Below are 57,671 nucleotides of genomic sequence, written 5' to 3' on the forward strand. Positions count from 1 at the left end.
GCTGCCCATTGGCAGACTAACGGCCATGGCGCGCCATTACCCCTACACCCAACCGAAGATCCCGGCGGTGGTCGCGCTGAGCGATGCCGAGGGCATGGCGCTGGACCTGAGCCTGACGGTTTCGGCTTTCCAGCACCAACTACGCGACCTTAGGCCCGACGAGCAACTGGAATACACCAAGCCGGCGCAAGGCGCCGAGCAGGCCGGAGTGCCAGCGTGCTATCAACTGGATGCCGAGCGGCTCAGCCAGAAGAGCCGTGATTTCCACCATCGCAATCTGGTCGCGATGCTCCTGAACAAGACCTTGGAAAGACTCTATCCCGCTGACTCTCCCCCGCCAGAGTCGGCCGCACAGCGCTTGTTGCTGCGCTCGGCGAAGCGCAACTGGTCAGACGCTGAAGCGCGCTTCCGTGCCCTGACCCACGAGGACTATTCGGAAGGCGGCGCGCGTCTGGGGCAACGCATCGATACTGCCAAGTACCTGCAATACCTTGATGATCGGGATGAAATGGCCAAGCACCTCGCAGACCTGCGCAAGCTGGCCTTGCAGGCCAGCAACGATCACGACATCTGGCTGGCCACTGCCGAAAACCCGCACGTTGACGACCCCTACAGCCTGGCGGCAGCACTGGCGTGCTATGACCGTGACGAACAGTCCTCGGCCCGCGGCCTGGAGATGTCCCTGGCGTTGCTGATCCACCCCATGAGCCTGCCCGCCCCCGGCACCGAAGAGCACGACTTGCGCTTCAAGCGCCTGGAGCAGTGGCTGGACCAGCATGACAGTCCGCTCTATACGGCATTGGCACCGTTCAACCCCTTCAAAGACAAAGCCGACGCGGTCGGAACTTTGCTCGGCGCTAGCGACAATGTCATCGAAGGCTTGGCGGGGCGCTTCCCAGCCATGGCAGGGATCACCGATCTGACCGCGCAGTCCGTGACCACCGTGCTGCTCAAACGCATGCGCGGGGAGACCCGCTGGAATGCGAGTCATAGCCTTCGCCAACAGATGCAACTGGCCGCTCGGGAGGGCAACCTGGAAAAGGCGCTGGGACTCTTGGCTGCTCGCTACAACGTTACCGATCAGCTGATCAGCAACGATCCGTTCAGCCAGGAGGTGGAGCGGTATCTGAGAAGTGGGATGGCGCAGGTTGAGGAAATGAGGCAACTGCGCATCAGCGGAAGTCGGAGCATCGCGCTGGAACTCACCACTACAGTAAGATTTAAACCTACCTTCCTGGGATTACTTACCTCAGGAGGCGGAGGCGCTTTGAACGGCGCCATGCTTTGGTTCAACGTGATTTCGCTCAAGTCCGCCTATAACAGCCTGCAGACCAGTAATGCGCCTGAATATACCACCGGGTTTGCCGCTTCGATCTTTGGCGTGATAGGAGCCGCTTCCGCGACTTTAATCAGCACGCGAGCAGCACAAAAAGCATTGGTACTGAGGCTCGGTGCTACCATGCCAGGATTGGCGTTTGGCAATGCGTTTATAAATTTACTGAGTAGCAATTTATTTGCGCGCCTAGCAGGTTACCCGACGATAATTTTCAGTCTGTGGTCTGATTACGAGAAATATACTAGACAAAAAATCAACGGTGACAAGGTAGCGGCTGACTACACTCTCTATGGTGGCGCTACATCAGCAATCGGTTCTGTAGTACTCCTAGAGGGCGCATTAGCATTAGCCGGCCCCACGGCGTTCATCCCGTTCGCAGGCTGGGCCGCTGCCGCCGTCGTGCTACTCGGCGCGGGGATTTTTATCGCGGGTTTGTACCTTCACTCCAAGGCCCACGAGCGCTTACACACTCCGATTGAGCTTTGGGCCGCAAGAAGCTATTTCGGTACCCGGCAAAATGATGGGGAGATCCGACCTGGCATCAAACTGACTAGTGACAGAAAACTAAAAAGTTTTGGAAATATAAATGATGAAATCAAAACTTGGTACGCCGCGACTTATCGCCCCATACTTATATCGAACAGGGAGGCGCACAGCCTCGGACTTGGCCATCTTGATAGCGGGTGGTCTGACCGCACCACACTGCTTTACCCTAATCGTTCAACGACGATTAAAGACGAACTTGCTCGTTACTCAGAGTCCGCGGAATTCACAGTACTGCTGCCGGACTTCGTACCGGGAGTTAGCGACTGGGAAGCAAGATTCAGTACACCGACTGAGAATTCCTGGATTGAATTACCGCCAGCACCGCCAGAATGCTACATCTCAAGAGCAGGGTTGGTACTAAACTTTAAACTCAAAATTACCCCCCATCAATCCGTCACGCTCGACCTCAGTTTCTACCCCAATAACGGCATTGACGAAGCAGCCAACTCAACGCTCACCACTACCCTTGAGAAATAATACATGCCTACCCACTGGCTGTTCACACACCATTCCAGCACATCAGCAACACCGCAAATCAAGGGCCAACTCATAGACGCTAGCCCTCTACTCCTAACTTTGCGCAACCCCTGGGTCGCGGACTCTGTATTCATGGGAAAAATTTATACAGCCATGACTATAGCAATGATGCTGGTGGTTTATCCAGACGTCCTCGATCCAAACTACCGAGCCCACGTTCTTACTGATACGAGTGCAGCGGTCATTTATCTTCTCCTACCATTGCTCTTCACACCATTCATAGGATACCGATTGAATTATGTGAAAGGCTTATCGAGTATTTACCTGAACAGGTCCACGCAGAAACTCTACTTCCAGCGATTCAGTCAGCTGATTGTCTATGACTGGCGACAAACCGCGGGCGGCATTATGAAACGTACCGAGTTTGGCGGCGCATCCTTTAGCACTCAGTACGCCCTGGCACTAGCACCACGCCGCTCAGACGGCACTCTCCACCAAAAAGACTGCCTTTGGATCGACAGCAACGAACCCACCGCCCCTGACATCAAGCACGTAGCCGAAGTCTGGGAATACTTGCGCCACTTCATGGACCACGGCCCCGACAAACTCCCGTCCCCTAGCGAACCGAACTGGTGGCACAGACCGCTGCACGCCATTTGCCTTCCCCCATCAGAAGCCTGGCGCCACTATGCCCCCTGGCGTACCGGAGAGCCCGGCGAAATGCAAGGTAAGAAGAATTGGCAACTGCCCTTCTGGGCCGTGCTATTCCCTTACAACTTCTCCCTTGCTGTCTGCTGGTACCTGATCTGCCGCGCATTCAACGTCCACGCTGCCCCTGCGCCTCCAGAAGCTTTCGAAGAAGCCCCCATCAAACCAGGCATAAGGAAACGCTCATGAGCACCAATCGCATGGGTTGGCTATCGCCACGATTGCCCATCCACGGCGGCATCGGGAATAACCAATCCAGCAAAGTGGCGCACATGGACATAAATATCTCATAGCGCAACCATCTTCCAAACTTAGCGAAACCCATTATGCATAGTTATCAATTTTCGCGACGATGCCCTGGATGGTGCGAAGACCTCCCAGGCCCCAATGATCCGCCCTTGATAGAAAGCGATCTCGGCAATCAACCTCCCAACCACCAGGATCACATCTATCTTGAGATCCCTCGTTCCAGCGTACCCTCTAGAAACTGGCCACTGTTCACCATAAGCTTGACTAGCCCGGCCCCGATAGTTTTCTTAATCCCGCTATCAATCGGGGAAATTGAACTAAGTCTTCTGGGGATTTCTCTTTACATGTTGTGCAGCATCATGAATTTTCATTTGTTCCGAATTAGCCTATCACCTCCGCTTGACGAGCCAATCCGTTTCAACCGCGCCCGACAAAAAATCTACGCTTACAACTTCAAGTACAGTCAATGGAATCCTCTCGCCAAGCAGTGGGGCATCCACCCTGTAAGCTACGATTGGGCACAGCTCCGCGCCGAGCGCTGGGATCTATCTGGCGGACACCACACCATTCGAGGCGTCACATTGTCTGTCCTGCACCCCGAAACCGGCCGAGTTATCGACAGATTCATGCTCAGTATCAACGGCTCGAATCAGCACGTATGGGCTTATATCTGCAACTACATGCAAAAAGGCCCCTCTGCCCTACCGCCTCCGGAGCCCCCCATAGACCATGACGACATACTGTGGTGCGAGCTGGCCTCCCGCCTGGCGCCGAAAGTAAATTGGCCAGCATCACTGGATATCGAATCGCGAACACCACCCGCCACTCAATAGCCAGAGGAAAGGTCGCCCCACGTTGAACCAATCAGCCCCCTTGATGTTCGCGCGGCGCTGCGCCCATCCGCCTCAACATCAAACAGCCGACAACATTCGTCCCAAGCAAAATCAACACCAAGCTCAGGGGCAAGGCCATTTCAAAACTCGCCACCAAACTACTCAACGTACCCCCAATCGCCAACATCATGGTCGTGCTTAACGCAGTTGCCGCTCCCCCTCTTTCAGAATGACCACTCAACGCACTGGTCATCGCCGCCGGGCGCAGGATCGTGGTTCCGGTCGTGCAGAGGATCATCGGTATCAGCACACCTGAAACCGAAAGCCCTTGCACCGCGTGCCACACCGCCAATAACAGCCCGGCCCCTCCGATCAGCCTCAACCCCATGCTCACCTGCAACTTTGGATCGAGCCTGCGATTGATCTGCCTGGCGATCCAGCCACCGATGAAAAATGAACAACCGTAGCCCACGAACACCCACGAATACGCCAGGCTGGATAGCCCCAGCCGCTCCATCAGCAACAGCGGCGAAATAACGATGAACGAGAAATGGCAGGTGAACCCCAAGGCATTGATCGTCGAATAACCGAGAAAAGGCAGGTTTTTCGCAAGCACGCCGTAGCTATGAAACAGGCCTCTCCCAGCCGGTGCCGTCGGCCGCTCCTCTACCACCACCATCACGATAAATGCGACGAGCACGCCTATCATGATGAACACCACGAACCCGCCCCGCCATCCCAAATACTCCTGCAAATAACTACCCGCAAGCGGTGAAAGCGAGATGAACAAACCGCTGGCACTCGACAACAGGATGCGCAGCGCGATTCGCTCACGACCTGGGCAGTTATCCTCTACAAGCGCGTGACTCAAGACGAAACAACCACACCCCAGTGCCTGGATGATCCGCATGGCCATAAATACGGGGAAATTGGGCGCAACCAGGCAACCTACGCTGCCACTCACTGCGACCGCAAGCCCAGCGAGAAGCAATCGCTTGCGCCCCATCCGGTCTGAAAGAGGTCCGATCAGGATCTGCGCCAGGGCAACACCCAAGGCGAACGTGCTCACCGAATACGATATCTGCCAGACCTCGACTTGGTATTCGCTCGCCAGTGCCGGAAGGGACGGCAGAATGACGTCCAGTGGGAAGACGCCAAGCAGACTCATCAACAGCAACAGAAGGATGTGGTATCGACTCAAAACAGGCTCGTTGTGTCGTCAGATCGGAAGCACCGTCGCGCCTCACCATCTTACGTTTTTCCACAATGATCCAAAGCGCCGAACCACAGCGAAACCTCCGAGAGCGCTGTGAGAATCTTCCCAACCTAACCGCTTTGATCGCCCACTTGCCGTGCTGGGCCAACCCCGATACGCCGTCCCGGTGTACAGTACCCCCACAACAAAGCCCTCCCAAGGAGCCCCCGCCCATGACCGCGACGCTGTCCCCCCTGCACATCGACTGCGACTTCGACTCCGGCAACATCCAGGTCAAGGACGCCAGCAACCCGTCCCGTGTCCAGCTGGCCATCCGCCCGGACTCCAACAGCGGCCACTTCCAGTGGTTCCACTTCAAGGTCAGCGGCCTCACCCCAGGCCAGGTCCACCGCTTCAGCCTGGACAACGCCTCCGAGTCTTCCTACAAGAACGCCTGGACCGGCTACCACGCCGTCGCCTCCTACGACCAGCAGACCTGGTTTCGCGTGCCCAGCCAGTTCGATGGCAAGGCGCTGTCGTTCGAACTCGAGGCCAGCCACGAGCAGGCCTGGTTCGCCTACTTCGAGCCCTACCCTCGCGCACGCCACAACCAACTGATCGAGCGTGCCCGGCAGATCCCGGGCGTCGAGCTGTTGGCCAGCGGCCGCAGTGTGCAGGGCCGAGACATTCCGTTGTTGCGCGCAGGCGACGGTGCCGCAGGCAAGCGCAAGCTGTGGCTGATCGCCCAACAGCACCCGGGCGAACACATGGCCGAGTGGTTCATGGAGGGCGTGATTGACCGCTTGCAGGCGAACGATGCGCAAGTGCAGCAGTTGCTGGCCAAGGCCAACCTGTACCTGATTCCGAACATGAACCCCGATGGTGCCTTCCTCGGCCACCTGCGCACCAACTTCAAGGGCAAGGACCTGAACCGGGCCTGGCAGGACGCGAGCGTCGAGCTCAGCCCGGAGGTGTTCTTCGCCCAGGCGCAGATGAAGCAGTACGGGGTCGATGCGTTCATCGACGTACATGGGGACGAAGAAATCCCGCATGTGTTCACTGCCGCGTGCGAAGGCAACCCGGGGTATACCGAACGCCTGGCGAAGCTGGAGGAACAGTTCCGCAGCACGCTGAGCAGCCTGACCGCAGACTTCCAGACCACGCACGGCTATACCCGCGACGAACCGGGGCAGGCCAACCTGACGCTGGCGTGCAATGCGGTGGGCCAGGCCTACGACTGCCTGTCGCTGACCTTGGAGATGCCGTTCAAGGACCACGACGATGCGCCGAATGCACAGACCGGGTGGTCCGGGGTGCGATCCAAGGCGTTGGCGGGGGCGGTGCTAGAAACGTTGCTGAAAATGGTCGGGGATTTGCGCTGAGCGAGGCGAGCTTCTGTGCAGGCTAGAACTGCACATCGAGAATCACGCTGTCGGTATAGGTCGCCGCCGGCGGCGTGGCCTGGTCGGTATAGACCTTGGCGTTGTAGTTGAATACCTGGCTGCCGGTCCCGGTACCCGCACCGGGGTTCACGTCGGCATCGCTGCTCGAACGCCGGGCAGTGCTGACCGAGCCCCAGCGTACGCTCCCGGCGCTCTTGAAGATGTCGTAGGCCAGGTAGTCGTTGGCACTGGACTTCATCCGCCGCCGCCCACCGGCAACGTTCTGCCCGTCATCGAGCCCGACCGTATAGCTGCTGCCCTTGGTGCACGACAGGCTGATGCTCTGGTTCACCGTGCCGAACCCCGCCACCACTGGCGCGCTGGCGAAGTTGATGTTGGGCGTGGTGATCTGGCAGTCGTTGCTGACCGTCAGGGTCACGCTGAGGGTCTGGCTGCCGGAACCGATATCGCGTCCCAGGCAGAGACTGCCGACCCCGATCCCCGAACAGTAGTTCCAGTTCCAGGCAACGGTCAGGGTCTCGCGGTAGACCCCGGCCGCGACGTTGCTGCCGACCTGGGTGCGCAGGTAGAGGGGCACGGCCTTGGGCGTGGTGCCGTTGAGCAGCCCGAGCAGGTCGAGGATCCCATTGCGGGCGAAGTCGAAGGCCACGCCGCGGGTGATCGGGTAGCTGGTGCTGTTGTCGGCGTACAGGGTGTAGTTGATCACGTCGCCCGTGGGGCCCACCAAGCCGCCCGACGTCGGTGTAATGGTGGCGTAGAAATGGTCGCCGGAGGTGAGCAGGCTCAGCAACGAACCGGTGCACTGCAACCCGGAATTCAAGGTCGATGCAGACTGCACGGTGGTGCGCACCTGGGTCGAGTTGAGGGTGCCGAAGGCTGCTGGCGTGGTGGCCACCGACGCACACAACGCCCAGGCCGGATTGGCCAGGCACAGGAGGCCCACCAGCAGCCCCCCACGCAACCAGGCGCTCATTCGCATGGCAAAGGGCCGATCAGCGGAATCGAGCCCTCCTCGTGCGGCAGGTCGAATTCGACCGAACAGCGACCGCCGCCTTCCACTTCCACCAGCAAGCGATTGTGCGGCGACAGGTTCTCCAGATAGACCAGGCCATCCCAGCCCACCACCGCCCGGCTGCCACTTTCTTCGTGGGTGACGCGGCTGCCGAGCTTGAGCGGCTGTCGGTTGCCATCGACCAACTCGATGCTGGCCGCCAGCACCCGGCGCAGCGGGAACTCCAGCAGGTAGCCGCTACCCCGGCGCACCGCCACGCGTTGCTCGACCTGGGGCGCCAGCACGTCCGGCGGCAGGTCCATCGGGTCGATTTCGTATTTGCCGCGGTAGTAGCCGCTGCTGTACGGCACCAGCAGGTGGCCGTTGCGATCGGTGCGCCCGACCGTCTGGTTCTCGTAGCTCACCGGCACATCCCCGTAGCCGTTGGTGCTGACCACCACGAAGGCATCGTCGATGCGGTTGGCGGCGAACACCCCGGCGTCCATCCATACCAGCGAGCCGCTGGCGTCGGCCCAGCGGGTCATTTCGCCGCTGTTGCCATACACACCTGCCTGCAGCTGCACGGACTGCAGGCGCCAGGTGACATCGGCCTGGCGGTAGGCATCGCGATCGCCACCCGTGGCGTAGCCGAGGTTGTAGCCCACGCCGCCACCCACCGGCACCGCGCGGCTGTAGTTGACCCGCTGCAGGTCCTCGCCTTCCTTGCTGCGTTCCATGCTCAGGGCCAGGGTGCCGTTATTGAAGTCGAACGGGATCATCAGTTGCGCCTGCATCGCCCAGGCGCTGTCGCCGACCTCGCGGTTGGCCGACAGGTACAGGCTGGTGGCGCCCCACAGCGGCTTGCTCCAGCTGAGGTTGATCAGCCGCGTGCGCGAGCCGTCGCCGGCGCGCACGTCGAAGTAACCGGCGCCGACGCTGCCGTACCGGTCGAGGTTGAGGCTCAGGGTCACCTGCTCGCTGCTCTCGCTCAGTTGCAGGTCGGGCGTGTCGACCCGCGACAGGTCGGCATAGTCGCCATGGCGTTGCAGGCGCTGGAAACTGAAGCCGATACGCTGGCTGTTGTACTGGTAGCCCAGAGCGGTCTGGTGACCCTTTTCACCCTCGAACTGGCTTTGCGCGAGGGCGGCATTGAGCACGCCGACGTTGCCCAGGCGCAGCGTGCCACCGAGGCCGCCGAGCAGCAGTGACTCGGCGGTTTCCAGGTGGCTTTCCAGGGTTAAGGTGTCGCTCAGGCCATAACGTAGGCTGCCCGAAGCCACGCCCGGGCCATAGCCGAAGTCGCGCACGCCGTAGTCGCGGCGCAGGCTACCGGCTGCCACCGAGAAGTCCGACAGGCCTTTCTGCAGGAGGCTGCTGGTGACGTAGAACGGCAAGGTGGTGGACACCTGCCGGCCCAGCGCATCGGTGGTCACCACCACCGCCTCGCCAGCACCGTTGATGAACGGCACGTTGGTCAGCGTATAGGGGCCTGGTTGTAGCTCGGTGGTGCTGGACTTGTAGCCGTTGATGAACAGATCGAGCGAAGTCGGCACCGCCGCCTCGCCGGCAAAGGCCGGCAATGGGTAAGTGACCAGGTCCGGACGCGCGGCGAAATCACGCGACAACTGCAAGCCCCCGACCCGTACCGAACTGGTCCAGGGCAAGGCGCCGGTGACGAAATCGCCGGCCTCGTAGGTCAGCAGGCGCTGCTCGTCGGTGAATTGCCAGGTGGTGTCGTAGCGCAAAAAGCCTTCGCGGGTATCGGCATCGGGCGCGCCATTGAACGATTGACGCCATTGCCCGGTGGTAGAGAACGTGCCCCAACTGTCGAACACGCGCAGCTCGTTCCAGGCGGCCAGGTAGGTGCCGCCGTCATCGGTGTCATTGAGATAGGCGTCGTAGTTGAACAGTGCGCCGAAGCTGCTGTGTGCTTCGTTGGCCGGATATAGGTTGCGATCACCCACTTGCTGGTCCGGCAGCCAAGCGGCCGGCACCTGCAGCAGCAGGCGCTGGTTCTGGCTGTCGTAGTCGGTGTGCAGACCGGCCACGCTGTCCAGGGCCACCTCGCCCTGGGGGTCGCCTGGCAGCTTCACGCCCGCCGCGCGCAGTACGTCGCTGCCCAGGAACAAGCGCCCTGCCCGCTGCTGCACCGGCACCAGCTCAGCCTTGGGCATCTGGTTCACCAACAGGTCGAGATACAAGGTGGCATCGGCCACCGCCGCTGCTTCGGTGGGCGGTGGCGGCAGGTCGTCGGCCACGCCCAGGCCCGGCCCGCACAGAGCCAACCCCAGGTACCAGTGGCGGGCGGTCGATGACAGGCATTTCACACACGGTTTCCAACCATCGTCGGGTCCTCCCTGGGCCCCACTTCATTCGATTGCAGCTAGCGCCCTTGCTGAATGGCCTCGGCGCTGGCCTGGCCATTGACCCGACCTCTGAGCACGCTGGCGGCATTCGCCGCTGCCGGTGCTGGCCAGCGCATGCTGGCCCCGGGCAGCACGTAGCCGAGCAAGCCTTCGACCAGTGGCTTGGCCTGGCCGCCCTGCTGCATCACCACGTCGGTGAGGCGGGCATGCACCGGGCCGGTATTGCGCAACTCCACATAGGGCTTGCCCTGCACCATCACCGGCCGCCAGCTTAGCTGTGGCTTGCCGACGCCGTCGGCATTGCGTTTGCTTTCCGGGTCGGGCTTGCCCCACAGGCCGTCGCCGTAGACGAACAGCGGCACGGAGTAGCGCATCTGCAGGCGGATCGCCGCAGCGGTGCCCTTCTCGGCCGCATCGGCCGGCAACGACGAGGGAATTTCATCGATGATGATGCGATAGGCCTGCTCCTGGCCGGCCGGCGACGTACCGGTGCGGGTCAGGCGGATCAACTGCTTCTGCCCCGGTGGGATATTGGCCACCGGTGGGCTGCCGATGATCTCGCGCTGGGCCTGGAACTGCTCCTGGTAGTCGCCCTGGCGCCAGGCGAACACTCGCACCTGCAGGCTGGCCGTCGCCGTGCCGCGATTCTCCAGCCACAGCGCGCCGGCTTTCTGGTCGGCTTCGAGCACCGGGTCGATCGGCCAGATCAGCACCGATGTGGCCGCTCCTGCCGGCAGGCTTGCCAGCAGCAGCAATCCGATCATTCCCTGCACCCATCTCGTGCCTGCCTGCATGCCTCTCTCCTCGTTATTGTCGTACTGGTCGGCACCGGCCATTCACCAGGTCACCGTCACTTGCACTGCATCGGTATAGGTTCCTGCTGGCAACGTGCCAGGCAGTTGGGTGCGCCCGTACACCGGTAGCTTTATCGCCGTGGCGTCGGTGTAGCTCACCGCCACGCTCTGGCCGATGCCCAACGCCTGGGTGTAGGCGGCGTCCCGGTAAAGCTGGTAGGCGAGCAGCTGCGTGCCTGCGCTGCGCTTGAGATTGCGCGTGCCGTTGGCGCTGTTCTGGCCGCCGTCGAGGCTCATGCTCAAGGCCACACCCGGGGTGCACTGGAAGGTCACGGTGGTGCCGCCCAACGACGTGCTGAGGATGCCGGTGGACAGGGCCGACCGGGTGCCATAGTTGAGCGTGCCATACTGGGTCACACCGCCCACCACCAGGCAGCCGGCGACGATCTGCGCCGTCACCTGGAAGGTGCTGGTGGTAGCGGCAGGCAACGGCGCCGCCAGCAGCAGCGCGCCTCCTGCAAGGCAAGCCGACAGGCCGCGGCGCATGGTTCAGAACGTCAGTTCGACGGCTACCGTGTCGGTGTACACCCCGGCCGGCAGGCCTGCCTTGCCGCGTGCCTGGCCATACAGGTTGACGGTCTGCTCGACGCCGGTGCTGGTCGGCAAGGTGATGGTGCCGTCGATCGCCAGCAACTGGGTATGCCCGGCATCGGTGTAGAAGTCGTAGGGCACGAAATTGCCCGCGCCATCGGCCAGGGCCCGGGTGCCACCGGTCGACTGCCCGTCATGGGCGCCGGCACGCACGCGGATCGACGGCACGGTGCCGGACGAACACAGGATACTCATGGCCCCACCCGCCGGGCCCAGTACCTGGGCGTTGGCGGTGCCGAACAGGGCATCCTGGGTACCAAAGTTCAGGGCACCGAAATTCAGCCCCGAGGTACCGGCGCTGCCGTTGACCTGGCAGGCCGAGGTCAGCGTCAGGGTCGAGTTGATGGTGCCGGTCACGGTGGCCGCATGGGCCTGGGACGCCAGCGCCAGGCCGAGGCCTGCGAGTATGCAGCGGGTGGTTTTCGTTGGCATGTGTCAGTCTCCTTGCGTTGCTACCAGTCCAGGGTCACCCTCAGGGTGTCGCGGTAAAGCCCAGCGGGCAGCGAACGCGGTTGCGCCACCACTACGCCGTAGATGGGGATCGGGATCTGCCGACTGCTGTTGATGGTGAAGGCGCGGGCCTGGCCGATGTCGTAGCGGCTGTTGCCGCCAGGGTCGATCGCCAGTTGATAGGGGATCAATTCGCGGCCGTTGCTCAGCCGCCGCACGCCGTCGCTGCCATTCAGGCCGCCATTGATACGCACGTTGAAAGCCCTGACCTCGGGCGTGCAACTGATCTGCAGGCTGCCTTCGCCGCCCACTTCATCGACCCGCGTGCGCAGCGGCTGCTCCCAGCTCGGACCACGTTCGCCGAAGTCCATCAGACCGGGGTTGGCAAGCGTCGCCGGCTGCTGGCTGCCGCTGTCGATCTGGCACGCGGCGCTGATCACCAATCGCGCCTGGATGAATCCGGAGGTGGTGCCATGGGCGCCGACCGCAGGCACCAGCAACGGCCCCAGGGACAGCAGCAGGAGGGTGGATCGATTCATGGCGACGCTTCCTTGTACATGGCGGCCCTACCAGGTGACCGTGACTTTGAGCAGGTCGGCGTACAGCCCGGCGCGGGGTACCCACGCGACCTTGTCGATTCGGGCGTATAGCGGGAGCTCAACAGAACCACTGTCCGGTACCCGTGCCGACTGCGCGATGCCCACTGCCAGCGGCTCGCGCCAGGCGGCGTCGCGGTAGAGCCGGTAGGGAATGGGGCGTGCCTGCTGATCGTCGTTCGCCAGATAGCGCAGCTCGCCGACGCCGCCATGCTGGCCGCCGTCGACCCGCACCTGGTAGGTGGTGCCCGGATTGCATTCCAGACGCGGCGGGCGCTGGGCCAGCAGTCGGCCACTGAGCGGCGCGCCAGCACCATCCAGGCGCGCAGCGTTGCCCAGGTCGATCACACCCAGGGCTTGCGCACCCGCATCGCGCTGTTGGTTGATCAGCATGCAACCACGCTGCACCTGCATCCGTACTTCCACCAGAAAATCCGCGGCCAGGGCAGCACTGGAGCTGCCCAACAGGCCCAACAGCACGGCCAAAAAGCGTACAGCCACTGCACTATCCTTCTCGATATCCCTTGTGTTGAACGTAGCAAGCAGGGGTCGTTGCGCCATGACTCTTTGGTGTTAACGCCAAAGACCTAGCACCCGTAAATAAAAGCCGGAAGAATTTTTTACCGTTGCGTCGAACCCATCAACATCCTGTGTCTCCAATGGCCATGGGCCGGCAAAGCACCCGATATTCTGGTACGGTGCATGACGGCCACCGCCCTGTACCAGGCGCACGGACCTTGCCCGGGCAGAAAAAAACGGAGTGTTTTACCCATGACTGCAGACAACGCCTTCGCCGAGGCCGTGGAACGCTGCGCCCAGGAGCCGATCCAGATCCCCGGCAGCATCCAGCCCCAGGGCTTTTTGCTGGTGCTGGACGAGCAGGACTTGCGCGTGCTCCAGGCCAGCGAAAACGTCGAACGCTGGCTCGGCATAGCGGCCAGCGACCTGATCGGCAGCCGCTTCGACGAGCTGGTCAGCGAGGGCTTCGACTTGCGCGCCAAGCTGGGCCACCTGCCCGAGGACGAAGTCTTCCCCTTCCATATCGGTGACGTGCGCCTGCGCAGGGCCGCGCCGTGCGGCGAGGTGCTGCGCCTGCTCGCGCACCGCCACGACCAGGTGCTGATCACCGAGTTCGAGCCTTCTCGCCTGCGCTCCGGGCTGGCCGACCAGGGCGACTACTATCCGCTGGTGCGCGGTTTCGTCAGCAGCCTGCACCATGCCGATACCCTGGAAGAACTGCTGCAGCAATCGGTCGAGCAGATCAAGCGCATCACCGGCTTCGGCCGGGTCAAGGCCTATCGTTTCGATGCCGAAGGCAACGGCCAGGTCCTGGCAGAAGTGGCCGACCCGGGCTACCCGCGCTACCTTGGCCTGTGCTTCCCGGCCTCGGACATCCCGCGCCAGGCCCGGGAGCTGTACCGGGTCAACCGCATCCGGGTGATCGAGGACGCCAACTACCAGGCCTCGCCACTGCTGCCGGTGCTCAACCCGCGCACCGGCAAGCCGCTCGACATGAGCTTCGCCGCGCTGCGCAGCGTGTCGCCGGTGCACCTGCAGTACATGCGCAACATGGGCACGTTGGCCTCCATGTCGCTGTCGATCATGGTCGATGGCGAGCTGTGGGGCCTGGTGTCGTGCCACCACGAAACATCCCGCCCGGTCGACTTCCGTACCCGCACCGCCTGCGAATTGCTGGCCAGCGTGCTGTCGTTGCAGATCGAATCGCGCGAGTCCCACGCGTATACCCGCAAGCTGCTCGACCTGCGCCAGCACATCGTCCAGATGATCTCCTCGATGGCCGACCACGACAGCGTCAGCGAAGGCCTGCGCGACCTCCCCGCGGTGCTGTTGGAATTTGCAGGGGCCAGCGGCGCAGCGGTGATCTCCGCCGAGCGCTGCGACCTGATCGGCCAGACCCCCACCGCTGCCCAGGTCAATGCGCTGGTGCACTGGCTGGCTGAGCGTGGCGACGACAGCATCTTCCAGACCGACAACGTGCGCCGCGACATCGACGCCCTGCCCGAACTGGCCGGCCACGTTGGCGGTGTCTTGGCCGTGCCGATTTCGAAGATTCACTCCCACTATCTGCTGTGGTTCCGCCCCGAACAGGTGCGCACGGTGGACTGGGCCGGGCGGCCAGGCAAGGAGGTCGGCCCGCAAGGCATGCTCAACCCACGGCACAGCTTCGATCACTGGCGCGAACAGATCAGCGGCTACTGCACGCCCTGGGACCCGTTGATCATCGAAGGCGTGGCCGAGCTGCGCCATGCCGTGCTCGGCATCGTCCTGCGCAAGGCCGAGGAGCTGGCGCAGATGGCCGGCGAACTGCGGCGCTCGAACAAGGAACTGGAGGCGTTCTCCTACAGCGTGTCCCATGACCTGCGCGCGCCCCTGCGGCACATCGCCGGCTATACCGAGCTGCTCGGCGAAATCGAAGGCCAGGGCCTGAGCGACCGAGGTCGGCGGTTCTTGCAGCACATCGAGGAGGCCGCGCAGTTCGCCGGCACCCTGGTCGACAACCTGCTGAATTTCTCGCAGATGGGCCGTTCGGCGCTGCGCCTGTCGGATGTCGACCTCAACGCGCTGGTGCAGTCCATCCGCAACGAGCTCGCCCCCGACTACCAGGGCCGCGAGATCGTCTGGGAAATCGAAGCGCTGCCCAAGGTGATCGCCGACCCGGCGTTCATCAACCTGGCGCTGCAGAACCTCATCGGCAACGCCATCAAATACACGCGTGGAAGGGATCCGGCGCGCATCCACATCAGCGCCGTGGAGCATCCGGAGGAAGTCGAAGTGTGCATCCGCGACAATGGTGTCGGTTTCGACATGGCCTACGTCAACAAACTGTTCGGCGTGTTCCAGCGTCTACATCGCATGGAAGATTTCGAAGGCACCGGCATCGGCCTTGCCAGCGTGCGCCGCATCATCGAACGCCACGACGGCCGGGTCTGGGCCGAAGGCCAGCTTGACCAGGGTGCCAGCTTCCACTTCACCCTGCCCCGTTCCACTTCGTCTACCTGAGGCATCCGTACCTATCATGCTCAAACCCATCCTGCTGGTCGAAGACAACCCCCGGGACCTGGAGCTCACGCTCCTGGCCCTGGAACGCAGCCAGTTGGCCAACGAAGTCATCGTCCTGCGCGACGGTGCCGACGCTCTCGACTACCTGCTGCGGCGCAACAACTATGCCGATCGTGACGGTGGCAACCCGGCTGTGATGCTGCTCGACCTCAAGCTGCCCAAGGTCGATGGTCTGGAGGTGCTCAGGGAAGTGCGCGCCACCCCGGACCTGCGCAGCATCCCCACGGTGATGTTGACCTCTTCGCGCGAGGAACCCGACCTGCTGCGCGCCTACGAACTGGGCGTCAACGCCTACGTGGTCAAGCCGGTAGAGTTCAAGGAGTTCGTCGCGGCGATCTCCGACCTGGGCATCTTCTGGGCGGTGCTCAACGAGCCACCACCCGGCTCGCTGCGCCTGAACCGCCGTGGCAGCAACTGAGGCTCACGCGAAGATGCTACCAAACCCGCTAAAACTGCTGATGGTCGAGGATAGCTCGCTGGATGCCGAGTTGACCCTCATGCGCCTGGAGCGCAGCGGCCTGCAGTTGCAGTCGCAGCTGGTGTTCGATCATATCGGCGTGGAGCACGCCCTGCGCGAGGCCAGCTACGACCTGATCCTCTGTGACTGCGTGCTGCCGGGCTCCTCCGGCACCGAGGTGCTGGCCATCGCCCAGCGCCTGGCCCCGGACGTGCCGTTCATCTTCCTCTCGGGCATCTATGGCGAGGAGCACGCGGTGGAGATGATCCGCCTGGGTGCCACCGACTACCTGCTCAAGAAAAACCTGCCGCTGTTGCCCAAGGCCGTGCGCCGGGCGCTGACCGAGGTCCAGGAGCGCCAGCGTCGGCGCCGCGCCGAGGAAGCCCTGGCCGACGTCGAGGCACGCGCGCGCATCGCCATCGACGCCGCCGGCATGGGCACCTGGGACCTGCGCCCGGAAGAAGGCCTGCTGCTCTGGGACGATCGCTGCAAGACCCTGTTCGGCCTGCCGGTGGACACCGAGATGAGCCTCGAGGTGTTCTACGCCGGTATCTACACCGAGGACCGCGCCCGCGTGCGCGATGCGGTAGAGCAGGCCATGCGCCCGGACAGCGATGGCCGCTATTGGGTGGAGTTTCGTATTCAACCCCAGGGGCGAGAGCCCCATTGGTTGCTCAGCAGCGGCCAGAGCCAGTTCGTCGATGACCGCTGCGTGCGCTTTTCCGGTGTGCTCCAGGACATCCACGCCCAGCGCATGGCCAACCAGGCGCTCAAGCAGCTCAACGAAATGCTCGGCGAACGGGTCGAACGCCGCACCCGCGAACGTGACCGCGCCTGGGAACTGTCCCAGGACCTGCTGGCGGTGCTCAACAAGGACCTCACCCCGGTCGCGCTGAATCCGGCCTGGGAAGCCAGCCTGGGCTTTTCCCGCGAGCGGCTGAGCCAAGCCTCGTTGCTGCAACTGCTGCCCGAAGCGGATCAGGAGGCTCTGCTCACCGAACTTGCCGCCCTGACCCACGGGCGCACCAGTGCGCGTTTCGTCGGCCGCATCCAGCATGCCAGTGGCCAGTTGCGCTGGTTGTCCTGGGCGGTGGTACCGGAAGACACCCTGCTCTACGTGGTCGCCCGCGACATCACCAGTGAGCGGGAAAATGCCGTGGTCCTGGCCGAGGCCAACAGCCGCCTGCGCGAGCAGATCACCGAGCGCGAGCGCATCGAGGCGGCCTTGCAGCAGATGCAGCGCCTGGAAGCCGTCGGCCAGCTCACCGCCGGGGTCGCCCACGACTTCAACAACCTGCTGACGGTGATCCTCACCGGTGCCAGCTTCCTCGAACGCGACCTGGCCAAGGGCGACCTCGACAAGGCCCGCAGCCGCCTGACGCACGTTCGCGAAGCCGGCGAGCGCGGTGCCAAGCTGACCTCGCAGTTGCTCTCGTTCTCCCGCCGCCAGCGCCTGGAGCCAGTGCCGCTGCACCTCAACCGCACCCTGACCGGGCTCGAGGAACTGCTGCGCCGTACCCTGGGCGGCAACGTCTCGGTGCGCCTGGACCTGGACGACAGCCTGTGGCAGGCGCTGACCGACCCGACCCAGACCGAGATGATCATCCTCAACCTGGCGATCAACGCCCGCGATGCCATGCCCGACGGCGGCCAGCTCACCCTCTCCACCCGCAATACCTGCATCGAAAACCCGCCCCGGCGCCCGGAAGACCCGGAGCCTGGCGACTACGTGATGCTGAGCATCCGCGACACCGGTTGCGGCATGAGCGAAGAGGTGGTGGCCAAGGTCTTCGAGCCCTTCTTCACCACCAAGGACATCGGCAAGGGATCGGGCCTGGGCCTGGCCCAGGTGTTCGGCTTCGCCAAGCAGTCTGGCGGCGGCGTGCGCATCGACACCCAGCCCGGTCGTGGTACCCAGGTGGCAGTGTACCTGCCGGCGGTCAAGCAACCGACGGTCTGCGAGACACCCGCAGCCGTTGCCCTGCAATCGCTCGACGACAGCGGCGCCGACCGTACCATCCTGCTGGTGGACGACGACCACCTGGTCCGCGACATGCTCGGCGATGTGCTGCGCCAGTTTGGCTATCAGGTGCGCCAGGCGCATAGCGGCGAGCAGGCGTTGGCGCTGCTGGACGGGGGTATCGACCTGTTGCTGACCGACTTCGCCATGCCTGAATTCAACGGCGCGCAACTGGCCCTGGCGGCCCGCCAGCGCTACCCGCGCCTGCCAGTGGCGTTTCTGACCGGCTACGCCGAGCTGCAAGGGCTCGAGCTTCCGGGGAGCGTGGTGATCCAGAAGCCGGTGCAGGCCCAGGAGCTGGCGCGGGTGCTGAGCGAGTTGCTGAGGGTGACCGAGTAGGTTTGTTTCGCCTGTGCCGGCGCTTTCGCGGGTGAACCCGCTCCTACAGGGGCGGCTATATCCTGTAGGAGCGGGTTCACCCGCGAATGGGCCGGCACAGGAAAACGAAAACGGAAAAACCCAGCGCTGACATTCGTCTGCACCGAACAAGAAATCGAATAATTGAAAGGAGAAAATGGCAGGGGCGGCTGGATTCGAACCAACGCATGGCAGGATCAAAACCTGCTGCCTTACCGCTTGGCGACGCCCCTGTATCGGATGCAGCTGATGCTGCCCAGACAATCCCACATGGCTGACAACATTGGGTTGTTGTCGTGGAATGCGCGGCACTTTAACAACAATATTTCGATCTGTGAACCCCCAACGAAAAAAAAGATTCAATAAAACAGCGAGTTAGTGGTCAGTACTGTTATCGGGGGCAACCACCCGTCGTTTTTCCCCCGGTGTGCGTTAACACAATCGCGATTCCCCATTCCAATCAGGTAAGCCTGCGCATGCAAGGAGGAAACCCATGCCTGTCTCACACGATCTCTACCAGGACCTGCACTACCCCCGTGAAATCGTCCAGCAGCGTCGCCAGCATGATCCTAAGCTGGACCGCTTGCTGGACGAGTATGTCGACATCGACAACCAGGTACTGGCTGCCGAATCGATCTCGGCGGGCAACTTCGAGGACGAAGACCTGCGTCACCTCAAGGAGCGCCGCCTGTCCGTGAAGTTCATGATCGAGCGCCAGCTCGAGCGCAAGGCCTGACCTATCTACCCAGGCGATCATCGCCGGGTGATTTTTGTATTGGTCAAAACGGCCATCCTCGGGCAAGCTGCGCCCTGCCCTGCCATCGCCCGAGGAGGCTACGCCTTGTCCGCCTGGATTCCCAACCCGCTGCGCCAGCTAGGCCAGCGCTTGCGCCCCAGCGCACCCCACGACAGCGAACTGCTCGCCTGGTTCGAGGCCAAGGCCGCCAGCCGCAGCTACCAGCTCAGCGACGGCCAGCGCGCGGTGATCGCCTGCATGGCCGAGCAACTGGCGCAACTGGGCGAAGGCCAGCCACGCAGCTTGTACCTGCATGGCTCGGTGGGGCGCGGCAAGAGCTGGCTGCTCGACGGGTTCTTCCAGGCCGTGCCGGTCGAGGCCAAGCGCCGCCTGCACTTCCACGATTTCTTCGCCCGCCTGCACCAGGGCATGCACCGCCACCGGCTTCTGGACGACGCCCTGGGCGCCACCCTGGACGAGTTGCTCGGCGATTGCCGGGTACTGTGCTTCGATGAGTTCCACGTCCATGACATCGGCGATGCCATGTTGCTGACGCGCCTGTTCGATGCCCTGTTCGCCCGCGGCATCTTCCTGCTGGTCACCTCCAACTACGCCCCCGAAGGCTTGCTCCCCAACCCGCTGTACCACGAGCGCTTCCTGCCGGTGATCCGCCTGATCAATGGCCGCATGCAGGTGCTGGAGGTGGGCGGCGACACCGATTTTCGTAGCCTGCCGGCCAACCGCGAGCATCAGCGCTTCACCCACGGCCACTACGCCTGGCCAGGGGATGCCGGGCAGCGCGAGGCCTTGCAAGTGCCAGCGCCGCAGCCGGTGACCCTCGAAATCAACAAGCGCAGCCTGCGCGCCCTCAGTTGCCAGGGGCGACAGGTGATGTTTGCCTTCGACGACCTCTGCGAGCAGGCCACTGCGGTGATCGACTATCTAGTCTTGGCCGGGCAGTACGATGAGTGGATCATCGACGGACTTGATGACCTGTCGGAGTGCTCGCTGGCCGCGCAGCAACGCTTCGTCAATCTGGTGGACGTGTTGTATGACCAAGACCGCCAACTGACGGTGATTGGCAAGCGGCCGCTGGATGAAAGCCTGGGCGGCGCGATCGCCGACCTGATGCGTACGCGCAGCCGCTTGGGGCAGTTGCATCAGGTGGGGCCGGGAGTCTGCGTAGCCTGATCCGGCCTCTTCGCGGCGGTTCGACGCATCGATGAACCCACTCCTACAGGATCACCCAATCCCTGTAGGAGCGGGTTTCACCCGCGAAAAGGCCGGCCCAGGCGCCCCATCACCCCGCCCTGGGCAAATCCGCCAACACCGCCTCGATCTCCCCCAGCACCGCCGGATCATCCAGGGTCGATGGCGGCGTGTAGTCCTGCCCATCGGCGATCTTGCGCAACACCGCGCGCAGGATCTTCCCGGACCGCGTCTTGGGCAAGCGCTTGACCACCCGCACCCGGTTGAAGCACGCCAACGCGCCGATCGCCTCACGCACGCTGCCCACCAATTCGACCAGCAACTGCGACTCGGCAATGCTCTCGCCATCCTTGAGCACCACCAGCGCCAGCGGTACCTGCCCCTTGATATCGTCGTGCACGCCGATCACCGCGCACTCGGCCACGGTCGGGTGACGCGCCACCAGGTCCTCCATTTCACCGGTCGACAAGCGATGCCCGGACACGTTGATCACATCATCGGTGCGCCCCATGATGTAGACGAAGCCATCATCGTCCAGGTACCCGCCATCGCCGGTGTGGTAATAGCCGGGATAGGTGTGCAGGTAAGCCTGCAGATAACGCTCATGGTCGCCCCACAGGGTCTGGCTGCAGCCTGGTGGCAACGGCAGCGCGATCACGATCGAGCCCTGGTGATTGGGCCCGAGCAGGTGGCCGTCGTCGTCCAGCACCTGCACGTGATAGCCCGGCACCGCACGGTTGCTCGACCCTGGCCTTGCCGCGCTGCCCTCCAGGCCCACGCAGGGCGCGGTCACCGGCCAGCCGGTCTCGGTCTGCCACCAGTGGTCATGCACCGGTTTGCCACTGACCCGCTCCAGCCATTCGTGGGTGCTGGAGTCGAGTTTTTCCCCTGCCAGGAACAACTGGCGCAGCGAACCCAGGTCATGGCGCCGCAGCAGCTCGCCGTCGGGGTCTTCCTTGCGGATCGCGCGCATGGCGGTCGGGGCACAGAACAAGGCGTTCACCCGGTACTGCTCGACCACGCGCCAGTAGGCCGCCGCATCCGGCGTGCGGATCGGCTTGCCTTCGTAGAACACCGTGGTGCAGCCGCTCATCAACGGCCCGTAGACGATCAGTGAGTGGCCGACCACCCACCCCACATCCGAGATGCCCCACCACACATCACCCGCCTGCATGCCATAGATATGCTGCATGGCGTAGCGCAGCGCCACGGCATTGCCGCCGTTCTCGCGCACGATCCCCTTGGGTTTGCCGGTAGTGCCGGAGGTATACATGATGTACAGCGGGTCACCCGCCTCCAACGCCACCGGCGCCACCGGTTCGGCACTGGCCAGCGCCTGCTGCCAGTCCAGGTCACGGCCTGCCTGCAAGGGTGCGGCAACCTGCGGCCGTTGCAGCACCAATACATGGCCGGGCTGGTGACGGGCCAGTTGCAGGGCACGGTCGACCAGCGGCTTGTACTCGATCACCCGGTCGAACTCCAGCCCGCAGGAGGCGGTGAGCAGCAGGGTCGGGCGGGCATCGTCGATGCGCAGGGCCAGTTCGTTGGCGGCGAAACCGCCGAACACCACCGAGTGCACCGCACCGATCCGTGCGCAGGCCAGCATCGCCATGGCCGCCTCGGGGACCATCGGCATGTAGATGATCACCCCATCCCCCTTGCCCACGCCCAGCTGGCGCAGCAGCCCGGCCAGGCGCGCCACCTCGTCGCGCAGTTGGTGGTAGGTGAAGGTGCGCTGCGTGGCGGTCACGGGCGAATCGTAGATCAGGGCCAACTGCTCGCCGCGGCCTTGTTCGATCTGGTGGTCCAGGGCGAGGTAGCAGCTGTTCAGGCTGCCATCGGCAAACCAGCGATGGGTGCCATCGGGGTTGTCTTGCAGGGTCTGGGTGGGCGCGCGGTACCAGGCCAGATGGCTGGCCTGCTCGGCCCAGAAGGCCGCGGGGTCGGCGATGGATTGAGCGTAGCTGTGCTGATAGGTCATGGTGACGAAAACCCGGTACTTGTTGTTATTGAAGGGCGAAACCTGAGTATGGACCCCGGCGCCAAGGCTGCCATGGGACTAAAGTCATAAACGCACGCAGCCTCAGGGGCCGACGCTGCCAACGGGAAAGTCACCGACCAGCATATTGTACTCATCACTGCATGCAATATAGCATTCGCACCGAGGCTACCAGATTGGCGGGAGTTTTTCGGTGACCATGCTCGACACGGCGGCAATACAACATGTGTGCTTCACAGGCGATGTGTTGCGCTTGAATCCTTGCAACAATCAGATCGACTACAACGGTCATCGTTGCCAGATCAAAACGATGCCCTGCCGGTTGATGTACCTGCTGCTGCAAAACGCAGGCAGGATCATCAGCCGAAAGACGCTCTACAAAGAGATCTGGGGCTATGATTTCGACCCTGGCACCAAGATCATCGAAGTCCAGGTGCACTATCTGCGCGGCTTGCTGCTGGCTTTACAGGCAGCGCTCGAGATCAGGACTTACCGGGGCAGAGGCATCTGCCTGCAAGACCGGATCAACCCGGCAGCGGGTAGTGCAGAGTGTGTAGGTAACACAGACGTCATGCGCTGACGCCGGTGCGCCAATGCACGGCGGGCGCCGGCCCTCAGCCAGCGCCCGACCGAGCCGAGTCGGTCAGCGGATGTAGCTGCCGCCGTTGACGTCCAAGGTAGCCCCATTGAGCGAGGCTTGGGATGGACGCAGCGTGAAGGCCACCAGCTCGGCGATCTCGGCCGGGCTGGCCATTCGACCTACGGGGATGTCAGAAACGGCAGCCGCTTCGCCATGCTGTGCAACGAACTGTTCGGCCATGTCCGTACGTACCCAGCCTGGGGCGATAGCCACGGCCACTACCCCATCGCCTGCCACGCTGCGCGCAAGGGACTTGGTCAGGTTGATCAGCGCCGCCTTGCTCGAGCCATAGGGCAAGGCGTCAGCGGCGTAGCCACGTTGCGCCGCACGGCTGGCCATGTTGATGATGCGCCCCCCACCGTGAGCCCGGTAATGCGTGACCGCTTCTCGGCACAAGTCAGCGGCGGCGAAGAAATTGACTTGAAACTCGCGCCGCCACGCCTCGCGCCATCGTGCCGAGGGTGCTTCCAGCGGTATCTCCGTGCGGATGCCTGCGTTGTTCACCAGCCCATGAATCCGCCCGCCGCAGATGTCCAGTGCCGCTTGCCACAGGTGCTCGGGACCACTCTCCTGGCTCAGGTCTGCCTGCACGATCCAACCTTGCCCGCCAATGCGTTCCAGCAGCTGTTGCGAGCCCTGCGCATCGCGGCTGTAGTGAATCACCGGGCGGGCGCCTTCGGCGGCCAGCCGCTCGACGATGGCAGCACCGATGCCACCGGATGCTCCGGTTACCAGAACCGTTTGACCTGCCAGGGGGCGCGTCGGGTCACTCATCTGTTGTCCTCATTTTCCTTCGTTCAACATCATCGAAGGCCGCTCATCCTGGATGAGCGGCCGGGTAATCATGTCACTTCGCCGAGTTGGCCTCGACCGAGGCCTTGTCGACCAATTGCTGGATCTCACCGGCATCACGGCGTTGGCGCAGGTAAATGTTCAGCGCCTCCAAGTCGGCGGCAGCGATATCGCGGCGTAAACCGAAGGCGACGCCTTGCTTGGCCAGTGCAGGCTTGGGCAGGATTTCCCGAGTCCAGTCGGGGTTGGCGAGGGCGAAAAGGTGGTTGGTGTCGCTGGCATCCACCAGCACGTCGGCGCGTTTGGACATGACAGCCAATCGGGCCTCGTCCATACCCGGCAAGCGCATGATCTTGCCGTTGCGCACTACCGAGGAAATGGCCTTGTCCTGCGCGGTACCGGACATCACGGCGAAGGTGACCTCGGGTTTGTCCAGCGCTGCGATCTCGTCTTTGGCATCCGCGACCTTGGGGTTGTTCTTGTTCACCAGCAACGAGACCTGATAGTCCGTCGCAGGCACGCTGAACGCCACCGCCAACGCCCGCTCCGGCGTCTGGTTCAGCGCCATGGCCAGGTCCCATTTGCTGCTTTGCAGGCCGGCCACCAGATTGTCCCAATTGGTGTCGACGAAGCTGACCTTGACCTTCAGTACCTTCTCGCCGAAATCCCGGCAAAGGTCGACGAAATAACCACTGTAGTCACCCGTCTTGGCATCGCGCATTACGTAAGGCGCGGCGACGGCGGCGCCACATCGCAGAACACCGGCCTTTTGCACGTCCTGCCATAGCATGGCTTCAGCAGCCCGGGCCGGAGGATGGGCGAGAAGCGCGCCGCACAGACCAGTACCGATCACAAGGGTTTTGAGCGTGGACTGGATGGAGAAAACCATTTTCAACCTCACTGATAGTCATTGTTGTTGGCAGGAAGGTGCGACATCGTAATGCATGCTATTTTGTGTGCATGCTTGCACTCACATTATGAATGAAGCTCAATGCTGTCAATGACCGTTCGATAAAATCCCTTGAAACGAAAGATGGCGACACACCAGACAAATCTTACGAAAGAAAATCAGCATCTGTACGTGAGAGAAAATGGATTTAACTCACCATTAAATGGCGCCAACCTGTTGAAGATTCTGGATTCCATACAGGCCTTCAAGCTGTCCGAAGGAGCACTCCGATGAGCCTCACAGACGAGTTGGCGGTACTGATCCGCCAAGAAGAAACACTTCAGTTTCCACGGTTCGACGAAACCATTGCCTGGCAATTGGGCAGCCACCTCTACGAGCAAGCGGCGGACCAATCCTGGCCGCTGGTGATCGCCATCCAGCGCTTCGACCGCCCGCTCTTCTTCGCAGCCCAGCCTGGCGTCACCGCAGACAATCTTGGCTGGGTCGAGCGCAAGCAGCGTACCGTCCACCGTTTCCTGCGCAGCTCTTACCGGATCCGCTACCAACTGGCCTTGGACAAACAGGACATCGCCCAGCGCTATCATCTGTCGCCTGCGATGTACGCCAGTGTGGGCGGCGGTTTCCCGCTCATCGTCAAAGGTGCCGGGGTAATTGGCAGCGTGACGGTTTCCGGACTGCCCGACCGCCAGGACCACCAGATCATCGTCGACGCACTTTGCAGGTTGCTCGGCCATGACCGTACCGGGCTCTCGCTCGCCACGGATTGCCCGTTCCGGCACTAGAACGCTGACAGTTCACCCGCTGGATGCCCGCTTGGTACATCCAGGGGACTCTTCGTGCGTTACGGATTTAGAACGCTCCAACAACAATTAATGAGTTCTTTCATGTCCAATACATCACTTGCACCTGGCCTCAAGCAGCCCCATGTCACCATGCTGTCGATCGCCGGCGTCATAGGCGCAGGGCTGTTCGTCTTCTCCGGGCACGCTATCGCCAAGGCAGGCCCTGCCGCCCTTCTCGCTTACACCTGCACCGGCGCCCTGGTAGTGCTGGTCATGCGCATGCTTGGTGAGATGGCGGTGGCATCCCCGGACACCGGTTCGTTCTCCACCTACGCCGATCGCGCCATCGGCCGCTGGGCGGGTTTCACTATCGGTTGGCTCTATTGGTGGTTCTGGGTGCTGGCCATTCCTCTGGAGGCGATTGCCGCCGCCAATATTCTCAACGCCTGGATGCCAGCGATAGACACCTGGATGTTCGCTTCTGCGGTCATCGTGCTGGTAACCGCATCGAATTTTTTCAGCGTGGCCCGCTATGGCGAGTTCGAATTCTGGTTCGGCCTGCTGAAGATCCTCGCAATTATCGCCTTCATCGCCCTGTGTAGCGCAGCACTGCTGGGGTTGCTGCCGGATCGTCCGGTCAGCGGAATGCAGCGTTTGCTGGCAGAACACGGGGGCTTTGCACCCAATGGCATGCAGGCGATCATCGGAGCCATGCTCACCACCATGTTCAGCTTCATCGGTGCCGAAGTGGTGACCATCGCTGCGGCTGAATCCAAGGACCCTGCCCGTCAGATCACTCGCGCGACCAACTCGGTGGTGTGGCGCATCTGCGTGTTCTACCTGCTGTCGATCGCCTTGATTCTCTCGATAGTGCCGTGGAATGACCCACGCTTGCCTGAAGTCGGCTCGTTCCAGCGAGCGCTGGAGATCCTGCAGATCCCCAACGCCAAGCTGGTGATGGACATCGTGGTACTGGTGGCCGTCGCCAGTTGCATGAACTCGCAAGTCTATACCGGCTCGCGCATGCTCTATTCGCTGGCGCAGCGGGGTGATGCACCGGCTTTCCTTGGCCGCACCACATTGGCCAAAGTCCCCCGTGCAGCCGTGGCCTCGACCACGGTGCTGGGCGTGGTGGCCACCTTCATCAACTACTTCGCCCCACACAGCGTCTTCGCTTTCCTGCTGGCAACCTCCGGCGCCGTGGCACTTCTGGTCTACCTGGTCATTGCGGTGTCGCAGCTGTGCCTGCGCAAGAAACTACAGGCCAGCGGCGCTCCCGTGACGTTGCGCATGTGGTTGTTCCCCTGGCTGACCTGGCTGGTGATCGCGTTCATCAGTGGCGCGCTGCTGAGCATGTTCTTCATTCCGGCCTATCGCACGGAAATCACCGCCACCGGCCTGCTGACCATCGTCATCATTTGCCTCGGCTTGTTGACTGCAAGGAAATCCCACCGCGGCGCTGCGGCGCAACTCGCCAAGAGAGCAGCGGCCTGACCCCTACCCCCGAAAAAAAGCCACCGCCAATACCTGAACACAGCAAAAGGCCGCCTGTTACAGGCGGCCTTGTCTCACGCTCAAGCAGACTCCTGCAAATCGATCAGCCCAACAGGGAGCCAATCGCTTCATCCAGAAGCGCGATACCTGCTTCGACTTCCTGCGCATTGACGACACAAGGTGGTACCACGTGAATGCGGTTCTCGACGATGAACGGCAGCAGCCCGCTGTCCAGAAGCTTGGCCTTCAAGGCCTGCATCTTGTCCGCAGCCAGCGGCGCGCGGGTACCCTTGTCGCTGACCAATTCCAACGCCCAGAACACGCCAGCGCCGCGCACTTCACCGATCGCGGAGTGCCGCTGCTGCAGCTCGCGCAGCCCCGGCCCCAGCACGTTACTGCCAATTTCCAGTGCGTTTTCCACCACTCGCTCGCTGCGCATCGCATCGATCGATGCGACGATCGAGGCCATCGCGAGCGGGTGTCCGGAATAGGTCAGGCCACCAGGGAAGAAGTGGATGTCGAAGTAGCTCGAGAGCTGTTCCGAGATGATCACGCCACCGACAGGCACGTACCCGGAGTTGACCCCTTTGGCGAAAGTGATCAGGTCCGGCACCACATCATAATGCTCCAGGGCGAACCATTTACCGGTACGACCAAAACCAGACATCACTTCGTCGAGGATCAGCAGGATGCCGAACTCGTCCGCCAGCGCGCGAACGCCTTGGATGTAAGCGGCAGACGGCATCAGGATACCGGCGGTACCTGGCAGGCTTTCCAGCAAGATCGCTGCGATCGAAGCCGAACCTTCGCTCTCGATGATACGGCGCAGGTGGCGCAGGGCGCGTTCGGTTTCCTCGGCCTCGTTCTGCGCGCTGAACTCGCTGCGGTACAGGTACGGGGTGAAGAAATGCACGTGGCCGCGAGCATACTCATTGGGTACACGACGCGAATCGCCGGTAGCGACGATCGCCGAGCCGGTGTTGCCATGGTAGGAGCGGTACGATGACAGCACCTTATCGCGCCCAGTGAACAGCCGAGCCATGCGAATGGCGTTTTCGTTGGCATCTGCGCCGCCGTTGGTGAAGAACACTTTCTTGAAGCCCTTCGGCGCCTGCTCGATGATGCGTTTGGCCGCTTCGCCACGCATCAGGTTGGCAGTGGCAGGGGCGATGGTGGTGAGCGTTGCGGCTTGCTCCTGGATCGCCGCGACTACCGCCGGGTGCTGGTGTCCAAGGTTGGTATTGACCAGCTGGCTGGAAAAGTCCAGATAGCGCTTGCCCTCGTAGTCCCACACCGTGCACCCCTCGCCGCCTGCAATGACCAGCGGGTTGAGCGTGCCTTGGGTGGACCAGGAATGAAAGACGTACTCGCGGTCCAGGTCTTTTACGTATTGGTTGGTAATTGCCATGATGCTCGTCGGCCTCTTCGATTGACGCGTATATCCCATGGATAAAGAAATGCCGCCTGGGATGGCGGCGAGGTCTCCAGCCAGGGCCTTCGACAAATGGTGAGAATTTACGGGTTCCAGGAGCTCAGGTAGCCCCCCGGGGGGGGGGAGCGGCAGCGTCATCGCTTTCTCCGTCAGAACAGTCGATGACGCTACCGCTCGAACACTGCGCGTATTCAGCTGTTGCTTGGGAACGCGAACTGCGCCGCCTCATGGCTGGTACGCTTGGGCCAACGTTGGGTGATGGCCTTCTTGCGGGTGTAAAAGCGCACGCCATCCGGGCCATAGGCGTGCAGATCGCCGAACAGCGAACGCTTCCAGCCACCGAAGCTGTGATAGCTGACCGGTACCGGCAGCGGTACGTTCACGCCAACCATGCCCACTTCGATCTCGTCGCAGAACAACCGCGCCGATTCCCCATCGCGGGTAAAGATGCAGGTGCCGTTGCCGTACTCATGCTCGTTGATCAGCTTGATGGCTCGTTCCAGGCTGTCGACACGCACGACGCACAGCACTGGGCCAAAGATCTCTTCCTTGTAGATCCGCATTTCCGGGGTTACGTGGTCGAACAAGGTTCCGCCCACGAAATAGCCGTCTTCGTTGCCCGCCACCTTGAAGCCACGACCGTCGACCACCACCTTGGCGCCCGCTGCCACGCCGTCATCGATGTAGCCCAGCACTTTGTCACGTGCGGCAGCAGTGACCAACGGGCCCATGTCCAGGCCGCAGGAGGTGCCGGCACCGATCTTCAGCGCCTTGATCTGGGGCTCGAGCCTGGCGATCAGGGCATCGGCCACCTGGTCGCCGACGCACACCGCCACGGAGATCGCCATGCACCGCTCGCCACATGAACCGTAGGCAGCGCCCATCAGCGCGCTGACGGCATTGTCCAGCTCGGCGTCTGGCATCAGCACCGCATGGTTCTTGGCGCCACCCAGGGCCTGGACGCGCTTGCCGCGCTTGGTGCCCTCGGCATAGATGTACTCGGCGATCGGGGTCGAACCGACGAAGCTCAGGGCTTTGACTTGCGGCGCCTCGATCAGCGCATCGACCGCTTCCTTGTCACCCTGCACGACGTTCAGTACGCCTTTGGGCAGGCCGGCTTCATGCAACAGTTCGGCAATCAGCAGGGTGGAGCTTGGGTCGCGCTCCGAAGGTTTGAGGATGAAGCAGTTACCGCAGGCGATCGCCAGTGGATACATCCACAGCGGCACCATGGCCGGGAAGTTGAACGGGGTGATACCGGCGACCACGCCAATCGGCTGCAGGTCGCTCCAGGCGTCGATGTTCGGGCCGACGTTGCGGCTGTACTCACCCTTGAGGATCTCAGGAGCTGCGCAGGCGAACTCGACGTTCTCGATGCCACGCTTGAGCTCACCCTCGGCGTCTTCGAGGGTCTTGCCGTGCTCTTCGCTGATCAGTTGCGCGATACGCTGCTGGTTCGCCTCCAGCAGTTGCTTGAAACGGAACATCACCTGAGCGCGCTTGGCTGGTGGGGTGTTACGCCAGGCCGGGAATGCAGCCTGGGCGGACTCGATGGCCTTTAGCACCGTGGCACGGCTCGCCAGGCCAAGCTTGTGGATCGCCTGGCCCGTGGAAGGATTGAAGACGTCGGTGGTGCGGGCTTCGTCCGCGACGTGTTCGCCGTGGATCAAGTGCTTGATAGTGCTCATCTTGGTTCCTCAAAGCTTGGTCACAAGCTGCATGTACATGTAGAAGCGCCCTGGCAGGGGCAGTGGTTCAGTTGATGCGTTGTAGCGCCTGATTCTTGAATGTGATCCGAACTGAATGGTCATGCCCTAGCTTGAACCGAACCGTAATGTGCGTTAAATCTTTATCTTCTTTATCTTGGTTATCGGATTACTCACGCATGATAAAAAAAATACCCTTGCACCAAGTCAGTGATTTCGATTTGAGGTTGCTCCGGGTTTTCAAGACTGTGGCAGAGTGCGGCAGCTTTTCCGGGGCTGAGAGTGTATTGGGTATCACGCGCTCGGCGATCAGCCTGCACATGGGTGATCTGGAGAAGCGCCTGGGCATGCGCCTGTGCCAGCGCGGCCGGGCCGGCTTCGCGCTGACTGACGAAGGCCGCGAGGTGTTGCGTGCGAGTGAGACGGTACTGGTTGCCATCGAAGGATTTCGCAGCGAAGTCAACCAGATGCACCAGCAACTGCGCGGCGACCTGAATGTAGCCATCGTCAACAATCTGGTGACGCAGCCGAAGATGCGTATCACCCATGCTCTCAAGGCCGTGCGCGCCGAAGGCAGTGGCGTGCGCATCAACCTGAGCATGAGCACCCCCGGGGAGATCGAGCGCGGCCTGCTCGATGGCCGCCTGCATGTCGGCGCCCTGCCTTTGATAACACCACTGTCGGGCCTGGACTACAGCCTGCTGTACGAGGAAAGGTCCAACCTGTATTGCAGCCACGAACACCCGCTGTTCGCCTGCGCCGCCACAGTATCGGACGACCAACTGGCCCAGGCAGATGCCGTCATCCCCGCATATCGCATGACCGCCGAAGCGATTGGCTTGCACCAGTTGCTGAATGTGGCCGCCTCGGCAACCGATCGTGAGGGTATTGCGTTTCTCATCCTCACCGGCAGCTATATCGGCTTCCTGCCCGATCACTACGCCGCCACCTGGGTCGACAGGGGATTGATGACGCCCCTCGATCCCGGTCGGCTGCATTTCGATTCCAAGCTGGCGATCGCCACTCGCAAGGGGCGCCGGCAGAACCTCATCCTCGAGCGTTTCATCAACGCCTTGCAGCTGACTGGCAACTCCGCCTAGCCGCCAGCCTTCCCCCGGCCGAGCCTTGAGCCTTCGATCATTTGAACAGTGATCGAAGGCTTTTTTACGTCAAAAAATTATTTGGGGCGTGTTGACACGCAGGCGGGTCTCGCAATAGCCTGAATGCATTGCTGCACACAACTCAGCATCCAAATAAATACAACACTCGTTTTTTCGCTTGCTCTTCTGTCTACAAGAACAACTCACCGGAGAGATTTGAAATGGCACGGCTCCTCCTACGCAAAGTCGCCAATATCGGTGGCCTTACCGCAGCGCTCACGCTGCTGCTCCAGACCACGGCCCACGCCGAAACACAGACCTGGAAAAACGTGCAGCAAGCAGGCGTGCTGCGTTGCGGAGCAGCGATAGCCGCTCCGTATGTCATGCGCGACCCCGCCAGCGGCCAGTACAGTGGATTCTTCGTCGACCTGTGTCGCGATTTCGCCGAGAACGTGCTGAAGGTAAAAGCACAGTTCGTCGACACCAGCTGGGACAACCAGGTGGCCGGGCTGCAGAGCGGCAAATGGGACATGGCCATGGCGCTGAACAAAACGCCCGAGCGTGCCAAAGCGGTCGCGTTTTCAGTGCCTGCTACCGACTATCAGATCTCGCTCCTCGTCAACCGCAAGAACCCCAAGTTCAGCGGCGCTGGCAACAGCCTGGCGGAGTACGACAAGCCTGGTGTCACGATTGCCGTGATCTCCGGTACCGCCGCCGACAAAGCCGTTTCGGCCGCCATCGAGCATGCCACCCTCATGCGCCTGCCTGGCTCCGACGAAACCCGCATGGCGTTGATGTCCAGGCGCGCCGACATCCTCGCCGACGCCAACGACACCAATCACCTGTTCGCCATGGCCAACGAGTGGGCCAACGAGGTACTCCCGGTACCTGCCCTGGCCAAACAAGGTGTGTCCTTTGCCCTCGCGCTGCAAACCCCTGTCCAAGACCTGGCTGAACTGGATGCCTACCTGACGCAGCGCCGCGAGTCTGGCGAGATCGACAAGCTGGTGGACAAAGCCTCCGCCGAGATCATTGCGGGCCAAAAAGCCCAGTAACTCCTGCTGACATGCCGAAGGCCCTGGGCAAGGGCGCCTTCGCGGAGACACTGTAATGACCACTCCCCATTTGGTGGCTTCCCAGCCACAGGCTTCGCTCACCTCGAACTTCGCTCAGGGCGAGCGATTCATCCAGCTACAGAGCGTACGCAAGGCCTATTCCGAGCAACTGGTCGTCATGGATGGCATGAACCTGGACATGCGTGCCGATGACCGGCTGGTGATCATCGGCCCGTCGGGAAGCGGCAAGAGTTCGCTGCTGCGCGTGCTGATGGGTCTGGAAGGCATCCAGGGCGGCAGCATTCAGTTCCAAGGCAAGCCGTATATCGACGGTAGCCGTAAACACGGCAAGCCGCTGGACGAAACCTTGCACAAGCAGATAGGCATGGTGTTCCAGCACTACACCTTGTTCCCTCACCTGTCGGTACTGGGCAACCTGATCCTGGCTCCGATGAAGGTCCATGGCCTGGGCAAGGCCGATGCCACCGAAAAAGCCCGAGCCTACCTGGCTCGCCTTGGCCTGGAGAGCAAGCTGCACGCCTACCCGAGCCAACTGTCCGGTGGCCAGAAGCAGCGCGTGGCGATTGCCAGGGCCTTGATGCTTGAGCCGCGCCTGATGCTGTTCGACGAGGTCACCTCGGCACTGGACCCAGAGATGGTCATCGAAGTGCAGAACGTGATGATGCAGCTGGCCGAGCAGAAGATGGCCATGATCATCGTCACCCACGACATGCACTTCGCCCGCCATATCGCCACCCGCGTGGTGTTCTGCGCCAACGGTAAAGTCGTCGAGCAGGGCCCGCCCGAGCAGATCTTCACCCAGCCTCGCGAGGCCCGCACCCGCGAGTTTCTCGAAAAGGTCGTGCAGTTCGATTGAGGGCAGCGCCATGAACTACCAATTCGACTTTCACTTCCTGAACGGCAGCCTTCCGGCGTTGCTCGAGGGGCTCAAGGTGACGCTGGAACTGGCCCTGGTCTCGAACCTGATCGGCCTGACCTGCGGCTTCCTGCTGTGCCTGATGACCCTCAGCCGCTGGTTCTTCATCCGCTGGCCGGCACAGCTTTTCATCGAGTTTTTCCGCTGCACGCCGGCGCTGCTGCAGATCGTCTGGTTCTTCTACTGCGTGCCGATGCTGTTCGATGTGTTCATCGACCCGATCGCCATGGGCTTCCTGGCACTGGGCCTGAACCTCACGGCCTTCAACGCCGAAGCCTATCGGGCCGGGGTTCAAGCCGTGCCCCGCGAGCATCTGGACGCCTCGATCGCGCTCGGCCTGAAGAACTGGCAACGGACGGTCTATGTGATCCTCCCGCAGTCGCTGCGCAGCGCCTTGCCCGTACTGATCACCAACGGGATCGGCACCCTGCAGCAGAGCGCGCTGGTGGCCATCGTGGCGGTCGCCGACCTGATGTACGTCGGCAAGAGCCTCGCCACAGAGGCCTACCGCCCCCTCGAAACCTACACCCTGATCGCCTTGATCTACTTCGCCCTGTCGCTGCCGATCGCGCAGCTGGTGCAGTGGTTCGAGCGGCGCCAGGACCTGGCCGGCCAACGCTGAGGAGCCCACCATGCCACTCGATTTCTCGGTTGTTCTGGGCTATTGGCCAGTGTTGCTCAAAGGCCTCGCCCTGACCCTGGCCTTCACCGGCGTCTGCGCTCTGCTGGGTAGCCTTCTCGGCTTCGTGGTCAGCATGCTGCGCCAGGTGAAGTCCAAGCTGGTGCGCCTGCCTCTGACCCTGTACGTGGAATTCTTCCGCGGCACGCCACTGCTGATCCAGTTGTTCTGGGTGTTCTTCTGCTTCCCGGTGGTATTCGGCCTGGACATTGCGCCCTATGTGTCGGTGCTGATCGCCCTGACCCTGTACATGGGCGCCATCACCAGCGAGACCTTCCGCGGCGCACTCAAGTCGATCGCCAGCGAACAGCATGACGCCTGCACAGCGCTGGGCCTGACCTCGAAGGTCAAGGTGCTCTACGTGATCTTCCCACAGGCGTTGCTGCGTGCAGTGCCACCGTTGCTGTCGAACGTGGTCAGCCTGTTCAAGGAGAGCGCGCTGATCTCCTCGGTCGGTGTCGCGGACCTGATGTTCGTCGGCCAGAACATTTCCAACAGCACGGCGCGGCCCGTCGAGTTCCTCTCGGCAGTCGCGGTCATCTACTTCCTTGTCGCATTTCCGCTGACCCGTCTGGTCGGCGTGGTCGAAGGGCGCCTGCTGCGTCGCTTCGCCTACTGATTCATACCACCCCTAGGAGAGAACAACATGAAACTCAAAGGCATCCTGCCCGCCCTGGTCACCCCCTTCGACGCCGCCGGCAAAGTCGACCACGACACCCTGGCGTCAATCCTGGAACATCAGCTCAAGGCTGGTGTGAGCGGTTTCGTCCCACTGGGCTCGACCGGGGAGTACTACGCACTGGCCAACGACGAGCGCCGCCAGATCCTGGCCACCGTCAAGGAAGTGGTCGGTGACCGTGGCACCCTGATCGCCGGCGCCAACGGCTCGTGCACCCGCGAAGTGCTGGAGCAGATCAAGCAAACCGTCGATGCCGGCTACACCAACCTGCTGATCGCCCCGCCTTACTACGCGCTGCCGTCCCAGGAAGAGTTGCTGGCCCACTACAACACCATCCTTGAGACCTTCCCTGAAATCAACGTGGTGCTCTACAACTACCCAGTTCGCACCAACGTCGAAGTTGGCCTGGACGTGATCGCTGCACTGCATGAGCATCCACGCGTGATCGGCATCAAGGAAAGCAGCGGCAACCTGTTGCGCGCCATCGAAATCGGTGAAAAATACAAAGGCATCCAGCTGTCCTGCGGTTCCGACGACCAGGCCCTGGACTTCTACCTGTGGGGCGCCGACAGCTGGATCTGCGGCCCGGCCAACATCTTCCCGGAGAAGGTCGTGGCCTTCCACAAGGCCTTCACCAGCGGCGACATCCGTGGCGCCCAGCAGATCATGCGCAGCCTGTTCCCGGCCATGGCCAACCTGGAAAGCGGCAAGTTCGTGCAGAAGGTCAAGTACGGCGCCGAGCTGGCCGGCTTCAAGGTCGGCAATGCCCGCGCCCCGCTGCTGCCACTGACCGATGAAGAAAAAACCGAGTTCCGCAAGGCGTTCGAAGCAACCCAGCAGTAATGCTACACGGGGCCGCCACGCGGCCCCCTCGCACCCTCTCTTGATACGAGATAGACCCATGAACACCCCACAATCGTCATCGCAGAACGCCGTAGTCATCGGCGGCGGTATCGTCGGTGTCTGCTGCGCGCTGTACCTGCAGCGCGAAGGCCACAAGGTCACGCTCATCGACCCCGCCGCACCGGGCGACAGTACCGCCAAGTGGAGTTGCGGTCAGATGGCGGTCAGTGAAGTCATTCCACTGTCCAAGCCGGGCATCCTGATGAAGATCCCGGGCTGGCTGCTGGACCAGAAAGGCCCCCTGGCACTGCGCCCGAGCGCGCTGCCGGGCATCCTGCCGTGGTTCCTGCGTTTTCTGGCCTGCGCACGTTCGTCGAAGATCCATGAGATCGCTGAGGACATGGCACGCCTGACCCAACACGTCTATACCGACTACGCCCCGCTGCTGGATGCCTGCCCGGACAAAACCTTGTTGGGCGACCGCCCTATCCTTGAAGTGTTCGACTCGCCAGCAGGCCTGGCCCACGAGCGCCCGCACCTGGAACTGCGCAAGCAGCTGGGCTTCAAGTCCGAAGAACTGGACGGCGCCGCCATCGGCGATCTGGAGCCGGCCCTGGCGGGCAAGTTCCAGCATGGCCTGATGTTCCCTGACTGGCGCGCCGTCAGCGACACCGAAGGGTTCATCGCCGCGCTTACTGCAAGCTTCGTCAGCCAGGGCGGCACTCGCGTGCGCCAGAGCGCCGTGAGGATCGACGAGAACCATGACCGCGCCAGCGGTGTGACCCTGGCCGATGGCACACGCCTCCCCGCTGATCACGTGGTCGTCGCCGCCGGTACCGGTGCTCGCCCCTTCTTCGACAGTCTCGGGGTGAACATCCCATTGGCCGGCATCGCCGGTTACCAGGCAGTGCTGCCCCAGCCTGAGGTGGAAATCCGCCACTCGGTAATCTACGCCGACGGCGGTTTCTGCTTCGCCCCAATGACCCGTGGCCTGCAGATTGGCGGCACCATCGAGTTCGCCGCCCCTGGCGCCGAGCCGAACTTCAAGCGCGCCGAAATCATCATGGAAAAGGCCCGCCGTGTACTGCCGCAACTCAACACCCAGGGGATGGAGTTCGGTGTCGGCTACCGACCATTCCTGCCCGATACCAAGCCGGTGATCGACCGCTCCCCTCGCCTGAACAACGTGATCATGGCCTTCGGCCACGGTCAGCTCGGCCTGACCTTGGGCGCCACTACTGGCCGCCTGGTCGCGGACCTGGTCGCCCACCGTACGCCTGCACAAAACCTGACTGCATTCAGCGCCCGACGCTTCGCCCTTATTGGAGGTACAGCATGAACCGTTACGACCAGTTCTACATCAATGGCCAATGGGTCAGCCCGATCAATGGCGGCAGCTTCGAATCTTTCGACCCAAGCGATGAAAGCTTGATCACCACCGTGGCATCCGGCTGCGCCGAAGATATTGATGTTGCCGTGAAAGCGGCCCGGGCTGCATTCGACGAGGGGCCATGGCCGCGCCTGAGCGGTGCCGAACGTGGCGCCTACCTGCGCAAGATTGCCGACGGTATCCGTGCCCGCCAGGAAGAACTGGCCGAGCTGGAAGTACGCGACAACGGCAAACCATTCCCGGAAGCCATGTGGGACATCGGTGATACCGCCGGCTGCTTCGAATACTACGCCTACCTGGCCGAGGAACTGGACCGCAATCGCGAGAAGGATGTGACCCTGTCCGACGACCGTTTCAACTCCATCGCCCGCAAGGAGCCGATTGGCGTTGCCGGTGCCATCGTACCGTGGAACTTCCCGATGCTGATGGCTTCGTGGAAGATCGCCCCGGCGCTGGCGGCAGGTTGCAGCATCATTCTCAAGCCCGCCGAGCAAACCTCGCTGACCGCGCTGGAGCTGGCACGCATCGCCGACGAAGCCGGCCTGCCTGCCGGTGTGCTGAACATCGTCACCGGCCCAGGCTCCAAGGTCGGCGCTGCATTGACCGCCCATCCAGGCGTCGACAAGCTGGCCTTCACCGGCAGCGTCCCGGTCGGTAGCCGCATCATGCAAGCCGCCGCCCAGGACATCAAGAACGTGACCCTGGAGCTGGGCGGCAAGTCGCCGTTCGTGATCTTCGCCGACAGTGATATCGAAAAGGCTGTCGAGTGGATCATGTTCGGTATCTTCTGGAACAAGGGCGAAGTGTGCTCGGCCACCTCGCGCGTGCTGGTCGAGCGCTCGGCTTATGAGCCGTTGCTCGCCCGCCTGGCCGAAGAAACCCGTAAGATCAAGATCGGCAACGGCATGCAAGAGGGCGTGCTGCTGGGCCCACTGGTCAACCAGAGCCAATACGACGGTACCCTGCGCGCCATCGCCAGCGGCCTGGAAGCAGGGGCCCGCCTGGTCTGCGGCGGCGAACGCCCTGCACACCTGGACAAAGGCTTCTATCTGCAACCGACCGTATTCGCCGACGTACCGGAAGACAGCTGGATCTGGAACGAGGAAATCTTCGGTCCGGTGGTGTGCATCCGCCCCTTCGACACCGAGGAAGAAGCGATCAAGTCGGCCAACAACTCGCGCTTTGGCCTGGGCGCCGCCGTGATGTCCCAAGACCTGGAGCGCTGCGAGCGTGTTGCCCGCAAGTTCCGCGCAGGTATCGTCTGGATCAACTGCTCGCAGCCGACCTTCACCGAAGCGCCGTGGGGCGGCTACAAGACCAGTGGTATTGGCCGCGAGCTGGGCGAATGGGGCCTGAACAACTACCTGGAAACCAAACAGATCACCCGCTACGACAGCGAACAGCCTTGGGGCTGGTACATCAAGTGAGGTATTAGCCATGCGTTGGAAACAGACGCTTCAGCTGGCTGAAGTGCACTGCGAAGGCGAAATCGGCAAGGTCATCACCGGGGGCGTCATCGGCGTCCCGGGTGCCACCATGCTCGACAAGATGAACTACATCAACGAAGTCGACGACAGCCTGCGTCGCCTGGTCACCCTGGAGCCACGCGGTTGCCTGCAGATGTCGGTGAACCTGCTGCTGCCGCCTACCCGCCCGGAAGCGCATGCTGGCTTTATCGTGTTGCAGGCCGACAAGGCCCATCCGATGTCCGGCAGCAACTGCATCTGCGTGGTGACCGCGCTGCTGGAGCTCGGCATGGTGCCGATGCAGGAGCCGGAAACCACGGTGGTGCTGGACACCCCGGCGGGCCTGGTCACTGCCCGCGCCCAGTGCGCGGACGGTCGCTGCCTGAGCGTGTCGCTGGACATGGTGCCGGCCTTCGTCGAGCACCTGGACCTTGCCATCGAAACCGAAGCCTTCGGCACGATCAACATCGATGTAGCCTTTGGCGGTGTCTATTACGCCTTGATCGACGTGGCACAGACCGGCCTTTCGATCGCTCCGGAAAATGCCCGCGCCCTGGCCGACGCCGGGGTGGCATTGAAGGATGTGATAAATCGGCAGCTGGACATCCAGCACCCGTTGCTCCCTTCGGTGAACGAAGTGGCCTATGTGATGTTCCGCAACCGCCTGGACGATCGCACCTACCAGACCTGCACCACCCTGCCACCGGGGCGGGTCGATCGATCGCCCTGCGGTACCGGCAGCTCAGCCAACCTGGCCACCCTGGCGGCGCGAGGGCTGGTACACGAAGGCGATCACCTGGTGTCGCGCTCGACCATCGGCGGGCAGTTCCAGGTAGCCTTGCTGGGCCACACCGACGTTGCTGGCAAGCCGGCGGTACTGCCGCGAGTAACCGGACGCGCATGGCTGTACGGGCTGCAGCAGTTGGGCGTGGACCCGGACGATCCACTCTCGGCTGGCTTCATGCTCAGCGATACCTGGGGCGTCGGTCTGAGTCAGTGACGTCGCCACCCTGTGCTCGGCCTGCGCCGGGCATAGCGCCCCCATGGGAACATTGGGGCAGTGAATCCTGGGTTTCATTCCAGCGGTTTTCGCCGCCAGGCGCTTGCACGATGTCCGTTTGACCTTGCCCCCCCTCCTCCGCCATGCTGGAGCGAAACCTGATCAGCAGAGACTGATCATCAATCAGGCCTGGCCTGTATGATACGGGCCAGACCAACCGAGACCTGATGATGGCAAAAGATACTGACACCGAAAGCGGCCCTCGTCGGCACAGCGGACGCTACATCTACGAGGAACTGCGCAAGCAGATCCTCACCCTCAAGCTCAAGCCTGGGGTGCAACTCGATGAGGTCTCCCTGGCGGCACAATTCGGGCTCTCGCGCTCACCCGTGCGCGATGCCTTGGCACGGCTGATCACCGAAGGCCTGGTGGTGATACTGCCGAACCGTACGACACTGGTAACCCCCTTCGAGATCGAGGAATTCCCCAACTACGTTTCAGCCTTGGATCTGATCCAGCGCGCGGTCACACGCCTGGCGGCCACCCAGCACAGAGCCGAAGACCTGCAGGCCATCCGGGACGCCGATGCGGCCTACCTGAACGCCGTGACCACGGGTGATTTCCAGGCGATGTCCGAACTCAACAAAGCGTTCCACATGGCCATTGCCCATGCCGGGCGCAACCCTTACTTCATCAATTACTATGAGCGGCTGCTCGGCGAAGGCCAAAGGTTGCTGCACCTGCATTTCGATCACGTCGTCAGTTCGGCCAGCGCGCATCGGTTGGGGCGTGACCATGATGAAATCATCCAGGCCATTGCCTCGCGTGACGCCGATGCCGCGGAAGCCGCCGCTCACGAACACACCATGCTGTTCCAGCGCCGCTTCCTGGACTACATGCAGCAAAACCTGACTGCGCGCATGTCGGTCGGCTGACACATCCGCAGAAGATGCGGCCCTCCATCTCTTGGTCTGGGCCGCAGCATCGATCGCATGATGCAACCGTAATGCATCTTCTTCCTTAGCCTTTCCATATGTTGGCGTGGCGGTTTGCGCACGCCTTGAAGAACACCCTCTCGGTGCCGCTTGCCCCACCTCTGCTCCATCGATGAGCCGCGCGCATAGTATTGCATACATATCTGCACACATGATATTCATGAGTGTCATCGCGCCATCTCTTTCACAACAACACGCGGGGTTCGTCATCCAATGAACAGGTTTGCCAACAAGGTCGTCCTCGTCACCGGCGCCGCCGGCGGTATCGGTTCTGCAATCGCAGCACGCTTCGCCCACGAAGGGGCCAGGGTGATCGTCAGCGACGTCAATCTGCAAGCAGCCCAGACGGTGGCCCAGGGCCTGCGCTCCGAGGGGCATGAGGCGCTGGCCATTGCGGCTGATATCGCTAATGGCGAGGCCTGTCGCGGATTGGTCGAGGAGGTGATGGCGCAGTTCGGCCAGATCGATGTGCTGATCAACAATGCCGGCATCAACCGCCGGGGGAACTTGCTTGCGCTGAGTGAAGATGACTGGCACAGCAGTTTCGCGGTCAACGTCGACTCGATGTTCCACCTGTGCCGGGCAGTGTTGCCTGTGATGATCGAGGCAGGTGCCGGGGCTATCGTCAATACTGCCTCGCAATGGGGGCTGCACCCTGCGCCCGGCCACATCGCCTACAACGTCACCAAGGCCGCAGTGGCCTCATTCACCCAGAACCTGGCACGCGATTATGCGCCTCACAACATTCGGGTTAATGCCGTTTGCCCCGGAGAGATTCATACACCGATGCTCGAGGCCGGCGTGCTTCGCTCTGGGCGTACCATCGCGGATCTTGACCGGATGGTGCCGCTGGGAAGGATCGGCAAACCCGAAGAGGTAGCGGCGTTGGTCGCTTTCCTGGCGTCCGCCGAGGCGGCGTTCATGTGCGGGTCGCTCGTGGAGATCACCGGTGCCCAGGCAGTGGCCTGAGCAGGCTTCAACAAAAAGGCCCAGGTCGGTGGCATACCGAACCTGGGCCGCTTCCTCAGCGAGGTCGAGATAGTTTATGGCAGCGCGTACGCGATCACGCTGTCGCCACGCTTGTCGGAGTGCGGCGAGCCACCTGCGAAGATGACCACGTATTGCTTGCCGGTCTTCTGCGAGCGATAGGTGATCGGGCCGCTCTGGCTGCCCACCGGCAGACGCGACTTCCAGACCTCTTCACCGGTGCGGCTGTTGTAGGCACGCAGATAGAAGTCCTGGGTGCCGGCGAAGAACAGCAGGCCAGACTTGGTGGCCAGGGACGGGCCGAGGGTCGGCATGCCCAGTGGCAGCTTCAGGCCGGTAGCGATACCCAGCGGGCCGGTGTCCTGGACGGTCCCCACCGGAACCTGCCAGACCAGCTTGTGGGTCTTCAGGTTGACGGCCGACAGTGTGCCGAATGGCGGTGCCTGGCACGGTACGCCCAGCGGTGACATGAAGCGCTCGCGCCAGGTACCGAACGGCGTGCCCTTCTGCACGATGATGCCCATGCCCTCGCTGCTGCCAGTACCCGGCGGAATGTCCTTGGCCGGCACCATGTTGTAGTGCAGCCCCAGGCGCAGGTCATTGATGAACATCAGGTTGGTGGTCGGGTCCACCGACACGCCGCCCCAGTTCATGCCCCCCAGCGAACCTGGATACTGGATCGCCCAGTCTTCGCCCGGCGGCGTGAAGACGCCGTCATAACGGCTCGACTTGAAGATGATGCGGCACATCAATTGGTCGAATGGGGTCGCACCCCACATGTCCGCTTCCTTGAGCACTTCGTTACCGATGCTCGGCATGCCCACCGAGTATGGTTGGGTCGGCGAATAACGCTCACCCGGCAGGTTACCCTGCGGCACCGGACGCTCCTCGATGTCGGCCAGCGGCTTGCCATTGGTACGGTCCAGCAGATAGATCATGCCGGTTTTCGAAGTGACCGACAGGGCCTTGGACACCGAGCCGTCATCGTTGGTGATGTCGTAGATCAACGGCTGACCGGTGACGTCGAAGTCCCAGATGTCGTGGTGGACGGTCTGGAACGACCAGACTGGACGACCAGTGGCCACATTGACCGCGACGATCGACGAACCGTACTTATCGTCGGCCTCGGTACGAAAACCCGCCCAGAAGTCAGGGGTGGCATTGCCGGTTGGCAGGTAGACCATGCCCAGCTCAGCGTCATAGGAGGCCGCGACCCAGACATTCGGGGTGCCACGGGTGTAACCTTCCGGCGACAGCGGTTCACGGGTCACGTTCGGGTTACCCGGATCCCATGCCCACACCAGGGTGCCGGTGACCGCGTCGTAAGCACGTACCACTCCTGGTGGCTCGCCGGTTTCGAAGTTGTCGATGACCCGGCCACCCACGATGATCAGGTTGCCCGCCACCAATGGGGTGGACGACTGCTGGTAGTAGCCAGGCTTGACTTCGCCCATGCCGGCCTTGAGGTCGACGGTACCGTTGTCACCAAAGTTGGCCACCGGCTTGCCGGTATGGGCGTCGAGGGCCATCAGGCGGCCATCCCCCGTCGGGAAGATCAGGCGCTGCGGGCTGACCGTCGTGTCCATGGCGGCGTCGGCAGCCACACCCGGCACATCGGCGACTTGCTTGGCGGTCGTGGCATCGAAATAGCCCATGCCGCGGCAACGCTGGTAGGTGGAGTTGCCCTTGCCTGCGGCGTAGCGCCAGTTCTCCTTGCCCGTGTCGATGTTGAAAGAGATCACCGTGCTGTAGGTCGTGCAGACATACAGGCTGTCGCCCACCTGGAGCGGAGTGTTCTGATCTTCGGCATCGCCCACACCAGGTACGACGGCCTCACCAGTGTGCGCGGTCCAGGCAACCTGGAGGTCCTTGACGTTGGCTGGGGTGATGTCACCCACGTGCGAGAAGCGCGAACCATGGGTATCGCCTGCCCACGCCTTCCAGTCGCCCGGCTCCTTTTCCAAGAGTTGGGGTTTGACTTGCTGCGCAGCAGCAACCGATTGCGCATCGCGGATGATGTTCTTGGGCTCGAACGCACTGACTGCGGTCACCACCACGCCGACCGACGCCGCCGCCCCCAGGGCCACACCGGTCACGCGTGCTTTACGCGATCGGGTGAACAGCGGAATCGAGAACGCGACGGCAGCGCCGATGATCGCGAAGGCGAAGAACCGCGAAAGCAGGGGCCAGAACTTGAAGCCCACTTCCCAGATTGCCCAGACGCCGGTGTACACCACCGCAACGGCAATCAGGAGCACCCCCAGCATCCGCCGGCGGACGATCAGGCCACCGGCAGCGACGAGAACCACACCTGCAATCAGGAAATACCAGCTGCCGCCCAGCCAGGCAAGCCATCCACCGCCACCGATGAAATACACACCGGCAAGCAAAATAATCGCACCGAGGATCGCGAGCCACGCGCGCCCCAATCGGCCAGGAAAGACATCTTCCATCACTTTTGTTCCCTTCCAATGTTTACGAAAGGGCAAATTGTCGCATGCGTACAACACAACATACAAACATGAAGTCAGGATTGCGCACAGCAAAGAACAAGGGTGAGCGTAGTCGCACGCCCTGAGTCAGACGCGTGCACATTCGCCATGAAAGCTGTCTGCCGCTGCGGCTACCGCCCGCTCAAGGTCGGTCTGAGCGCAAATCGCACAGGTAGCTCATCACCACATCCGCAGCATGCTTGAGCCGGGAGGCCTTTCTTTCGGGTGAGTTGAGGTCGACCCCCAGCACATACGACAGCGTGTAGCGGTTGGTGATGAAGTAGGCACCCAGCCCCGAGATCGAGACGTACAGGTCCACCCACTCCGCATCCTGACGAAAAACGCCCTGGTCCTTGCCCTGTTGCAAGATTGCGGAAAGCGCAGCGCGCAATGGGTTGAACATTTGGGAAATCACGGCGGATTTCTGTATGTGCGAGGCCTTGTGCAGGTTTTCGGTCGACAGCAGCAGATGAAAATCTGGCTGGTCGATGAAATGCTGGACGGTCTTCTCCACCAGCGTGCGCATGTCGCTTACCGGATCCCCTGAAAGCACCAGCCCATTTTGCCGCTCGCGCATGGCGCCATACGCCCGCTCCATGACCTCGATGAACAGCCCCTCCTTGCTGTCGAAATAGTGATAGATCAGGTTCTTGCTGATCTCGCAGCGCAGAACGATTGCCTCGATGCTAGCGCCATCGTAGCCGCGCTCGGCGAACTCCCGGGTCGCAACCTTCAGGATGTTCTCCCGCGTGACCGCAGCATTGCGGGTCTTGGGTTTGGGGGCTGCCTGGGCGTTGGTCTTCATCGTCTTGTAAGCCTTTTCTCTAGCCGCGTAGGGCGAGTGTATCAGCGGGGGTGCCGCTGGGGAGGTTCGTTTGGTACCGAGTTGACACCGCCTGGATTACCTCCTAGGTTATCACCAACTAACTGAACGTCCAGTTAGTTAGCACCAATGATCAACCCAGCGACTGGAGCAATCATGAGCACTGCATCAACAACAAGAACCAGCAGAGGCGTACGGGTAGGATGCGACATCGGAGGCACGTTCACAGACGTCGTGCTTGCAATGCCGGATGGCCGCCTGTTCGTGAACAAGACCTCGACGACCCCGGAAAACCTGGGTGAAGCGATCGTGCAAGGGCTGAGCACGCTTTTGCAGCAGGCGGGCGTCGAGCCAAGCGACATCACCGAAATCGTGCACGGCACCACCACCGCCTCGAACACGATCCTGCAAAAAGTCGGTGCGAAGACTGGCGTCCTGACCACTGCTGGGTTTCGCGACGTGCTGGAGATCGGTCGGATCCGTACCCCCACCATGTTCGACCTGTCGTGGAGCAAGCCAGAACCGCTGGCGACTCGCCGCTGGAGACGGGGCATCCAAGAGCGCATGAGCGCCACCGGCGACGTGGTGACGCCGCTGGACGAAGCGCAGCTGATCCGTGAAGCCCGGTCGCTGATCGACGAGGGGGTGACGGCAATCGCCATCGCCTTCATCAACAGCTACATCAACCCGAGCCATGAGCGTCGTGCCAAGCAACTGCTTCAGCAGCATTTCCCCCATGTGCTGGTCAGTGCATCATTCGAGGTTCTGCCGGAGATCAAAGAATACGAGCGCACCAGTACCACGGTGGTCAACGCCTACATCCTCCCTGCCATGCGCACCTACCTGGCCCGTCTGCGCCAGGACCTCGAGGCGATGGGCGTACGTGCCTCGTTGCAGGTGATGGCCTCCAACGGGGGCATGATGGGCATCGCTTCGGCAAGTGAAAAACCGGTCTTCGCGGTCGCCTCCGGCCCTGCCGGCGGAGTGACCGGCGCAGCCCGGATTGGCGCTTTGGCTGGTGATAGCAACCAGATCATCTTCGACATGGGTGGCACCACCGCAAAGGCGGCGCTGGTTGTCGACAACCAACCCTCGTTGACCAACGAGTATGAGTTCCGCGACGGCATCAGCGCCCCGAGCCGCTTCGTCAAAGGTGGCGGCTACGTGCTGAAAGTCCCGGCCATCGACATCGCCGAAGTGGGTGCCGGCGGGGGCTCGATCGCCTGGATCGACGCCGGTGGCCTGCTGTGCGTAGGCCCGGAGTCGGCTGGATCCTACCCAGGTCCAGCCTGCTACAACAAAGGCAATGCACAACCGACGGTGACCGACGCCAACATGGTATTGGGCTACCTCAACCCGGTCGCGCTGGCCGGCGGCAGCCTGCCGGTATCGCCGCAGCTGTCGGCAAAAGCGGTGACCGAACACATCGCCACTCCCCTGCAACTCGACCTGCTCAAGGCCGCTCACGGTATCCGCCACCTTGCCAACGTCAACATGGCCCGGGCGATTCGCGCAGTGACCGTCGAGCGCGGCCTGGATCCACGAGAAATGTCGATGATGGCATTCGGTGGCGGCGGCCCGCTGCACGCCGTGGCCGTGGCACGCCTACTGGGGATCCGCCGAGTGGTGGCGCCGATCATGGCCGGAGTGTTCTGCTCGGCCGGAATGCTCACCGCCGATGCCGAGCACAATTTCGTCAAGGCGATCCTCAAGCCCTTCGCCCACTGCGACCTCGTCGCCCTCTCGAGCGAAGCCATCGCCCTTGGCGACCAGGGCTTCACCGTGCTGGCCAGCGAAGGCTACAGCGCCGACGCTGCCCAGATCGCCTATTCGGCAGATGTCCGTTACCTGGGCCAAAGTTCGGAACTCACTGTAGCCCTGAGTGCTTCGCAGATCGACGGCCCTGCCCTGCAGCAACTGGCCAAGGACTTCAACGCCCAGTACCTGCAGACCTTCGGCTACAACAGCGACGAGCCGCTGGAGTTGGTCAACCTGCGCGTCAGCGCCCGTGGCCGCAGCGCGCATCGGCTGGAGTTCGCCGACTGCAAGGTAGACGCCACCGCGCTGCAAGGCTCCCAGGGCGAGCGGTTGGTCAGCTTCGATGCCGACCAGCCGCATCGGCCCACCCCAGTAATGCCTCGGGCGAGCATCGGCCTGAGCCCGGTACAAGGCCCACTGATCATCGAGTCCTACGACACGACCATCGTTGTTCCACCAGGCTGCAGCGCGCACGCCGACAGCATCGGAAACATCACCATCGACATCCAGGAGATCCGCGCATGAGCCAGGCCATCGACCCCATCACTTTCGCTGTCGTCAAGAACGCCATGGATTCGATCGTCGACGAAGTGGCTTACACCGTGCTACGCACCGCCCGCTCCGAGATCGTCAAGGATGTGATGGACTACTCGGCAGCCATCTGTGACCGCCACGGGCAAATGATCGCCCAGGCCAAGACCATCGCCCTGCACCTGGGCGCCATCCCCGAGGCGATGGCACAGGTCAAGCTCCGCTATGGCGACAGCCTGCAGCCTGGCGATGCGGTCATCGTCAACGATCCGTACCAAGGTGGCATGCACCTGCCGGACATCTTCATGTTCGCGCCCTTCTTTTATAAAGGCGAGATCGAAGGCTACAGCGTGGTCATCTGCCACCACACCGATGTCGGGGGGCGCGTTCCAGGCTCCAATGCCAGCGACTCTACCGAGATCTACCAGGAAGGCCTGCGAATTCCGGTGGTCAAGCTTTACGAAGCCGGCCAGATCAACGACACCATGGAGCGCATCATCGCCCAGAACGTACGCGTCCCTGACCGTGTGCTGGGCGACCTGCGCGCCCAGTACGCGGCTTGTCAGGTCGGCAGCCGCGAACTGACCCGCCTGCTCGATCGCTATGGCCGCGACGAGAGCCGCCTCTACTTCGCCGAACTGCTGGATTACGCCGAACGCCTGACCCGCGAAGAAATCCGCCAATGGCCCAAAGGCACATTCGTGTTCGAAGACTTCATCGATGACGATGGGCTTTCAGAAGAACCGATCCCGCTGCGGGTAGCGGTCACGGTACACGAGGACCATGTGAGCGTGGACTACACAGGCAGCGCGCCACAAGTCCGGGCCGCGATCAACTCCACGCTCTCCTACACCAAGTCCTGCACCTATTTGAGCGTGCGTTGTGCGCTCAAAGGCGACGTGCCGAACAACGAAGGGCTGTTCCGCTGCGTCGAGGTACACGTGCCTGAAGGGACCGTGCTGAACCCGGTCGAGCCGGCCGCGGTCGCCGCACGCGCACTCACCGGGTACCGGGTATTCGACACCATGCTCGGTGCACTGGCGCAAGTGGTGCCTGATCACATACCGGCCGCAGGTGAAGGTGGCAATACCGTGGTGTGCCTGTCTGGCAAGAAAGACAACGGCGAGGGCTACATCATCGTCGACATGGTCTGCGGCGCCTGGGGCGCGCGACCGCATGCCGACGGGGTAGAAGCCATCACCAACGCTTCGCAGAACCTGTCCAACACGCCGGTCGAAACCCTCGAAGCGCAACATCCCGTGCGCGTGGAGGCCTATGAGCTTGTGCCCGATAGTTTCGGTGCCGGTCGCTATCGTGGCGGCCTGGGGGTGATGCGCAGCTATCGCGTACTGGCCGATGACGTCCTCTTGCAGCTGCGCGCCGACCGCATGAAATTCCGCCCCTACGGCCTTCAAGGCGGCCTGCCGGCGAGCCCAGCGGTCAACGCACTGCAACACGGCGACGAAACCCGATTATTGCCCAGCAAAGTGGGTATCACCATTGCACGGAACGATGTGGTATCGCACACCCAGCCGGGTGGCGGCGGTTTCGGCGACCCTCTGCAACGTCCACTGGATGCCATCGGGCAGGACGTCTGGAATCACAAGATGAGCGCGGCCTTTGCGCGGGAGCACTACCGCGCCGTCGTGGATGCCGGCTCAGGCCGAGTCGATGAGATCGCCACCGCAGAACTACGTGCTATGGCCCAATGACAGTGGGGCGCGAGCCCCGCTTTCCCGTTAACACGCCGTGCGAGTGCAACAATATGAATAATAATGTGCTGGACGTGCATACCTTCCTGGACGACCGTCCGATCGGAAGGCAACAGAAGACCGTAATCGTCCTCGGCCTCCTGATCCTGATGCTGGATGGCTTCGACACCATGATGATGGGCTTCATCGCCCCAGCCCTGCTCCAGGATTGGGGCATTGGCCGAGGCGATCTAGGCCCTTTGATGATGAGCGGCATCATCGGGCTCTCGATCGGCTCACTCCTGGCAGGGCCCCTGGCGGACCGTTTCGGCAGGCGCTGGGTCATCATCGCAGCCGTGTGCGCAGTGGGCATCTTCTGTATCACCTGTGCGTTCATGAATGGCCTTCACACCCTCACCGCAGCGCGCTTTCTCACCGGCGTCGGGCTAGGTGCGACGATGCCGAACATCACCACGCTACTGGCTGAATGCGCCCCGCTACGCCGCCGCTCCCTCCTCGTCACCTCGGCGTGGTGCGGCTTCGGTATGGGTGGGGCTCTGTGTGGGTTGGTGAGCGAACACCTGATACAGCTCCACAGCTGGCGGGCCGTATTCATCACGGGAGGTGTGCTGCCTCTTGTGCTGGTATTGGCGCTCATCATCTGGCTCCCAGAGTCGCTTCGATTCCGGCTCCAGCGCAACCAGCCTCACGAGCGCCTGGTGGCCGCCACCAACGCACTGATGCCTGGTAGCGCCAGCGCTTCGACGAAGTTCATCAACAGTGAACAAAGCACCTGCGAGGCAACGATCCGTGGCCCGATAGCATTATTGAGCCGTAACTACAGGATCGGCACCTTGACCATCTGGCTTGCGATGTTCATGGGCTTCTTCCATCTGTACTTCCTGAGCAACTGGCTGCCCCTCACGGCCAGTGCTGCCGGCATGTCTTACTCGCAGGCAGTCACGCTGGGTATCATCCTGCAAGTCGGCGGCGCCATCGGTAATTTCACCGTGGGGCTGAAGATGGACAGGTACGAGCCAAATCGGATCGTAAGCATCATGTTCGCGGGCTGCGCAGTGTTCACGTTGCTGATCGCCCTGTTCAGCAGCTCGTTTGCCATGGTCGGTACGTTGGTATTCCTGCTGGGTTACGTACTGATGTCCGCGAACGCTGGGTGTTTCGCATTGGGTGCGGCTCACTACCCAACCCCGATCCGGGCGACAGGGGTCAGCTGGGTCTTCGGTATCGGTCGGGTGGGGGCGATTCTTGGTGCGGGTTCTGGGGCGGTCATCACCACCTGGGGTTTGACGATCACTGATATCTTCACGCTTCTGACCGTCCCCGTGCTAGTCGCGGCAATGGCGATCTATTTCAAAAGGCGCCTGCGCATGAAAGCGGTTTCGACCGTCGCGCAACAGCGCATCTGATCCGCACAACCGAAACGCCCCATAACGGTGCAAACACTCTAGAATAGGCGACCCTCCCGTCACAGAGCAGCCCATGGACATCGATCAGGCCCGAACCTTTCTGGAAATAGTCCGCTGCGGCAGCCTGGTCGCCGCTGCCGAGCGCCTGTTCGTGTCGCAGACGGCGATCACCGCGCGGGTGCAGCGCCTGGAACAGCAACTGGGCTGCCAGCTGTTCGTGCGCAGCCGCAGCGGCGCCAGCCTGACCAGCGATGGCGAGGCATTCGTCAGCTACGCCAACCAGCTGGTGCAGACGTGGGAGGCGGCGCGCCGCGATCTGCCGCTGCCCGAGGGCTGCCAGCAGGTATTGCATGTGGGCGGTGAGGTCAGCCTTGGCAACCCGATGATGCTCGACTGGGTCAGCGCCCTGCACCAGGCGCTGCCCAGCCACGCCATTCGCAGCGAGGTCAGCGATGGCGAGTCTTTGCTGCGCAAGGTTGAAATGGGCCTGCTCGACGCCGCGCTGGTCTATCAGCCCACCTACGGGCCTGGCCTGCAGGTGGAGCAATTGATGGAAGAGAAGCTGATCCGCGTACGCCGGATCGATCGACCCGATCCGTACATCTACATCGACTGGGGCGAAGCCTTCCGTCGCCAGCACGATGCCGCACTGCCCGACTGCGCACGCCCGGCACTGAGCTTCAACCTGGGCCCGCTGGCCCTGCAGTTCATCCTCGACCAGGGTGGCAGCGGCTACTTCCGCACCCGCGTGGTCCAGGCCTACCTCGACAGCGGCGTATTCGAGCGCGTACCCCAGGCGCCAGAATTCACCTACCCGACGTTCCTCGTTTACCCGCGCAAGCGCGACAGCGAAGCCCTGCAACAAGCGTTCGTGGTGCTACGCCGGCTGGTGTCGGCCGGCGCCAGCGACTGGTCACAACGCTGGGACCCGCTGATCTGACACGCGCTCGGCGGCGCTGAGCAACTGGCGCTTGAGGCCGGCGATCAGGTCGGTCTGGGTGATCACTCCGACCAGCTGCCCACCATCGAGCACCGGCAGGCAATGCAAGCCCTGCTCACACAGCAGTGGCAGCAGGCGCTCCAGCGGATGCTGGCTGCTGACGCTGATGACGCGCTTGCTCATCACCTCCGCCATGCGCACCTTCTTGCGCCCGAACACGCTACGCCGACGGCGCATGGCCGGGCCGACCAGGTCGCTGAGGCTGACGATCCCGACCAGCTGGCCCTGCTGCAGTACCGGCAGGGTTTTCAGATGGTGGCTGTCGAGCATCTTCCAAGCCTGCTCAAGCGTGGTGTCGGGCGAGGCGAACTGCACATCGCGGGACATCACCGAGGCCGCCGTGATACCCCCCAGGCTACGCTGCAGGGCGTGTTGCTCGGTGGCCAGGATGATGCGCTCGAGCTCGTCACGGGTGACGTCGACGAACTCGCCGATCTCTTCGAGGGCATAGTCCAGGTCGGCGGCACTCACACCCACCCGCTCGCTGGGCAGTGGGTCGTGGGTGTGATGCAGATCCTTGCGCGGTGCCGCACCTTTGGGATAGCGCACCCCGGTGAGGCGGTTGTAGACCACCGCCACCGCCACCAGGATCAGCGCGTTGAGCAACACCGGCTCGATCAGGTGGTCGCCCAGCGCGGTCAACCCCGGATCGGCCAGCACGGCACTGACCGCAACGCCGCCGCCCGGCGGGTGCAGGCAGCGCAGCAGGCACATCACCAGGATGGCGATACCCAGGGCCGCGCCTGCAACCCACAGCTCGGGACCGAAGCCCTGGCGCATGGCCAGGCCCACCAGGCAGGCCAGGCCGTAGCTGCCGAGCACCGGCCAAGGCTGGGCCAAAGGCCCGGAGTGCACCGCGAACACCAGCACCGCCGAGGCCGCCAGCGGGCCAAGCAAATGCAGGGCGATGCCCGACCCGTAGGCCATGCTGGTCAACCAGCCGGCCAGGAACAGGCCCAGCAGTGCGCCGACACCGGCACGCAACCATTGTTTGGGGGGAATGTTGAGGGGCGCCGGCAACAGCCGCTGCAGACGACTTTCGGAACGCGAGGCAGACATTGGAATATTCGAACTACGTAATCTTTCTGTTTTTAAAAAGAAAGCCCAGCCGAGCCGGCCTGGGCCTTGTATTGCCGAAGCAATAACGCAAGGGGCTCCGTCCGTGGAGAAGATGGAAACCGGGAAAGTTTCGCGAATGGATTGTGCCGGGCCACGACGATGGGGGCTAATTCAAAAAAATGCGGTTGGGCTGCAATTTTTTTGCAGTACGCCCGCTCAGCGCACCTTGCGCGGCAGGTCGATGCTCACCCGCAACCCGCCCAGCGGGCTTTCGAGCAATGCCAGGCGCCCGCCCCAGGCCTCGACGATATCACGCACGATGCCCAGGCCCAGGCCATGGCCATCGACCAGTTCATCCAGCCGCGAGCCACGCTCCAGCACCTGCTGGCGCTGCCCCGCCGGGATACCCGGGCCATCGTCGTCGACCCATACCTGATAGCCGTCGGCACTTGGCGCGATGCCCAGGCGTACCTCGCTGTCGGCCCATTTGCAGGCGTTGTCCAGCAGGTTGCCGAGCAGCTCCAGCAGGTCTTCGCGGTCCCAGGGCAACAGCAACCCTGGCGGCACGTCGCGCTCGAGCAGCAGACCTTCGCCATGGATCATCCCCAGCGTGCCGAGCAGCCCAGGCAGCTCGGCGTCGCAATCGAACTGCGCACCCGGCAAGGCATCGCCGGCCAGCCGTGCGCGGTTCAATTCGCGGGCCAGACGCTGCTGGATCTGCTCCAGCTGCTCGCGCATCTGCCCGCTGACTTCGGGCAGGCCTTTCAAACGCTCGCTCGAAGCCAGGCTGAGCAACACCGCCAGCGGCGTCTTCAGCGCATGCCCTAGATTGCCCAGCGCATTGCGCGAGCGGCGCAGGGTGTCTTCGGTGTGGCTGAGCAGGTGGTTGACCTGATCCACCAGCGGCGCCAGTTCGCTGGGCACCTGGGCGTCGAGTTGCGAACGCTGGCCCTGCTGCAACTGGGCGATCTGCTGACGCGCACGCTCCAACGGGCGCAACGAACGGGTGACGGTAATGCGCTGCAGCACCAGGATCACCAGCAGCGCCACCAGGCCCATGCCCAGCCCAATCTGCTGCAGGCGGCGGAAACCGTCGCGCACCGGTGAATAATCCTGGGCCACGCTGATCGAGATGTCCTGCCCCAGCCGCCGGTAATCAGCGCGCAGGGCCAGCAATTGCTGCCCTTCCGGGCCCAGTTCATGGCTGTCGGACAGGCCCGGCGCGGCTGGCTTGGGCATGTCCAGGTCCCACAGCGAACGCGAACGCCAGGTGCCCTGGTCGAAGTCGATGCGGAAGTAATAGCCGGAAAACGGCCGCTGGTAAGCCGCGGAAATCCGCTGCTCATCCAGTTGCAGGCCGTTGGGGCCGCGGACCAGGGCCACCAGCAGGTTCTCGCTTTCATTGCGCAGGCCGTTTTCCAGGTAGCGCTGCAGCCCCGCTTCGAACAGCCACAGGGTGAGCTGCGCGAGCACCACACCGACCACTACCAACACGGCGACCAGGCCCAGGCTCAGGCGCGCCTGGATCGATTTCACCCGGTGCTCCCGGCATAGAGGTAGCCTTGCCCGCGGCGGGTCTCGATCACGCTGCGACCCAGCTTGCGGCGCAGGTGATTGACGTGTACCTCCAGTACGTTGGAGTCACGCTCGGTCTCGCCGTCGTACAAGTGCTCGGCCAGGTGGCTCTTGGAGAGAATCTGCTGCGGGTGCAGCATGAAATAGCGCAGCAGGCGGAATTCGGCGGCAGTCAGTTGGATATCGACGCCGTCGCGGTGCACGCACTGACGCCCCTCGTCCAACTGCAGGCCGGCGGCGTCCAGGATCGGCTGGTTGGCCAGGCCGCGGGCACGGCGCAACAGGGCCTGGATGCGCAATTGCAGTTCTTCGGGGTGGAACGGCTTGCTCAGGTAATCGTCGGCACCGGCCTTGAGCCCCTCGATCCGTTCGGCCCACGAGCCCCGCGCGGTCAGGATCAGCACCGGCGTGACCAGGCCGGCGGCGCGCCACTGGGCAAGCACGTCCAAACCTGGCAACCCCGGCAAGCCGAGGTCGAGGATGATCAGGTCGTAGGGCTCGCTCTGGCCCTGGTACACCGCGTCGCGGCCATCGGCCAGCCAGTCCACGGCGTAGCCCTGGCGTTGCAGGCTGGCGGTCAGTTCGTCGGCCAGGGGCACGTTGTCCTCGACAAGCAACAGGCGCATGTCAGTCGTCTTCCTCGTCTTTGAGCAGGGCGCCGGTACTGGCGTCGAGCTTGATTTCACGCACCACCCCCTGCGGGGTCAGCAGCTCGACCTCGTATTCGTAGCGGTCGTCGTCCTCTTCCAGCTCGGCTTCCAGCAGACGCGCCCCGGGGTAACGCCCCAGGGCGGTCTCTAGCAACTGCTCGAGCGGCAGGATGACGCCTTGCTGGCGCAACTTCAGTGCTTCGTCCTGGTCCAGGTCACGGGCCATCGCCAGGGAGCAGACGGCCAGCAACGAGAGCGCCAGGTAACGCGCCGGTCGAGCGAGCGGGATCATCAGTTGTCCCGTTCGTCCTTCAGGACTTCACCGGTCTTGGCGTCCAGATCGACGTCCCATTCGACGTTCTGCGCATCACGCAGCTCGACCTTGTAGATATAGCGCCCGTACTCGTTCTCCAGCTCCGAGTCGGTGACGGTCGAGCCTGGGTGCTTGGCCACGGCTGCGGCCTTGAGCTCGTCCAGGGACTTGATGGTCTTGGCATTGACCAGCTTCACCACTTCATCGGGCTGGACGTCCTTGGCGAAGGCGGCGTTGGCACCGAAAGCGAGGGCAGCGGCGGCGAACAGGGCAGTCAAGGTTTTCATCGGGTGGTTCTCCTTGGGAGTGTTCAAGTTGTCTACGGGGTTAAGATTACCCAGAGGTCCTTAATTCAACCTGAAAAGCGCAAGCGGCATCATAACGCAGCTCAATGCCACGCTATCGGTATAATGACCCGCTTGTTCGCTGCGAGATCCGTAATGAGTGCCATCCATGTCAAATACCCGGCCCTGACTTTCAAGGCAGGCCAGCGCGCGCTGCGCCAGATTCGCGAACGCGGCCTGCTGGCTGCGGACGTCGGTGTGCTCCCCGGCGCTGCGGGCGGGCCCAAGCCGCTGGGTATCCAGGGCCTGGACCTGGCGCTGTTCGGCCAATGGCTACCTTCGGCGCCACGCCCGCGCGCACTGATCGGCGCATCGATCGGCGCCTGGCGCTTCGCCAGCGCATGCCTCGACGACCCGGTGGCCGGGCTTCGCCGCTTGGGTGAACTGTACACCGAACAGGATTTCGCCAAGGGCATGCCCCCGACGCAAGTCAGCAGCAGTTGCCAGCAAATGCTCGACGACCTGCTGCAAGGCCGCGATCAGCAGATCCTCGATAACGCCCACTATCGCCTGAACGTGCTGGTGGTGAAGAGCCATGGCCAGCTCGCCCACGATCATCGTGGCCGCCTGGCGGCTGGCCTGTCCTCGGTGATCGCCAGCAATCTGCTCGGCCGCGCCCGCCTGGGTCGGCACTTCGAACGGGTGGTCCTGCATGACCGACGCAGCGCGCCACCACTGGCAGCCCTCAGCGACTTCCCCTCGCGCTGCCTGCCGCTGGACCTGGCCAACCTGCGCCATGCGCTACTCGCCTCTGGATCGATCCCGATGATCATGGAGGGCGTACGCGACATCCCCGGCGTGGGCAGCGGCACCTACCGCGACGGCGGCCTGCTCGACTACCATCTGGACCTGCCCTATCAGGGCGACGACCTGGTGCTATACCCGCACTTCACCGACAAGGTAGTGCCTGGCTGGTTCGACAAACCCCTGCCGTGGCGCAAGGGCTGCCCTCAACGCCTGCACAATGTGCTGCTGATGACGCCCTCGCCGCAGTACCTGGCCGCCTTGCCCTACGGCAAACTGCCCGACCGCAACGACTTCAAGCGCTTCATGGGCGACGCGCCCGGCCGCAAACGCTACTGGTACAAAGCCATCGCCGAAAGCCAGCGGCTTGGCGACGAGTTGCTCGAACTCATCACCACCGGGCGGCTGCATGAACGGCTGCAAGCCTTGTAGCGGCCATGCTGGTAGACTGCGCGCATTCATCGTTTCGTACAGAGTTATCACAGCGTGGAAATCTTCAAGGAATTCACTTTCGAATCGGCGCACCGCCTGCCCAACGTCCCGGCCGGCCACAAGTGCGGCCGCCTGCATGGCCACTCGTTCAAGGTCGGCCTGCACCTGACCGGCCCCCTCGACCCGCACACCGGCTGGATCCGCGACTTCGCCGAGGTCAAGGCGATCTTCAAGCCGATCTACGAGCAACTGGATCACAACTACCTGAACGACATCCCTGGCCTGGAAAACCCCACCAGCGAGGTCATCGCCAAGTGGATCTGGGAGCAGGTCAAGCCGCTGTTGCCGGAGCTGTCCAAGGTACGCATCCACGAGACCTGCACCAGCGGCTGCGAGTACATCGGCGACTGAGCCTGCGCGCTCACGGCGAATGGGGCGCCTTCAGCACTTCCACAGTGATGCGCCCCAGCGCACTACCCCAGGGCGCTACGCAGGAAGGATGGCGCGATGTAGCGCTGGTAATGCGCCTCGGACAACAGAAAGAACTCACGATCGATGGCATCGCGCAATTGCGGCAGCTCCCAGTCGCGAAACTCTGGCAGCAGGGCCATGCCATAGGCCTCCAGCTCGCGGATCATGCGTGCGCCACGGGCGATCAACTGGTACGCCCAGCAGTACTCCGACTGCTGCTCGACGAAACGGATGGAACGCTGCTGCAACTGCTGGCGTAGCAGGTCTTTGTCGAACACTTCGAGCTTGGCCATCATCACCTGGGCCAGCAATTGCTCCAGGCGCAACCAGACGGCACGCTTCTGCTCCTCGTCGTAGCCATTCCAGTGGATCACTTCGTGATGAAAGCGTTTGCAGCCACGGCACACCGTGTCTCCGTACACCGTGGAACAGAGGCCGACGCAAGGGGTCTTGATGGACTGGTTGGACATGGCAAAACAACGGCTTGGCGGCGGAACACAGGCCCATGTTAGCCCTTTGTCTAACCAGGGTCACTCGTTAAAGTCACAATCGCCGCCTTACCTTCGGGCGTTTTTTGCCGTAGAATCATCCCGCCTTTTCAAGGCAACAATGTCCGTTGGAAGCTGTTTTCAAAGCGTCACGAGCACAGTTCATCCGGTAGAACGGCGTTGGCCCGGGCCCTGCAATCCCCTCGCATGCCCGTGCCAGCCCTCATCAGCTCCCGTTCTGCTGGCGTAAAACTTTGAAAGCAGCTTCTGTAAGGATTCTCTGCGACCCTGGCTGGGCGGCCCAAGAAGCCGTGACCCGCGCATGGGTGCATTGAATGCTGGATGAGCGTCCCGGACACCCTATTTGGGACCACTGATGAGGGTAATAACTGTGCTTGAAGCCTACCGCAAACACATCGAAGAGCGTGCCGCCCTGGGTATCGTGCCCCAGCCGCTGAACGCCGAACAAACTGCAGGCCTGGTCGAGCTGCTGAAAAACCCGCCAGCCGGCGAAGAAGCCTTCCTCGTAGAT

Annotated in this window: 51 protein-coding genes and 1 tRNA gene (1 of these 52 running past the window's edge); 30 read left to right on the forward strand and 22 right to left on the reverse strand. The window is 62.6% G+C overall.

Annotated features, from left to right (window positions below):
* Position 1: 1 nt before the first annotated feature.
* The 3 genes from IAE37_RS18145 (at position 2) to IAE37_RS29090 (ending at position 4,149) form a co-directional block, all read left to right on the forward strand.
* Positions 2–2,359: a bacteriocin immunity protein gene (locus tag IAE37_RS18145; RefSeq protein ID WP_236410039.1), complete on the forward strand. Its 2,358-nt coding sequence runs from the start codon at positions 2–4 to the stop codon at positions 2,357–2,359.
* A 3-nt stretch (positions 2,360–2,362) separates the two neighbouring features.
* Positions 2,363–3,256: a DUF6708 domain-containing protein gene (locus tag IAE37_RS18150; protein WP_201175743.1), complete on the forward strand. Its 894-nt coding sequence runs from the start codon at positions 2,363–2,365 to the stop codon at positions 3,254–3,256.
* 419 nt (positions 3,257–3,675) lie between these two features.
* Positions 3,676–4,149 carry a DUF6708 domain-containing protein gene (locus tag IAE37_RS29090; protein WP_328822756.1) on the forward strand — a complete coding sequence of 158 codons (474 nt, stop codon included), beginning with the start codon at positions 3,676–3,678 and terminating at the stop codon, positions 4,147–4,149.
* Between the two features lie 31 nt (positions 4,150–4,180).
* On the opposite strand, the gene IAE37_RS18155 is transcribed toward IAE37_RS29090, so the two are convergent.
* A complete protein-coding gene (locus IAE37_RS18155) occupies positions 4,181–5,350 on the reverse strand; it encodes an MFS transporter (protein ID WP_236410040.1) in 1,170 nt (389 codons plus the stop codon).
* Positions 5,351–5,577: 227 nt separating this feature from the next.
* Between IAE37_RS18155 and IAE37_RS18160 the strand changes: the two genes are divergently transcribed.
* The gene (locus IAE37_RS18160; protein WP_201175744.1) at positions 5,578–6,726 is read left to right on the forward strand and encodes a M14 family metallopeptidase; all 1,149 of its coding nucleotides are present in this window, start codon (positions 5,578–5,580) and stop codon (positions 6,724–6,726) included.
* Between the two features lie 22 nt (positions 6,727–6,748).
* Here the strand turns inward: IAE37_RS18160 and IAE37_RS18165 are convergent, their stop codons facing one another.
* The 7 genes from IAE37_RS18165 to IAE37_RS18195 form a co-directional block, all read right to left on the reverse strand.
* Positions 6,749–7,720, reverse strand: a complete 972-nt coding sequence (locus IAE37_RS18165) for a Csu type fimbrial protein (protein WP_201175745.1) — start codon at positions 7,718–7,720, stop codon at positions 6,749–6,751.
* Entirely contained in the window at positions 7,717–10,056 is a 2,340-nt protein-coding gene (locus IAE37_RS18170) for a fimbria/pilus outer membrane usher protein (protein WP_236410046.1), read from the reverse strand. The genes IAE37_RS18165 and IAE37_RS18170 overlap by 4 nt, the downstream gene beginning before the upstream one ends.
* A gap of 65 nt (positions 10,057–10,121) precedes the next feature.
* Positions 10,122–10,898 (reverse strand): fimbrial biogenesis chaperone, encoded by a 777-nt coding sequence (locus IAE37_RS18175; RefSeq protein ID WP_201175747.1) that lies wholly within the window; start codon positions 10,896–10,898, stop codon positions 10,122–10,124.
* Positions 10,899–10,940: 42 nt separating this feature from the next.
* Positions 10,941–11,444 (reverse strand): Csu type fimbrial protein, encoded by a 504-nt coding sequence (locus tag IAE37_RS18180; protein WP_201175748.1) that lies wholly within the window; start codon positions 11,442–11,444, stop codon positions 10,941–10,943.
* 3 nt (positions 11,445–11,447) lie between these two features.
* Positions 11,448–11,981 carry a Csu type fimbrial protein gene (locus IAE37_RS18185; RefSeq protein ID WP_201175749.1) on the reverse strand — a complete coding sequence of 178 codons (534 nt, stop codon included), beginning with the start codon at positions 11,979–11,981 and terminating at the stop codon, positions 11,448–11,450.
* A 20-nt stretch (positions 11,982–12,001) separates the two neighbouring features.
* Positions 12,002–12,538, reverse strand: a complete 537-nt coding sequence (locus IAE37_RS18190) for a Csu type fimbrial protein (protein ID WP_201175751.1) — start codon at positions 12,536–12,538, stop codon at positions 12,002–12,004.
* Between the two features lie 27 nt (positions 12,539–12,565).
* Positions 12,566–13,096: a Csu type fimbrial protein gene (locus IAE37_RS18195; RefSeq protein WP_201175752.1), complete on the reverse strand. Its 531-nt coding sequence runs from the start codon at positions 13,094–13,096 to the stop codon at positions 12,566–12,568.
* 270 nt (positions 13,097–13,366) lie between these two features.
* Between IAE37_RS18195 and IAE37_RS18200 the strand changes: the two genes are divergently transcribed.
* From IAE37_RS18200 to IAE37_RS18210, 3 genes are read left to right on the forward strand one after another with little or no spacing between them, the layout of a single operon-like run.
* The gene (locus IAE37_RS18200) at positions 13,367–15,616 is read left to right on the forward strand and encodes an ATP-binding protein (protein WP_201175753.1); all 2,250 of its coding nucleotides are present in this window, start codon (positions 13,367–13,369) and stop codon (positions 15,614–15,616) included.
* 16 nt (positions 15,617–15,632) lie between these two features.
* A complete protein-coding gene (locus tag IAE37_RS18205; protein WP_201175754.1) occupies positions 15,633–16,094 on the forward strand; it encodes a response regulator in 462 nt (153 codons plus the stop codon).
* Positions 16,095–16,107: 13 nt separating this feature from the next.
* Entirely contained in the window at positions 16,108–18,492 is a 2,385-nt protein-coding gene (locus IAE37_RS18210; RefSeq protein WP_201175755.1) for a hybrid sensor histidine kinase/response regulator, read from the forward strand.
* 176 nt (positions 18,493–18,668) lie between these two features.
* Here the strand turns inward: IAE37_RS18210 and IAE37_RS18215 are convergent.
* Positions 18,669–18,743 (reverse strand) — tRNA-Gln (locus IAE37_RS18215).
* 260 nt (positions 18,744–19,003) lie between these two features.
* Between IAE37_RS18215 and IAE37_RS18220 the strand changes: the two genes are divergently transcribed.
* Both IAE37_RS18220 and zapE read left to right on the forward strand, forming a co-directional pair.
* On the forward strand, positions 19,004–19,246 hold the full coding sequence (locus IAE37_RS18220; RefSeq protein WP_201175756.1) for a hypothetical protein: 243 nt from the start codon (positions 19,004–19,006) through the stop codon (positions 19,244–19,246).
* A 105-nt stretch (positions 19,247–19,351) separates the two neighbouring features.
* On the forward strand, positions 19,352–20,437 hold the full coding sequence (gene zapE / locus IAE37_RS18225; protein WP_201175757.1) for a cell division protein ZapE: 1,086 nt from the start codon (positions 19,352–19,354) through the stop codon (positions 20,435–20,437).
* 109 nt (positions 20,438–20,546) lie between these two features.
* On the opposite strand, the gene IAE37_RS18230 is transcribed toward zapE, so the two are convergent.
* A complete protein-coding gene (locus IAE37_RS18230) occupies positions 20,547–22,436 on the reverse strand; it encodes a propionyl-CoA synthetase (RefSeq protein WP_201175758.1) in 1,890 nt (629 codons plus the stop codon).
* A 217-nt stretch (positions 22,437–22,653) separates the two neighbouring features.
* Here IAE37_RS18230 and IAE37_RS18235 point away from each other — a divergent pair, with 217 nt between their 5' ends.
* Positions 22,654–23,034 (forward strand): winged helix-turn-helix domain-containing protein, encoded by a 381-nt coding sequence (locus IAE37_RS18235; protein ID WP_236410047.1) that lies wholly within the window; start codon positions 22,654–22,656, stop codon positions 23,032–23,034.
* Positions 23,035–23,097: 63 nt separating this feature from the next.
* Here the strand turns inward: IAE37_RS18235 and IAE37_RS18240 are convergent, their stop codons facing one another.
* Entirely contained in the window at positions 23,098–23,868 is a 771-nt protein-coding gene (locus IAE37_RS18240; RefSeq protein ID WP_201175762.1) for an SDR family NAD(P)-dependent oxidoreductase, read from the reverse strand.
* 73 nt (positions 23,869–23,941) lie between these two features.
* Complete coding sequence (locus IAE37_RS18245; protein ID WP_201175764.1) at positions 23,942–24,775, reverse strand: transporter substrate-binding domain-containing protein; 834 nt, start codon at positions 24,773–24,775, stop codon at positions 23,942–23,944.
* Between the two features lie 290 nt (positions 24,776–25,065).
* Here IAE37_RS18245 and IAE37_RS18250 point away from each other — a divergent pair, with 290 nt between their 5' ends.
* Together IAE37_RS18250 and gabP are read left to right on the forward strand one after the other, a co-directional pair.
* Positions 25,066–25,578 (forward strand): heme-degrading domain-containing protein, encoded by a 513-nt coding sequence (locus IAE37_RS18250; protein ID WP_201175765.1) that lies wholly within the window; start codon positions 25,066–25,068, stop codon positions 25,576–25,578.
* Between the two features lie 102 nt (positions 25,579–25,680).
* Positions 25,681–27,072, forward strand: a complete 1,392-nt coding sequence (gene gabP, locus IAE37_RS18255; protein ID WP_201175767.1) for a GABA permease — start codon at positions 25,681–25,683, stop codon at positions 27,070–27,072.
* A gap of 103 nt (positions 27,073–27,175) precedes the next feature.
* Here gabP and IAE37_RS18260 read toward each other — a convergent pair whose 3' ends face one another.
* Both IAE37_RS18260 and IAE37_RS18265 read right to left on the reverse strand, forming a co-directional pair.
* Positions 27,176–28,480, reverse strand: a complete 1,305-nt coding sequence (locus IAE37_RS18260) for an aspartate aminotransferase family protein (RefSeq protein WP_201175769.1) — start codon at positions 28,478–28,480, stop codon at positions 27,176–27,178.
* Positions 28,481–28,695: 215 nt separating this feature from the next.
* Positions 28,696–30,192: a CoA-acylating methylmalonate-semialdehyde dehydrogenase gene (locus IAE37_RS18265; protein WP_201175771.1), complete on the reverse strand. Its 1,497-nt coding sequence runs from the start codon at positions 30,190–30,192 to the stop codon at positions 28,696–28,698.
* Positions 30,193–30,389: 197 nt separating this feature from the next.
* Between IAE37_RS18265 and IAE37_RS18270 the strand changes: the two genes are divergently transcribed.
* The 11 genes from IAE37_RS18270 to IAE37_RS18320 all read left to right on the forward strand — a co-directional run bounded on the left by IAE37_RS18270 (position 30,390) and on the right by IAE37_RS18320 (position 41,323).
* Entirely contained in the window at positions 30,390–31,310 is a 921-nt protein-coding gene (locus IAE37_RS18270) for a LysR family transcriptional regulator (protein ID WP_201175869.1), read from the forward strand.
* Positions 31,311–31,531: 221 nt separating this feature from the next.
* On the forward strand, positions 31,532–32,365 hold the full coding sequence (locus IAE37_RS18275; protein WP_201175773.1) for a substrate-binding periplasmic protein: 834 nt from the start codon (positions 31,532–31,534) through the stop codon (positions 32,363–32,365).
* 55 nt (positions 32,366–32,420) lie between these two features.
* Complete coding sequence (locus tag IAE37_RS18280; protein ID WP_201175775.1) at positions 32,421–33,242, forward strand: amino acid ABC transporter ATP-binding protein; 822 nt, start codon at positions 32,421–32,423, stop codon at positions 33,240–33,242.
* 10 nt (positions 33,243–33,252) lie between these two features.
* The gene (locus IAE37_RS18285; protein ID WP_201175777.1) at positions 33,253–33,924 is read left to right on the forward strand and encodes an amino acid ABC transporter permease; all 672 of its coding nucleotides are present in this window, start codon (positions 33,253–33,255) and stop codon (positions 33,922–33,924) included.
* Between the two features lie 10 nt (positions 33,925–33,934).
* Positions 33,935–34,600, forward strand: coding sequence for an amino acid ABC transporter permease (locus tag IAE37_RS18290; RefSeq protein WP_201175778.1), 666 nt, complete (start codon positions 33,935–33,937; stop codon positions 34,598–34,600).
* Between the two features lie 27 nt (positions 34,601–34,627).
* Positions 34,628–35,503 carry a dihydrodipicolinate synthase family protein gene (locus IAE37_RS18295; protein ID WP_201175779.1) on the forward strand — a complete coding sequence of 292 codons (876 nt, stop codon included), beginning with the start codon at positions 34,628–34,630 and terminating at the stop codon, positions 35,501–35,503.
* Between the two features lie 58 nt (positions 35,504–35,561).
* A complete protein-coding gene (locus IAE37_RS18300) occupies positions 35,562–36,842 on the forward strand; it encodes an NAD(P)/FAD-dependent oxidoreductase (protein ID WP_201175780.1) in 1,281 nt (426 codons plus the stop codon).
* Complete coding sequence (locus IAE37_RS18305) at positions 36,839–38,320, forward strand: aldehyde dehydrogenase family protein (protein ID WP_201175781.1); 1,482 nt, start codon at positions 36,839–36,841, stop codon at positions 38,318–38,320. Before IAE37_RS18300 ends, IAE37_RS18305 begins: the two co-directional genes overlap by 4 nt.
* A gap of 10 nt (positions 38,321–38,330) precedes the next feature.
* Positions 38,331–39,359, forward strand: coding sequence for a proline racemase family protein (locus IAE37_RS18310; RefSeq protein ID WP_201175782.1), 1,029 nt, complete (start codon positions 38,331–38,333; stop codon positions 39,357–39,359).
* A gap of 230 nt (positions 39,360–39,589) precedes the next feature.
* Positions 39,590–40,294: a GntR family transcriptional regulator gene (locus IAE37_RS18315; RefSeq protein ID WP_236410043.1), complete on the forward strand. Its 705-nt coding sequence runs from the start codon at positions 39,590–39,592 to the stop codon at positions 40,292–40,294.
* 273 nt (positions 40,295–40,567) lie between these two features.
* Positions 40,568–41,323, forward strand: a complete 756-nt coding sequence (locus tag IAE37_RS18320; RefSeq protein WP_201175785.1) for an SDR family NAD(P)-dependent oxidoreductase — start codon at positions 40,568–40,570, stop codon at positions 41,321–41,323.
* 74 nt (positions 41,324–41,397) lie between these two features.
* On the opposite strand, the gene IAE37_RS18325 is transcribed toward IAE37_RS18320, so the two are convergent.
* Positions 41,398–43,794, reverse strand: coding sequence for a membrane-bound PQQ-dependent dehydrogenase, glucose/quinate/shikimate family (locus IAE37_RS18325; protein ID WP_201175787.1), 2,397 nt, complete (start codon positions 43,792–43,794; stop codon positions 41,398–41,400).
* Positions 43,795–43,975: 181 nt separating this feature from the next.
* A complete protein-coding gene (locus IAE37_RS18330) occupies positions 43,976–44,638 on the reverse strand; it encodes a TetR/AcrR family transcriptional regulator (RefSeq protein ID WP_201175788.1) in 663 nt (220 codons plus the stop codon).
* A gap of 174 nt (positions 44,639–44,812) precedes the next feature.
* Here IAE37_RS18330 and IAE37_RS18335 point away from each other — a divergent pair, with 174 nt between their 5' ends.
* The 4 genes from IAE37_RS18335 to IAE37_RS18350 all read left to right on the forward strand — a co-directional run bounded on the left by IAE37_RS18335 (position 44,813) and on the right by IAE37_RS18350 (position 51,003).
* Positions 44,813–46,939, forward strand: coding sequence for a hydantoinase/oxoprolinase family protein (locus IAE37_RS18335; protein WP_268933332.1), 2,127 nt, complete (start codon positions 44,813–44,815; stop codon positions 46,937–46,939).
* Positions 46,936–48,657 (forward strand): hydantoinase B/oxoprolinase family protein, encoded by a 1,722-nt coding sequence (locus tag IAE37_RS18340; RefSeq protein ID WP_201175792.1) that lies wholly within the window; start codon positions 46,936–46,938, stop codon positions 48,655–48,657. The genes IAE37_RS18335 and IAE37_RS18340 overlap by 4 nt, the downstream gene beginning before the upstream one ends.
* A gap of 53 nt (positions 48,658–48,710) precedes the next feature.
* The gene (locus tag IAE37_RS18345) at positions 48,711–50,063 is read left to right on the forward strand and encodes an MFS transporter (RefSeq protein ID WP_201175794.1); all 1,353 of its coding nucleotides are present in this window, start codon (positions 48,711–48,713) and stop codon (positions 50,061–50,063) included.
* Positions 50,064–50,136: 73 nt separating this feature from the next.
* Entirely contained in the window at positions 50,137–51,003 is an 867-nt protein-coding gene (locus IAE37_RS18350) for a LysR family transcriptional regulator (RefSeq protein WP_201175797.1), read from the forward strand.
* Here IAE37_RS18350 and IAE37_RS18355 read toward each other — a convergent pair.
* The 5 genes from IAE37_RS18355 to IAE37_RS18375 all read right to left on the reverse strand — a co-directional run bounded on the left by IAE37_RS18355 (position 50,977) and on the right by IAE37_RS18375 (position 54,947).
* Complete coding sequence (locus tag IAE37_RS18355; protein WP_201175799.1) at positions 50,977–52,122, reverse strand: HPP family protein; 1,146 nt, start codon at positions 52,120–52,122, stop codon at positions 50,977–50,979. The genes IAE37_RS18350 and IAE37_RS18355 overlap by 27 nt on opposite strands.
* A gap of 216 nt (positions 52,123–52,338) precedes the next feature.
* A complete protein-coding gene (locus tag IAE37_RS18360) occupies positions 52,339–53,658 on the reverse strand; it encodes a sensor histidine kinase (protein ID WP_201175801.1) in 1,320 nt (439 codons plus the stop codon).
* Entirely contained in the window at positions 53,655–54,323 is a 669-nt protein-coding gene (locus IAE37_RS18365) for a response regulator transcription factor (RefSeq protein WP_201175802.1), read from the reverse strand. The genes IAE37_RS18360 and IAE37_RS18365 overlap by 4 nt, the downstream gene beginning before the upstream one ends.
* 1 nt (position 54,324) lies before the next feature.
* The gene (locus IAE37_RS18370) at positions 54,325–54,639 is read right to left on the reverse strand and encodes a PepSY domain-containing protein (RefSeq protein ID WP_201175803.1); all 315 of its coding nucleotides are present in this window, start codon (positions 54,637–54,639) and stop codon (positions 54,325–54,327) included.
* Complete coding sequence (locus IAE37_RS18375; RefSeq protein WP_201175804.1) at positions 54,639–54,947, reverse strand: PepSY domain-containing protein; 309 nt, start codon at positions 54,945–54,947, stop codon at positions 54,639–54,641. The genes IAE37_RS18370 and IAE37_RS18375 overlap by 1 nt, the downstream gene beginning before the upstream one ends.
* Positions 54,948–55,100: 153 nt before the next feature.
* Here IAE37_RS18375 and IAE37_RS18380 point away from each other — a divergent pair, with 153 nt between their 5' ends.
* Together IAE37_RS18380 and queD are read left to right on the forward strand one after the other, a co-directional pair.
* Entirely contained in the window at positions 55,101–56,180 is a 1,080-nt protein-coding gene (locus IAE37_RS18380) for a patatin-like phospholipase family protein (protein WP_201175805.1), read from the forward strand.
* A gap of 54 nt (positions 56,181–56,234) precedes the next feature.
* Positions 56,235–56,591, forward strand: coding sequence for a 6-carboxytetrahydropterin synthase QueD (gene queD / locus IAE37_RS18385; RefSeq protein WP_201175806.1), 357 nt, complete (start codon positions 56,235–56,237; stop codon positions 56,589–56,591).
* Between the two features lie 62 nt (positions 56,592–56,653).
* Here queD and IAE37_RS18390 read toward each other — a convergent pair whose 3' ends face one another.
* Positions 56,654–57,121, reverse strand: a complete 468-nt coding sequence (locus IAE37_RS18390; RefSeq protein WP_201175807.1) for a DUF1289 domain-containing protein — start codon at positions 57,119–57,121, stop codon at positions 56,654–56,656.
* A gap of 409 nt (positions 57,122–57,530) precedes the next feature.
* Here IAE37_RS18390 and acnB point away from each other — a divergent pair, with 409 nt between their 5' ends.
* Positions 57,531–57,671, forward strand: partial view of a bifunctional aconitate hydratase 2/2-methylisocitrate dehydratase gene (acnB, locus tag IAE37_RS18395; RefSeq protein WP_201175870.1) — the 5' portion only. 2,469 nt of this gene lie beyond the right edge of the window; the window shows 141 of its 2,610 coding nt (coding positions 1–141); the start codon lies at positions 57,531–57,533; the stop codon falls past the right edge of the window.

It is taken from the genome of Pseudomonas sp. S31 (genome assembly GCF_016648105.1).
Lineage (GTDB): Bacteria > Pseudomonadota > Gammaproteobacteria > Pseudomonadales > Pseudomonadaceae > Aquipseudomonas.

Coding starts and splice junctions, on each gene's coding strand:
- IAE37_RS18345 (WP_201175794.1), top strand. CDS start 48,711: ATGAATAATAATGTGCTGGACGTGCATACCTTCCTGGACGACCGTCCG.
- IAE37_RS18190 (WP_201175751.1), bottom strand. CDS start 12,538: ATGAATCGATCCACCCTCCTGCTGCTGTCCCTGGGGCCGTTGCTGGTG.
- IAE37_RS18205 (WP_201175754.1), top strand. CDS start 15,633: ATGCTCAAACCCATCCTGCTGGTCGAAGACAACCCCCGGGACCTGGAG.
- IAE37_RS18335 (WP_268933332.1), top strand. CDS start 44,813: ATGAGCACTGCATCAACAACAAGAACCAGCAGAGGCGTACGGGTAGGA.
- IAE37_RS18150 (WP_201175743.1), top strand. CDS start 2,363: ATGCCTACCCACTGGCTGTTCACACACCATTCCAGCACATCAGCAACA.
- IAE37_RS18165 (WP_201175745.1), bottom strand. CDS start 7,720: ATGAGCGCCTGGTTGCGTGGGGGGCTGCTGGTGGGCCTCCTGTGCCTG.
- IAE37_RS18200 (WP_201175753.1), top strand. CDS start 13,367: ATGACTGCAGACAACGCCTTCGCCGAGGCCGTGGAACGCTGCGCCCAG.
- IAE37_RS18175 (WP_201175747.1), bottom strand. CDS start 10,898: ATGCAGGCAGGCACGAGATGGGTGCAGGGAATGATCGGATTGCTGCTG.
- IAE37_RS18210 (WP_201175755.1), top strand. CDS start 16,108: ATGCTACCAAACCCGCTAAAACTGCTGATGGTCGAGGATAGCTCGCTG.
- IAE37_RS18220 (WP_201175756.1), top strand. CDS start 19,004: ATGCCTGTCTCACACGATCTCTACCAGGACCTGCACTACCCCCGTGAA.
- IAE37_RS18365 (WP_201175802.1), bottom strand. CDS start 54,323: ATGCGCCTGTTGCTTGTCGAGGACAACGTGCCCCTGGCCGACGAACTG.
- IAE37_RS18180 (WP_201175748.1), bottom strand. CDS start 11,444: ATGCGCCGCGGCCTGTCGGCTTGCCTTGCAGGAGGCGCGCTGCTGCTG.
- IAE37_RS18265 (WP_201175771.1), bottom strand. CDS start 30,192: ATGAGCACTATCAAGCACTTGATCCACGGCGAACACGTCGCGGACGAA.
- gabP (WP_201175767.1), top strand. CDS start 25,681: ATGTCCAATACATCACTTGCACCTGGCCTCAAGCAGCCCCATGTCACC.
- IAE37_RS18240 (WP_201175762.1), bottom strand. CDS start 23,868: ATGAGTGACCCGACGCGCCCCCTGGCAGGTCAAACGGTTCTGGTAACC.
- IAE37_RS18350 (WP_201175797.1), top strand. CDS start 50,137: ATGGACATCGATCAGGCCCGAACCTTTCTGGAAATAGTCCGCTGCGGC.
- IAE37_RS18390 (WP_201175807.1), bottom strand. CDS start 57,121: ATGTCCAACCAGTCCATCAAGACCCCTTGCGTCGGCCTCTGTTCCACG.
- IAE37_RS18285 (WP_201175777.1), top strand. CDS start 33,253: ATGAACTACCAATTCGACTTTCACTTCCTGAACGGCAGCCTTCCGGCG.
- IAE37_RS18380 (WP_201175805.1), top strand. CDS start 55,101: ATGAGTGCCATCCATGTCAAATACCCGGCCCTGACTTTCAAGGCAGGC.
- IAE37_RS18355 (WP_201175799.1), bottom strand. CDS start 52,122: ATGTCTGCCTCGCGTTCCGAAAGTCGTCTGCAGCGGCTGTTGCCGGCG.
- IAE37_RS18235 (WP_236410047.1), top strand. CDS start 22,654: ATGCTCGACACGGCGGCAATACAACATGTGTGCTTCACAGGCGATGTG.
- IAE37_RS18245 (WP_201175764.1), bottom strand. CDS start 24,775: ATGGTTTTCTCCATCCAGTCCACGCTCAAAACCCTTGTGATCGGTACT.
- IAE37_RS18160 (WP_201175744.1), top strand. CDS start 5,578: ATGACCGCGACGCTGTCCCCCCTGCACATCGACTGCGACTTCGACTCC.
- IAE37_RS18325 (WP_201175787.1), bottom strand. CDS start 43,794: ATGGAAGATGTCTTTCCTGGCCGATTGGGGCGCGCGTGGCTCGCGATC.
- IAE37_RS18185 (WP_201175749.1), bottom strand. CDS start 11,981: ATGCCAACGAAAACCACCCGCTGCATACTCGCAGGCCTCGGCCTGGCG.
- IAE37_RS18295 (WP_201175779.1), top strand. CDS start 34,628: ATGAAACTCAAAGGCATCCTGCCCGCCCTGGTCACCCCCTTCGACGCC.
- IAE37_RS18330 (WP_201175788.1), bottom strand. CDS start 44,638: ATGAAGACCAACGCCCAGGCAGCCCCCAAACCCAAGACCCGCAATGCT.
- IAE37_RS18275 (WP_201175773.1), top strand. CDS start 31,532: ATGGCACGGCTCCTCCTACGCAAAGTCGCCAATATCGGTGGCCTTACC.
- IAE37_RS18280 (WP_201175775.1), top strand. CDS start 32,421: ATGACCACTCCCCATTTGGTGGCTTCCCAGCCACAGGCTTCGCTCACC.
- IAE37_RS18375 (WP_201175804.1), bottom strand. CDS start 54,947: ATGAAAACCTTGACTGCCCTGTTCGCCGCCGCTGCCCTCGCTTTCGGT.
- IAE37_RS18315 (WP_236410043.1), top strand. CDS start 39,590: ATGGCAAAAGATACTGACACCGAAAGCGGCCCTCGTCGGCACAGCGGA.
- IAE37_RS18300 (WP_201175780.1), top strand. CDS start 35,562: ATGAACACCCCACAATCGTCATCGCAGAACGCCGTAGTCATCGGCGGC.
- IAE37_RS18305 (WP_201175781.1), top strand. CDS start 36,839: ATGAACCGTTACGACCAGTTCTACATCAATGGCCAATGGGTCAGCCCG.
- IAE37_RS18260 (WP_201175769.1), bottom strand. CDS start 28,480: ATGGCAATTACCAACCAATACGTAAAAGACCTGGACCGCGAGTACGTC.
- IAE37_RS18310 (WP_201175782.1), top strand. CDS start 38,331: ATGCGTTGGAAACAGACGCTTCAGCTGGCTGAAGTGCACTGCGAAGGC.
- IAE37_RS18340 (WP_201175792.1), top strand. CDS start 46,936: ATGAGCCAGGCCATCGACCCCATCACTTTCGCTGTCGTCAAGAACGCC.
- IAE37_RS29090 (WP_328822756.1), top strand. CDS start 3,676: ATGAATTTTCATTTGTTCCGAATTAGCCTATCACCTCCGCTTGACGAG.
- IAE37_RS18250 (WP_201175765.1), top strand. CDS start 25,066: ATGAGCCTCACAGACGAGTTGGCGGTACTGATCCGCCAAGAAGAAACA.
- IAE37_RS18320 (WP_201175785.1), top strand. CDS start 40,568: ATGAACAGGTTTGCCAACAAGGTCGTCCTCGTCACCGGCGCCGCCGGC.
- IAE37_RS18290 (WP_201175778.1), top strand. CDS start 33,935: ATGCCACTCGATTTCTCGGTTGTTCTGGGCTATTGGCCAGTGTTGCTC.
- IAE37_RS18230 (WP_201175758.1), bottom strand. CDS start 22,436: ATGACCTATCAGCACAGCTACGCTCAATCCATCGCCGACCCCGCGGCC.
- IAE37_RS18370 (WP_201175803.1), bottom strand. CDS start 54,639: ATGATCCCGCTCGCTCGACCGGCGCGTTACCTGGCGCTCTCGTTGCTG.
- IAE37_RS18270 (WP_201175869.1), top strand. CDS start 30,390: ATGATAAAAAAAATACCCTTGCACCAAGTCAGTGATTTCGATTTGAGG.